General features: G+C 38.5%; 40 protein-coding genes and 1 other annotated feature (2 of these 41 cut by a window edge). Of the genes, 6 read left to right on the forward strand and 34 right to left on the reverse strand.

Annotation, left to right across the window (positions count from 1 at the left end; genetic code table 11):
• From BAU15_RS07100 to BAU15_RS07110, 3 genes are all read right to left on the reverse strand, one after another.
• Window positions 1-6,024 carry the 5' portion of a Spy0128 family protein gene (locus BAU15_RS07100; protein ID WP_161842044.1) on the reverse strand. 3,963 nt of this gene lie to the left of the window's left edge, so the window shows 6,024 of its 9,987 coding nt (coding positions 1-6,024); its start codon is at window positions 6,022-6,024; its stop codon lies beyond the left edge, outside the window.
• Window positions 6,025-6,505: 481 nt separating this feature from the next.
• The gene (locus tag BAU15_RS07105; protein ID WP_161842045.1) at window positions 6,506-6,826 is read right to left on the reverse strand and encodes a hypothetical protein; all 321 of its coding nucleotides are present in this window, start codon (window positions 6,824-6,826) and stop codon (window positions 6,506-6,508) included.
• Between the two features lie 2 nt (window positions 6,827-6,828).
• A complete protein-coding gene (locus BAU15_RS07110) occupies window positions 6,829-8,265 on the reverse strand; it encodes a helix-turn-helix domain-containing protein (RefSeq protein ID WP_161842046.1) in 1,437 nt (478 codons plus the stop codon).
• A 463-nt stretch (window positions 8,266-8,728) separates the two neighbouring features.
• Between BAU15_RS07110 and BAU15_RS07115 the strand changes: the two genes are divergently transcribed.
• Both BAU15_RS07115 and BAU15_RS07120 read left to right on the forward strand, forming a co-directional pair.
• Window positions 8,729-9,106, forward strand: a complete 378-nt coding sequence (locus BAU15_RS07115) for a DUF7006 family protein (protein WP_161842047.1) — start codon at window positions 8,729-8,731, stop codon at window positions 9,104-9,106.
• Between the two features lie 49 nt (window positions 9,107-9,155).
• Window positions 9,156-9,722, forward strand: coding sequence for a TetR/AcrR family transcriptional regulator (locus tag BAU15_RS07120; protein ID WP_161842048.1), 567 nt, complete (start codon window positions 9,156-9,158; stop codon window positions 9,720-9,722).
• Window positions 9,723-9,819: 97 nt separating this feature from the next.
• Here BAU15_RS07120 and BAU15_RS07125 read toward each other — a convergent pair whose 3' ends face one another.
• Window positions 9,820-11,172: a sensor histidine kinase gene (locus BAU15_RS07125; RefSeq protein WP_161842049.1), complete on the reverse strand. Its 1,353-nt coding sequence runs from the start codon at window positions 11,170-11,172 to the stop codon at window positions 9,820-9,822.
• Between the two features lie 3 nt (window positions 11,173-11,175).
• Window positions 11,176-11,925: a LytR/AlgR family response regulator transcription factor gene (locus BAU15_RS07130; protein ID WP_161842050.1), complete on the reverse strand. Its 750-nt coding sequence runs from the start codon at window positions 11,923-11,925 to the stop codon at window positions 11,176-11,178.
• Between the two features lie 198 nt (window positions 11,926-12,123).
• Between BAU15_RS07130 and BAU15_RS07135 the strand changes: the two genes are divergently transcribed.
• Both BAU15_RS07135 and BAU15_RS07140 read left to right on the forward strand, forming a co-directional pair.
• Window positions 12,124-12,537, forward strand: coding sequence for a hypothetical protein (locus BAU15_RS07135; protein ID WP_161842051.1), 414 nt, complete (start codon window positions 12,124-12,126; stop codon window positions 12,535-12,537).
• A gap of 7 nt (window positions 12,538-12,544) precedes the next feature.
• Complete coding sequence (locus BAU15_RS07140) at window positions 12,545-13,330, forward strand: C39 family peptidase (protein WP_237580151.1); 786 nt, start codon at window positions 12,545-12,547, stop codon at window positions 13,328-13,330.
• A gap of 214 nt (window positions 13,331-13,544) precedes the next feature.
• On the opposite strand, the gene BAU15_RS07145 is transcribed toward BAU15_RS07140, so the two are convergent.
• From BAU15_RS07145 to BAU15_RS07205, 13 genes are all read right to left on the reverse strand, one after another.
• Window positions 13,545-14,474 (reverse strand): DMT family transporter, encoded by a 930-nt coding sequence (locus BAU15_RS07145; RefSeq protein ID WP_161842053.1) that lies wholly within the window; start codon window positions 14,472-14,474, stop codon window positions 13,545-13,547.
• Between the two features lie 116 nt (window positions 14,475-14,590).
• A complete protein-coding gene (locus tag BAU15_RS07150) occupies window positions 14,591-15,700 on the reverse strand; it encodes a 5-methyltetrahydropteroyltriglutamate--homocysteine S-methyltransferase (RefSeq protein ID WP_161842054.1) in 1,110 nt (369 codons plus the stop codon).
• A gap of 59 nt (window positions 15,701-15,759) precedes the next feature.
• Window positions 15,760-16,030, reverse strand: a binding site (T-box leader).
• A gap of 307 nt (window positions 16,031-16,337) precedes the next feature.
• Complete coding sequence (locus BAU15_RS07155; RefSeq protein WP_161842055.1) at window positions 16,338-17,000, reverse strand: nitroreductase family protein; 663 nt, start codon at window positions 16,998-17,000, stop codon at window positions 16,338-16,340.
• 136 nt (window positions 17,001-17,136) lie between these two features.
• A complete protein-coding gene (locus BAU15_RS07160; RefSeq protein ID WP_161842056.1) occupies window positions 17,137-17,718 on the reverse strand; it encodes a TetR/AcrR family transcriptional regulator in 582 nt (193 codons plus the stop codon).
• A 177-nt stretch (window positions 17,719-17,895) separates the two neighbouring features.
• A complete protein-coding gene (locus BAU15_RS07165) occupies window positions 17,896-18,324 on the reverse strand; it encodes a GNAT family N-acetyltransferase (RefSeq protein WP_161842057.1) in 429 nt (142 codons plus the stop codon).
• Window positions 18,325-18,796: 472 nt separating this feature from the next.
• On the reverse strand, window positions 18,797-20,428 hold the full coding sequence (locus tag BAU15_RS07170; protein ID WP_161842058.1) for an ABC transporter ATP-binding protein: 1,632 nt from the start codon (window positions 20,426-20,428) through the stop codon (window positions 18,797-18,799).
• A 367-nt stretch (window positions 20,429-20,795) separates the two neighbouring features.
• Window positions 20,796-22,241 (reverse strand): DUF1958 domain-containing protein, encoded by a 1,446-nt coding sequence (locus BAU15_RS07175; RefSeq protein ID WP_161842059.1) that lies wholly within the window; start codon window positions 22,239-22,241, stop codon window positions 20,796-20,798.
• A gap of 475 nt (window positions 22,242-22,716) precedes the next feature.
• On the reverse strand, window positions 22,717-22,896 hold the full coding sequence (locus tag BAU15_RS07180; RefSeq protein ID WP_161842060.1) for a hypothetical protein: 180 nt from the start codon (window positions 22,894-22,896) through the stop codon (window positions 22,717-22,719).
• Window positions 22,897-23,141: 245 nt separating this feature from the next.
• Window positions 23,142-24,344, reverse strand: coding sequence for a phosphoenolpyruvate hydrolase family protein (locus BAU15_RS07185; RefSeq protein ID WP_161842061.1), 1,203 nt, complete (start codon window positions 24,342-24,344; stop codon window positions 23,142-23,144).
• A 950-nt stretch (window positions 24,345-25,294) separates the two neighbouring features.
• The gene (locus BAU15_RS07190) at window positions 25,295-26,632 is read right to left on the reverse strand and encodes a family 43 glycosylhydrolase (RefSeq protein ID WP_161842062.1); all 1,338 of its coding nucleotides are present in this window, start codon (window positions 26,630-26,632) and stop codon (window positions 25,295-25,297) included.
• A complete protein-coding gene (locus BAU15_RS07195; protein ID WP_161842063.1) occupies window positions 26,622-28,955 on the reverse strand; it encodes an alpha-L-rhamnosidase in 2,334 nt (777 codons plus the stop codon). The genes BAU15_RS07190 and BAU15_RS07195 overlap by 11 nt, the downstream gene beginning before the upstream one ends.
• Window positions 28,956-29,111: 156 nt before the next feature.
• The gene (locus BAU15_RS07200; RefSeq protein ID WP_161842064.1) at window positions 29,112-30,575 is read right to left on the reverse strand and encodes a 6-phospho-beta-glucosidase; all 1,464 of its coding nucleotides are present in this window, start codon (window positions 30,573-30,575) and stop codon (window positions 29,112-29,114) included.
• Between the two features lie 3 nt (window positions 30,576-30,578).
• Window positions 30,579-31,874 carry a PTS sugar transporter subunit IIC gene (locus BAU15_RS07205; RefSeq protein ID WP_161842065.1) on the reverse strand — a complete coding sequence of 432 codons (1,296 nt, stop codon included), beginning with the start codon at window positions 31,872-31,874 and terminating at the stop codon, window positions 30,579-30,581.
• 147 nt (window positions 31,875-32,021) lie between these two features.
• Between BAU15_RS07205 and BAU15_RS07210 the strand changes: the two genes are divergently transcribed.
• Window positions 32,022-33,023 (forward strand): AraC family transcriptional regulator, encoded by a 1,002-nt coding sequence (locus BAU15_RS07210; RefSeq protein ID WP_161842066.1) that lies wholly within the window; start codon window positions 32,022-32,024, stop codon window positions 33,021-33,023.
• 173 nt (window positions 33,024-33,196) lie between these two features.
• Here BAU15_RS07210 and BAU15_RS07215 read toward each other — a convergent pair whose 3' ends face one another.
• Window positions 33,197-34,042 (reverse strand): aldo/keto reductase, encoded by an 846-nt coding sequence (locus BAU15_RS07215; protein ID WP_161842126.1) that lies wholly within the window; start codon window positions 34,040-34,042, stop codon window positions 33,197-33,199.
• A gap of 103 nt (window positions 34,043-34,145) precedes the next feature.
• Here BAU15_RS07215 and BAU15_RS07220 point away from each other — a divergent pair, with 103 nt between their 5' ends.
• Window positions 34,146-34,538, forward strand: a complete 393-nt coding sequence (locus BAU15_RS07220) for a MerR family transcriptional regulator (RefSeq protein WP_161842067.1) — start codon at window positions 34,146-34,148, stop codon at window positions 34,536-34,538.
• Between the two features lie 96 nt (window positions 34,539-34,634).
• Here BAU15_RS07220 and BAU15_RS07225 read toward each other — a convergent pair whose 3' ends face one another.
• From BAU15_RS07225 to BAU15_RS07295, 15 genes are all read right to left on the reverse strand, one after another.
• Window positions 34,635-34,970 (reverse strand): DUF7006 family protein, encoded by a 336-nt coding sequence (locus BAU15_RS07225; protein WP_161842068.1) that lies wholly within the window; start codon window positions 34,968-34,970, stop codon window positions 34,635-34,637.
• A 52-nt stretch (window positions 34,971-35,022) separates the two neighbouring features.
• Window positions 35,023-35,538: a TetR/AcrR family transcriptional regulator gene (locus BAU15_RS07230; protein ID WP_161842069.1), complete on the reverse strand. Its 516-nt coding sequence runs from the start codon at window positions 35,536-35,538 to the stop codon at window positions 35,023-35,025.
• A gap of 20 nt (window positions 35,539-35,558) precedes the next feature.
• Window positions 35,559-36,284, reverse strand: a complete 726-nt coding sequence (locus BAU15_RS07235; protein WP_161842070.1) for a hypothetical protein — start codon at window positions 36,282-36,284, stop codon at window positions 35,559-35,561.
• A gap of 15 nt (window positions 36,285-36,299) precedes the next feature.
• Window positions 36,300-37,175, reverse strand: a complete 876-nt coding sequence (lepB, locus tag BAU15_RS07240; RefSeq protein WP_161842071.1) for a signal peptidase I — start codon at window positions 37,173-37,175, stop codon at window positions 36,300-36,302.
• 76 nt (window positions 37,176-37,251) lie between these two features.
• Window positions 37,252-39,009: a class C sortase gene (locus BAU15_RS07245; RefSeq protein WP_161842072.1), complete on the reverse strand. Its 1,758-nt coding sequence runs from the start codon at window positions 39,007-39,009 to the stop codon at window positions 37,252-37,254.
• Between the two features lie 69 nt (window positions 39,010-39,078).
• Entirely contained in the window at window positions 39,079-39,747 is a 669-nt protein-coding gene (locus BAU15_RS07250; protein ID WP_161842073.1) for a pilin N-terminal domain-containing protein, read from the reverse strand.
• Between the two features lies 1 nt (window position 39,748).
• The gene (locus BAU15_RS07255) at window positions 39,749-49,762 is read right to left on the reverse strand and encodes a SpaA isopeptide-forming pilin-related protein (protein WP_161842074.1); all 10,014 of its coding nucleotides are present in this window, start codon (window positions 49,760-49,762) and stop codon (window positions 39,749-39,751) included.
• A gap of 31 nt (window positions 49,763-49,793) precedes the next feature.
• Window positions 49,794-51,503, reverse strand: a complete 1,710-nt coding sequence (locus BAU15_RS07260) for a SpaH/EbpB family LPXTG-anchored major pilin (RefSeq protein ID WP_161842075.1) — start codon at window positions 51,501-51,503, stop codon at window positions 49,794-49,796.
• 477 nt (window positions 51,504-51,980) lie between these two features.
• Window positions 51,981-53,075 carry a tyrosine-type recombinase/integrase gene (locus BAU15_RS07265; protein WP_161842076.1) on the reverse strand — a complete coding sequence of 365 codons (1,095 nt, stop codon included), beginning with the start codon at window positions 53,073-53,075 and terminating at the stop codon, window positions 51,981-51,983.
• A 941-nt stretch (window positions 53,076-54,016) separates the two neighbouring features.
• A complete protein-coding gene (locus tag BAU15_RS07270) occupies window positions 54,017-54,355 on the reverse strand; it encodes a hypothetical protein (RefSeq protein ID WP_161842077.1) in 339 nt (112 codons plus the stop codon).
• 222 nt (window positions 54,356-54,577) lie between these two features.
• On the reverse strand, window positions 54,578-54,925 hold the full coding sequence (gene rplS, locus BAU15_RS07275; RefSeq protein ID WP_161842078.1) for a 50S ribosomal protein L19: 348 nt from the start codon (window positions 54,923-54,925) through the stop codon (window positions 54,578-54,580).
• Window positions 54,926-55,205: 280 nt separating this feature from the next.
• On the reverse strand, window positions 55,206-55,943 hold the full coding sequence (gene trmD, locus BAU15_RS07280; protein WP_161842079.1) for a tRNA (guanosine(37)-N1)-methyltransferase TrmD: 738 nt from the start codon (window positions 55,941-55,943) through the stop codon (window positions 55,206-55,208).
• Complete coding sequence (gene rimM, locus BAU15_RS07285; protein ID WP_161842080.1) at window positions 55,933-56,457, reverse strand: ribosome maturation factor RimM; 525 nt, start codon at window positions 56,455-56,457, stop codon at window positions 55,933-55,935. Before rimM ends, trmD begins: the two co-directional genes overlap by 11 nt.
• A 163-nt stretch (window positions 56,458-56,620) precedes the next feature.
• Window positions 56,621-57,082 (reverse strand): GNAT family N-acetyltransferase, encoded by a 462-nt coding sequence (locus BAU15_RS07290; RefSeq protein ID WP_161842081.1) that lies wholly within the window; start codon window positions 57,080-57,082, stop codon window positions 56,621-56,623.
• Window positions 57,083-57,304: 222 nt separating this feature from the next.
• A protein-coding gene (locus BAU15_RS07295) for a hypothetical protein (RefSeq protein ID WP_237580152.1) crosses the window boundary here: on the reverse strand, window positions 57,305-57,671 show its 3' end. The gene runs 488 nt beyond the window's last position; only the last 367 of its 855 coding nucleotides appear in the window; its start codon lies beyond the right edge, outside the window — the gene reads right to left on this strand; its stop codon occupies window positions 57,305-57,307.

Genomic DNA, 57,671 nt, shown 5'->3' on the forward strand with positions numbered 1-57,671 from the left:
TTCGCGGATTGTGTAACTGTATTCGCCAGCTTTGTCATACTCAATTGTGTCGAAATAGATTTTTCCGACAACATCATTGGAAGCTGCTTGAATAACTTTTCCGTTTTTATCAACTAACTCAAATTGGAATTCACCGTTACTTAGTTGACGTCCATCTAGAATTTTATTCGCTTCTAAAACAAGACTGCCTTTTTTCGGTGTATAAGTATTTTTGAATTCAGGATTACCACTGTAGATTGATGTAGCTGTCAGTTGACCATCGACATCTTCAACACTCACAGTAACTTGATACGAACTATTATCGTATGAAATAGTCTCATCGTTCCCCACTTTTTCCCGAATCGTGTAACTATACTCGCCAGCTTTGTTATACTCAATTGTGTCGAAATAGATTTTTCCGACAACATCGTTGGAAGCTGTTTGAATAACTTTTCCATCTTTGTCGATTAATTCAAACTGGAATTCGCCGTTACTTAGTTGACGTCCATTTAAAATTTTATTCGCTTCTAAAACAAGACTGCCTTTTTTCGGTGTATAGATATTTTTAAATTCAGGATTACCACTGTAAGTCGGAGTCGCAGTCAGTTGCCCATCGACGTCTTTTACGTTTACCGTAACTTGATAGGACTGACTGTCGTAAGAAATCGTCGAATCATTCCCAGTTTTCTCGCGAATCGTATATTGATATTCGCCAGCTTTATCGTATTCGATTGCATTGAAGAAAATCTTTCCATCAGAATTATTAGTAGTCGTTTGAAGAACTTTACCGTCTTTATCAACTAACTCAAATTGGAATTCACCGTTACTCAGTTGACGTCCATCTAGAATTTTATTCGCTTCTAAAACAAGACTGCCTTTTTTCGGTGTGTAGGTATTTTTAAACTCAGGATTACCACTGTAGGTCGGGGCCGCAGTCAGTTTTCCATCGCCGTCTTTTACGTTAACAGTTACTGAATACGTTCGATCATCGTAAGAAATAGTTTCATCATTCCCCGATTTTTCCCGAATCATATAATTGTATTCACCAGCTTTGTCATACTCAATTGCATCAAAGAAAATATTTCCATCAAGAGTATTACTAGAAGTTTGAAGAACCTTCCCATCTTTATCTAGCAGTTCAAATTGGAATTCGCCACTACTTAACGAGCGACCTTCCAAAATCTTACTGGCTTCTAAAGCAACACTACCTTTCTCAGGCGTGTAAATATTTTTAAACTCCGGATTTCCACTATAACTAGGTGTCGCAGTTAGTTGTCCATCGATATCTTCAACGTTCACCGTCACTTGATATGAACTATTATCGTAAGAAATTGTCGTATCATTTCCCACTTTTTCGCGGATTGTGTAGCTGAATTCACCAGCTTTATCGTATTCAATTGTATTGAAGAAAATCTTCCCATCAACATTATTGGTAGCTGTTTGAAGAACTTTCCCATCTTTATCTACCAAATCAAATTGGAACTCGCCACTACTTAATGAGCGACCTTCCAAAATTTTACTTGCTTCTAAAGCAACACTACCTTTTTTCGGTGTGTAAATGTTTTTAAACTCTGGATTTCCACTATAACTAGGAGTCGCGGTCAATTGTCCGTCGATATCTTCAACGTTCACCGTAACTTGATATGAACTATTATCGTAAGAAATCGTTGCATCGTTTCCTGCTTTTTCACGGATGGTATAACTGTACTCACCAACCTTGTCATACTCAATTGTGTTGAAGAAAATTTTCCCATCAATATTATTAGTAGCTGTTTGAAGTACTTTTCCATCTTTATCAACCAACTCAAATTGAAATTCTCCGCTACTTAATGAACGACCTTCCAAAATCTTACTCGCTTCTAAAGCAACGCTACCTTTTTCCGGTGTATAAGTGTTTTTAAACTCCGGATTCCCACTATAACTAGGTGTCGCAATTAGTTGACCATCGATATCCTCAACATTCACCGTCACTTGATATGAACTAGAATCATAAGAAATCGTTGCATCGTTTCCAGCTTTTTCGCGGATTGTGTAGCTAAATTCACCAGCTTTGTCATACTCAATCGTGTCGAAATACATTTTTCCAGTGATATCATTGTGAGTCGTTTGAAGAACTTTACCGTCTTCATCAACAAGTTCAAATTGAAATTCTCCACTACTTAACGAACGACCTTCCAAAATTTTATTTGCTTCTAAAGCAATACTGCCGCTCTTTGGTGTGTAAACATTTTTGAACTCCGGATTCCCACTATAAGCAGGAGTCGCAGTCATTTGCCCGTCGATATCTTCAACGTTCACCGTCACTTGATATGAACTACTATCATAAGAAATTGTCGTATCGTTCCCCACTTTTTCGCGGATTGTGTAGCTATATTCGCCAGCTTTGTCATACTCAATCGCGTCGAAGAAAATCATTCCATCCACGTTATTACTTGAGGTTTGAATGACTTTTCCATCTTTATCAACCAACTCAAATTGAAATTCTCCACTACTTAACGAGCGACCTTTCAGAATCTTACTAGCTTCTAAAATAAGGCTGCCTTTCTTAGGCGTGTAAACATTTTTAAACTCCGGATTTTCACTGTAAGTCGGAGTCGCAGTCAATTGTCCGTCGATATCTTCCACATTCACCGTCACTTGATACGAACTAGAATCATAAGAAATCGTTGCATCATTCCCCGCTTTTTCGCGGATTGTGTAGCTATATTCGCCAGCTTTGTCATACTCAATCGCGTCGAAGAAAATCATTCCATCCACGTTATTACTTGAGGTTTGAATGACTTTTCCATCTTTATCAACCAACTCAAATTGAAATTCTCCACTACTTAACGAGCGCCCTTCCAAGACTTTTCTAGCTTCTAAAACAACACTACCTTTTTTCGGTGTATAAGTGTTTTTAAATTCCGGATTCCCACTATAACTAGGTGTCGCAATCAATTGTCCATCGACATCTTCCACATTTACCGTTACTTGATACGAACTACTATCGTAAGAAATTGTCGCATCGTTCCCAGCTTTTTCGCGGATGGTATAACTGTATTCACCAACCTTGTCATACTCAATTGCGTCGAAGAAAATCATTCCATCCACGTTATTACTTGAGGTTTGAATGACTTTTCCCTCTTCATCAACAAGTTCAAATTGGAATTCCTCGCTACTTAATGAGCGACCTTCCAAAATTTTACTTGCTTCTAAAGCAACATTACCTTTTTTTGGTGTATAAATATTTTTAAACTCTGGATTTCCACTATAACTAGGTGTCGCAATCAATTGCCCGTCGATATCTTCAACGTTCACCGTCACTTGATATGAACTAGAGTCATAAGAAATCGTTGCATCGTTCCCAACTTTTTCGCGAATCGTATAACTGTACTCGCCAGCTTTGTCATACTCAATCGCATCAAAGAAAATATTTCCATCGGCGTTATTAGCAATTGTTTGAAGAACTTTTCCGTCCTGATCCACCAACTCAAACTCGAATTCCCCGTTATATAATTGTCGGCCTTCTAAGACTTTACTCGCTTCTATGACCGCCGAACCTATGGCTGGGGTGTAGTTATTTCTGAATTCAGGTCGACTTTGGTACAGCGGTGAGACAATCAGTTCCCCATTGAATTCTGAGACATAAACCGTCACGCTATATTCCGTGGAATCATAGGTAATCGTTCCATCCGTGCCAATTACCTCGCGAATCGTGTACTGATATTCGCCAGCGGCTGTGTACTCGATGGGCTCAAAGTAAATTCTTCCTTCATGATTATTCGTAGCCGTTCGAAGGATATTCCCGTCCTCATCAATCAATTCAAAATGGAATTCATCTTCTTTCATCTGTCGACCAGTTACTGATTTATAGGCTTGGATAATGAGACTGCTAGGCTCGACAGCATATGTATTTCTGAATGTCATATCCCCATGGTAAGCAGGTCTAGCCGTGAGTTGCCCGTTCACCTCTTCGACATAAACTGTCACTTCGTAGACGATTGGGTCATAGGTGATGCCGCCCAATGAGCCTTTTTCCTCACGGATTGTGTAGTGATATTCACCAGCTTTGTCGTATTGAATTGGGGAGAAATACACAGCGCCATTTTCTTCATTGCTACTCACTTGTACGACTCGGCCCTCTTCATCGACTAGCTCAAATTGAAATTCACCAGATTCTAGCGGTCGACCCTCTAATATTTTACGCGCTTCTAAACTAAGCGAAGTCGGTTTGAGGACAGGATTTGTCACCGTGATCTCGATCTTAGATTTATCTTTGTTAGTTACTTCAAATTCGTTCGAAGGTGCGTACACGGGTGTCCCATATCCGGCTAAGCCTTGGGTTTCGATTACGCGATATTTTCCTTCTTCTAATTCGCTAAATAGTGCTTCACCAAGACTATCTGTGCTGACCTCAATCGTACCAACTGTGCCATTTGCCCGGTAATCTTCGTAGGTGTTAGTGGATTTATTCCATCGCTGAATTTTGAAAACAACCCCTTCGAGATTATTACCAGCGTCATCTTGCTTATGTACCTTCAACGTTTTTGCGTCAATCGTCTCAGCATTGCCGCCCACTTTTCTAAAATCAAGCTCCCAAATGTTTGAATTAACTTCGCCTTTAGAATAGAGCAGCTTTGCTTGGTTTTTTAATGTTTTAGATGCACCAGTAACCGCGGTTTGAATCGTGACTTGGTACCCATTAATTTCGTCTTCAGCACCTGAACGAAATCGTGTTAATGTTTGCTTATAGCCATCATAAGTAATTTCTCCGGCATTTAATTGGTCGGTTAATAAGTTCTCGATTTCTTGATAATTGTTATTTTTGTATCTATCTGGTAGCTGTATTTGCTGACTAGGCAGACTGCCAAAATAAACCACGACCGTGTTATTAATCATACCGTAGCCAGGCTCTCCTCTGTCCTTTAAGGTTTGCTTGAAATTTTCGACAGATAGATCAGTTGTTTTTGGAGAAACTCGTTTGATTTGATACTCCAATGGAGCCGTCTGCGTCACATCCGTATAGAGGAAGGAATTGTTAGACATCTCGCCTGTCGAAGTTGCCGTGTATAAAATCGTTTGTATCTTAATTGAAGAAATGGTTTGCTCCCCTTGCAATTCATCAATCAAAAACGCATCATTCAGCGTGTCATACGTCTGGCCATTAAATCGTTTGCGCGCATTATCAAAATTGACAAGGATATCCCAATTGACTTTGTTTTGGCCAGAGATTTGTACGCCATTTTTCGCGAGAATGTGCGTCAGTGTACTCGGATATTCCGCGGCCGATCCACCCAGGTCCCCAATGGTGAAAGGTGGCAGTTGTACACCATTTTCTGCGGTTATGATAATATCTGTCCCGCTTTTTTCAATCTGACCATCGGCATGCACCACACTATTTTTAATTGCGCCCATTGAAACAGCAGTCTCATTCAATGTGATTTTTATTTTATTATCCAACAGCTGCGTCGTTCCGATTTCACGATTCTCTTGATTAGTTAAAGGAAACGCATCCGTGTTGTTGTATGAAAAATGATCCGCTGGCAGAGAAAATGTAAAATAATCCCCCGCCTTTATTTGCGCTAGCTTTTCTGGCAAAATTGCCCATTTATATTCAAAACGAATGGTATTTCCTGGAATTGGCGTAGGTGCATCCGTTACTAGTTGTCCGTCTTGAATTAAGTGAGTGAAACCGCGCCCATTATTGACGAGCACATTTACATCCGCTAGATCAACGAGGTGTGTTACATCTTGAACTTCCGTTGCTTGCGGCAAAACCGTTTGTTTATTCAACAGTGTATCAGAAATATTCGCTCCTACCTGCGTGTTGGCGGTTGAGCTTTCGCTAGTTATTTCAGTAGTTCCGGCTGAGCTGGAACCTGTAGATAAGTTTCTTTCAGTCGACTGATCGGTGCCGTTAGTCGATTGCTCCGTAGTGACTGATGACTTTACTTGACTCGTTCCTGTTTCAAAAGTTAACTCATTTGAGATGACTAGGACCGGATTGATAAAAATGGATGCAAGTAAAGTGAATAGACTAAATAATACAAGCTGCCTTTTTTTCATGGCGCTACCTCCAATCATGGATAAAAATGTCGAGCGAGGCCTCTATTGAGGGTCCTCTTATTGGCAGTCTCAAAACGAACGAAAAACCTAAGCAATCAGTCCATCTTAAGTCATGCTATCGACCCTATTCTATAAATTTTATTAGTTATTTTTTGAGTAAAAATTAGCTGCCTGTTCGGTTATTTCCATACAAGCGCTCCGCTAATCATTCGTGTATAAATAGTTTTCGTGGTGTTCGTTCTATCATTTTCAAGTGTTCGATAAAATTTGTAGCAACTGTTAGTACATGTTTATTCGCAAATGTTTATTTTAGGAATACGCCTATTTCAAAAATAAACGATGTTTCTTTTTAAGGTAGAAATAACGGAAATACAACCAGCAGAGTCGTTCGTTCTCTGAGGCTGTATTTCCATCAAGTATTCGTGAAAATCACTATTTTCTGTACAGTATAATGGCTAATGTCGCTAACTTTTTCGCTCACTTAGAATCGAGTTCCAAATAAAATCGTTCCCGACATACTGGCCAATACCCGTCCTAATTGTGCCTCATCATTTGAATCGTTTAAGACAGTTTCTTGTTCCATGTCCGCCATTTTCTTTTCTAATAGTAATTTCTTTTTGAAGTTATCTTTGTGTTCGTTCTCAACAATTAGTGTGTTTTCCCTACTGCTAGCAGTGTATTCATCGAGTTGGAAATGTTCTTTTCGTTCCACTGATACAGATTCTTCAAATAACATAATGTTATTTGTTTGGTATGAAAAAAGTAATGGTACCATCAAGAAGGAAATCATTCGTTCATTCATTTTTAAATCCTTTCACCTTTCGCGCCCTTAAGTTCAACCAATAGTTCCCCTAAGTCCCGCCAATCATCAGGTGTTGGTGGCTTTTTCCATATCAATTGTTTATAGCCTCTTTGATGAATCAAACAATCTGAAATATAAATATCCGTCTGACGCGTAATCTCTTTCTCGTATTTTATGTTCATACTTTGTAAGGAAGAGAGCATCAATCGAATGTATTGGTTATAATTATCCCCATGCGAAAAATCGATACATATGTATAACGGATGTTCTATTTTGGATATAGGAATTTTCGTGACTAGCAAAAATAGATAGTCGTAATAGAGCTTACTCATCTCCGCCTCACTGATAAATAAGTTCTTGTGATTCAATTGATTTAAGAAGTTTTTCACCAGCGAATCGAGCTTTGGATTGACCTCTTGAAAATAATGAAATTCTGTCTTAATCGTAAATGTGCTCTCTCTAAAATGGTAAATCAACCATTTTCGATTAATATCTTTGACCTCATTAAATAAATCGCGCTTATCCTGCTCATCTAGCAGACATTCGTTTGATAGATAGTCGAAGAATTGATGAGCTGTCTGCTCCACCGCAACCTCTGTATCATTGCGCAAAAAGCTTTCGACTAGCTTTTTATCAATGTTTTCTAAGTAGATAAATGAGAACAAATACGCAATTTCATTCGTTACCTGATCTCTGGGTACGCCCCAGCTATGTATGAGCTCTTCGGTGAGATATTCCTTGAATGAAGACTCTTCTAATGTGACAAAACTTTCTGTTATGTAATGCTTTGTTCGTAGTCGAGTCAACCAAACATTTAAAAAGGAAGTCAACTTTATTTTCTTCGTTTCAGAAAGCGTGCATTTTGTCAGCGTCATTAATTGATTAATCAGCTGTTCCGCTTTAATCTGAATAAAATCCGGAAAGGGACTATAAATACCATTAAATGCTTCATAATAAAGACTGTATAGGCGGATGCGTAGCTGAAACTCATCCCCTAAGATTTGACTTTTTTTAAGAATAAGATTGTCTGCTTTGAGAATATCTTTCAACTCTCGATGTTGGTTGTAAGCGGAGGATCGACTCATATGTAGATCTTCTATCTGTCGTTCCAAGGGGGTCTCCTTCACCAGGAAATTATGGAACAATTGAAAGAGTGTGCTTGATTTTAAATAACTCACTCGCAGCTCTTTAGTTGTTTTATGTGAAATGTTTTTTGAAAGAATTTCTCCACTTGAAAGAATTTCTATCTTGATATTAGAAGATAATAAATTCAATTCTTCATGGAGCATTTGAATGAATTTCGCGGTTTTGTATTTGGAAAGTGAAAGAACATCACTTAGTTTGTTTATCGTACAATATTGATTTTTATTTAATTCAATATATTGCAAGACGGTTGTCTTATAATATTGATCTTCTAATAATAGGTGATTTGGGTTCATCCAGAGTTCTCCCTTCATTATATAGTAGTCTACTAAATTATTTTATGGTTTTTGTCTCAATATTTTTTCTCTAGAAAAAAAATATTGGATTTTTTTCGAAGTTTTTGTATGAGAGAATAATTTTTTGTAGACAAATCTCCTTTAAAATAACACTGGATATACCCAATGATAACGCATGTTTCCGTGAAAAACAATGTATTTGCCCAGCGCTTTAAAGCAAATAAAAAATAACAGTTGTTTTAGGTAGTCCAGACTTTTATATAAAATAAAGAATTTTGTGGACGGGCGCTCCCCTTTTCTGATTTATAATAAATTTGTGGTAGTAATCAAAAGAGCTAAGCCATCAGCTACTTTTGAAATACTGCTTATTTGTATATAGGGACATGACCAGTCGCTTGTCAGATCCCGAATGAGGAGGAGATTTTTTAGGAACGATAAGATAGAACAAGGAGGAAGCGGACACATGACAAATAAGATATCACTCATAAGTAAGGAAGTCGAAGCCTACTTCTCTGACTACGATCAATCCTTACAAAAGCATGCACTTAAACCAAATACAGAAAAATTATCTGCCTACTATAAAGCGATTAAACGAGAATTTTCAAGGATCATTATAGAAACAAGTGAGGAAACATATTTAGGAAATATCGAAAAAACATTGACCTTGGATGCAAAACTACAAATTCTATTTTTCTTTTGGTTGGAAACAGACTTACATAATTGTTCAGAGGATGAGATCATTTCGATTGTCGAGAAGGATTGTCATACTTACTATAAAGAATCAATGGACTGCAAATTAAGCACAACACTTCCTACCCCATTTCTGCAAAGAATCAGTTAGGAATTATAATAAAACGGGAAAGATACAAAAATGAAGGGAGCTTTTACGTATGAGAGGGAAAGTATTTACTGCTGCATTTATTTTAGATGGAGCTTATAAGTTAGCAACAGAAGAAGGAATTAGTGCCGTTACCGCACGAGGATTATCACGAGAAATGGGCATTTCTACACAGCCTATTTATATGGAATTTAAAAATATTAATAACTTGCGAACAGCTGTGTATGAGATGATTCTTGAACATATCGAAACGGAATATTTTTCAAAAAATGCCACACCATTTGATTTCATGAACAATTTCTATCGCTACATTAAAGAAGAACATACACAATACATTTCGTTAACCACCGACAAAACTTCTATGGAAGAAACCAAATCTTTCTTCTACCAAAAATTCTGTGAAGCGTTGGCCGGAAAACTGCAAGTCACTCCAGCTATCAGCCAGCTAATGTATGCCCAAGTTGTGGGCAGCGTAACTTCATTAGTGACAGTCGTCGGACAATTTAACGAACGCGAATTAATCAAAGAATTGTATGAACGCACCAGCGCTGTGTACTCGTCAGAATACTTCACGAAAGTACTAAGAACTATCGAAATGCCTGTAGAAGTACCTGTATAAAAAATATAGGAAAGATAATCAAATAACCGAATATCTTTCGGTAAATTAAGTAGAACCCACACCCTTCTCGTAAGTGAAAATGGTGTGGGTTCTTAATTTATTTGGTAATTGAGAAAAGAATAATAGTGGTTCGAAATAGATTATCGACAATTTCTTGTTGATAGAGACCGCCCACTTGGTCGACTGCTCGCTGGATATTTTTGATGCCTAGTCCCCTATTTTGCCTGTCCATTCGATCCTTTATTTCAGCTGGATCAAACTGATTTTCGATTTCAATTTTCAAATTGTTGTTAAATATTCGCATGGTGAAAAAAATAGTTCGATGGGTATCTTCCTGATTACGGTCAACGGCACTGATTGCATTATCGAGCAAGTTACCAATGATGATAGTCAAAATAGACTCTTCCAATGCGAACGTTTCTGGAGAAAATACCTTAATTTCTAGTTGAATCCCCTGCTCTTTTGCTAGAGCGTATTTTTCGTTTAAGAGGAAGTTTAAAACAAAATTATGTGTGAAGAAAAGTTCTGTCTGCTGAATATCTACTAGCGAATGATTGATATATTCACGAGCGGATTTCAGATTTTCATCAGTTGGTCGCTCAAGTAAACCAGCTAGGACAATGTATTGATTCTTCAAATCATGGCGTAGCGTTCGCACTTTTTCATTGTTTTCTTGAGTGGATTTTATTAGCTGTAACTCTCCTTCAAATGCTTGATTTTCAGCAGTTAATTTTGTTACTTTCTCAAGCTGATTTTCAATGGTGAAATATAGAAAGCTGAAACAAGTGCTGAATAAGAAAATTAAGCCAATTAAGAAAAATTGCACGCGGACGGAAAAGACGCCAGTTTGCTGTTTTAACTGTACAAAGAGAATCGAACTAGTCGATAAAAAAGCAACAATGCCAAGTATTATGAGGACCTGACTCTCCCAGACTAGCAGTTTGCGTTGGCGCTGTCGATTAAATGGAATCTGGCAGAGCTGGACAAAGATTATTTTGAAGAAAAGTGATAGAACCGCTTCGACATATAGACTGAGGTAAACAGAATGTGGCGCGGATAAAAATAATCGTAAGCAAGCAGTCACGAATGAATCGATCAATAAAAATCCGTTAGCTAACAATAATGTCCAAAAAATCATTTGTGGCAACGGTAATTTGTTCCTTTTGGTAATTAAGAATAGGCTCATGAAAAGGCAAAGGCTATTCAATACTTTAGGGATCAAAAACGCACCACTATCGCCAAATAAATCCGTGAGAAATTCGATTACTGATACAGATAGTTCAGATAGATTAATCAAGTATTGTCCCAATAGAATTAGTACCAATGCTATAAAAATAACCAGTGGCGTCGATTTTACCTGTTTATTTTTTACTAAGTGCTGGGTAAGTAGCACTGGGGGGATTATTTGCACAATAAATAACAATCGCGTGAGGTCATAGAAATTAAGCATAGGCTACATAATCTCCTTTAACTGCTGGACGATTTCTGCCCTAGCGCTCTTTGAATAATTTCTACTGACAGGAATTATCGGAGATTCATCTTGTTGTCTCAACCATACTGCTTCATTTTCCAATTTTGAAATGAAAAAACAATTGATTATATAGGAATTATGCACGCGGACGAAGCGTTTATCCAAGCGTTTCATTAGCTCATCCGTTTTAAGAATCGTTGTGTATTGCCCCTCTGTCGTATTAATCAGCACGCTGCGTTTGTCTTTTTCAAAGTAAATAATTTTTCTGAACTCAATGAAATAATCTATTTTTTTGTATGAAAAATGGAGTCCCTTTTCTTGCACCTGTAGATAGTTCATTATCCTGTTTAGTACTGGAAAAATAGCTTCCTTAGTGACTGGCTTCATCACATAATCAAATGTCTGTAAGGCGAATACTTCAGGCATGTATTCTTTGTAGCTGGTCAAAAAAATAATAGGGACAAGTGAGTTATTTTTTCTGATCTCTCTAGCTAGATCAAGACCAGATAGACCAGGCATCTCGATATCTAAAAAGAAGAAATCATAGGAGGTTTCCTTGATTGCAAGCAAGAGTTTTTGCGGATCATAGTAGATTTCGACATCAAAATGAACGGGTCCATAACTTTCTAGAATTTCTTCAACTTGTTGTGTCCAGATAGGCTCATCATCGCAGAGGGCAACTTTCATTTTCATCCTTCTCTCTGTTTTCGTCACTTCAAGAACTTTAGTCATCAGAAGTCTACTCCTCTCTTTAAGACATTTCAAGCCTCAGCTTATAATTAATCGATAAATAAAATAACTTTCCCAAAATGCTGACAACTTATTACTTGTAAACCGTTAGTTATGACTTTTGAATAAGATTCTAACTATTTTCCAGTAAGCTTACTGTGTTCCAAAAAATAATGACGAAAAAGAAATGAGGAAACTGATATGAGAAAATGGAAAATAGGCTTGGCTGGAGGGCTGTTAGTTATCGTAACGAGTCTTGTGATGATTCCTTTTACGACAGAAACGGCAAATATGGCCGAACAAACAACTGTGAAGACACAGATACAAGATAAACAGAGCACAGATTCGGTGGCTGGAGATTCAAAAAAAACACCAACAAGTTTAGAACTTGCGGTTACGCGTTTCAGAAAAATGGAAAAAAGTGAGCGGGAGACACTCTTTGGACCAGATGATACGAAACTTGTCACTGCTGTTAAAGAAGACGACGGGTATGGCTTCGTGTTTGGCGCAGGATTTAGCATTGAAGACGAGAATGGGCAAAAGCAAACCACGTCAATCGAACCAACCACTGTCGGAGAGCTGAAACAAGCACTAGCTCTTGAAGCTTCCAAATAATAATTAGATGAAAAATGGAATCAATCAGCCGATAAATTATCTCATAAATAACTTCTTCTATTCTCTGATGAAACAGCATCTGGTAGTCAAAAGGTACGGTGTGCTCATCTTACTGATTGCTTTGACGGTTGTCGGTATTTTGTTCTCTCAGCCAACTAGTGTACCGGTACTAGTGCCAAGTCCTCAGCCCAAATTAGCCAGCCAAAAGATACTTGATGTGCCCTTAGAAAGTCAATTTACTGAGGTAGCCTTGGAAAATGGTTGTGAAGTGACTGCGCTATCGATGCTCCTTCGATATTTTGATTATTCAGTGGACAAAAATAGTTTGGCTGATCAGCTGAGCTACGTTCCGGTCATGGTGGATTCAGTTTATCATGGCAATCCACACGATGGCTTTGTCGGTAATATTACGGGTGGTTTAGCTGCGATGGGTGTCGCTGTCGAACCTATTGCGACACTCGCAAAAAAGATTGTAGGTACAGAGAAAGAAGTCATTTCAGGCAGTGATATCAATTTTTCCGAGATAGAAAAAGAACTTAAAACAGGCAATCCCGTCTGGGTCATTACGACACTCGATTTCCAAATTCCAACAGCAAATGACTGGCTTACCTGGCAAACACGCAGCGGTACAATTGACGTTTGCAGGCTCTGCCATGCGGTTATCGTCACAGGAATCACCGATAAATATGTCTATGTCAATGATCCATATGGCTATAAAAATCGTAAAGTTGCGATTAAGAAATTTCGGAAAGCTTATGAAGTTATGGGTAAGCAGATGCTGTATTTGAGATGAATCGAGTGAGGTATCAGAGGGAAGCTATTGAAAAAGAGTCTGTTCAGTTGAAGACGAGAGAAATATCTACTATTAAATAAAGAAGATTGGTCGACTATTTCAAGTAAGTAGTCAATCAATCTTCTTTTTGATAGTTCAAGCTGAGTTAAAACGTCAGCGTCTAGTTTTAAAGTTCGTAAGTTTGAATACTACCTATTCTCTACTCTTTACCTATTCAGTCACCGATAGATGGTTCAAGTCTTCTGCGTCCTCTTTCACCATGGTTGGCAAATAGAATGACGGATACTAAAACTATCGCGATCCCCACCATCTGAATGAGCGTCATGGTTTGGCCAAGAAGTATTGGCGCTAAAATATTTGCGACTAATGGCTCTGCGGCTGCGATGACGTTTGAAAGTGAGGCATCGATGTAATTAACGCTGGCCAGGTAGCAACAAAATGAAATGGCTGTGCCGACAATAATGATGAAGGCCATATAAAATACAACTTGCATAGTGATTTCAAATCCTGGCTGCCAGATGGGCCGTACAAATTGAAACGCCAATCCGCCAAGGAACATGCCCCAACCGACGACTAATGGTGAGCCATATTTTTTTAATAGTGCTCGTGGTTGTAACGTATAGAAAGCCACGCCAATGGCTGACCCGATACCGATTAATAATCCTGAATAGCTAATCAATAATTGCTGGAAATTCCCGCGTGTGACTAATAAAAATACGCCGATAAAGGTTAGCAGTATGTAGATGATTTCTTTTATATGTAGCAGTTTTTCCTTTTTAATGATTAGGTAAAAATAAATGAATATTGGAGACGTAAATTGTAGAATTGTTGCTAGTCCGGCCCCATTTTTACCAATCGATAGGAAGAATAGATATTGGCAGCCAATCATTCCCACTAGACTGAATAAGAGTAAGGTTATGCCATCCTTTTTCGAGCGAAAAATAGATGTGAGCGGCTGTTTTAACACTAGTTTTGTATACAGCAATAAGAGAAATCCAGCGACTAATAAGCGCGTGCCCACAACCCACGTTACTGGGGCATTGAATTTGGAGAAGACGACATCTGCAAACGCGCCATTGATTCCCCAAAGCGTCGCACCGACTAGCGCAAGTATGACCCCTTTACCCGTTCCTTCTTTTTTCACTAGCTCCTCCTTTCAAACCCTGTGATAGTCAAAAAATTTACGCAGACGAATGCCGCGTAAATTTTTGATAATTCTGTATTTATAGTATCACAGTTTTTTTCTCTCACAACTAATTTTTAGCCCCAAACTTCTTTGGCGACGTCTATAACTAATTTTAATTTTGCCCATTGTGCTTCTTCGGTTAAGATATTGCCTTCTTCAGTTGAAGCAAAACCGCATTGAGGACTCAGGCTTAGACGATCCAAAGGAACATATTTGCTGGCTTCTTTAATTCGCTCAATCAAGCCTTCTTTGTCTTCTAATTGGCCATTTTTACTGGTCACTAAGCCTAACACGACTTGTTTCCCTTCTGGCACGTAGCGTAAAGGCTCGAATCCGCCAGAACGTTCATCATCGAATTCTAAGAAGAAAGCTGAGACATCTTCTTTGCCAAATAAAGTTTCTGCTACTGGTTCATAACCGCCAGATGTAGCCCACGTAGAATGGTAATTACCTCGACAAATATGTGTAGTGATATGTAAATCCTCTGGTAAATCAGCAATTCCATTGTTATTTAAATCAAGGTATAGCTGTTGTAAATCATCGATACTGAGCGTTTCATTGTTTCTAGCTTTCCAGTAATTTTTATCCGCAAGCATGCCCCACGTACAGTCATCTAATTTGACATCGCGACAGCCTAGTTCATATAAAGCTAAAATTGTTTCACGATACGCTGCAGCAATATCCTTGTATAACTCGTTACGATCAGGATAAATTCGATCGACAGCCTCTTCGTTCACGCCACGAGTTAGTTCTGCTAATAATTGAGCAGGCGCTGGAATACTCTGACGAATCGGTGTACCATCTGCGATTTCAGCTAAAAATGAATATTCTTCAAAAATTGGATGGTTAGGATTAAAAGCCACCTTGCCAGATAAACGAGCTGAATCCGCTCTAGTCTCTTCCCCATGGAAAAGATAGCCTTGATCCATTACCACGTGGTCCACCCCGTTGAGGCCCCAGAAAAAGTCCAAATGCCAATAACTACGACGGAATTCGCCATCACTGATGAACGCCAATCCAACTTCTTTTTGTTTAGCGACTAATTCGCGAATCAGACGATTCTCAACTTCTTTTAAAGCCTCCGCTGTAATTTCTTTTTTCTCAAATTGCTCTCTTGCTTGTTTTAATTCGTCTGGGCGTAAAAAGCTCCCGACAATTTCATGTTGATGAATCGTTTCACACATAGTATTTTTCCTCCTCATAATTTAAAAAATAAAAAACACCCTTAAAAGAGTCTTGCTCTTCTAAGGATGTAAGTATTGTTTACATGGTACCACCTTTGTTCGCAAAAACCTTGACGATTTTTGCCTCTGTTCCAATGCAGCATAGACTGATTCATCTCTGCGATATTGGCATCTTTCTAACGGGGATTGCCGTGTACTTCTAAAATTTTACTTCTCAAAGTACCCACTCAAAAGCCATTTTCAAATCTATGTCTATCCGCCCCTTTTCAGCTACCAAGGCTCTCTATTAGAATATCCATTAAACTTTACTTTCTTTTTCTCAGTGTTTTATTATTTAATTTTAATCAGAATAACAAAAGATTATCTAGTAGTCAAGGGAAATTTTGGTGAAGTTTGGATTGGTTGTTCGATCATTCGATGTTTATTTTAAGATTTTCTGCCCTAGATAATACGACGTAATGACCGCCACATAACCAAGTACCGCTAGCACAAGTAATAGGTAAATTCTTGAGCCAAGCACAATCTTTAACAGGATGGTTGTTAGACAAGCTCAAAGATTTCCCAGTAATAGACCGAGTTTGATTGGTAAAGCATTTTTCCGTTGATTGCCACTTTCTGTATAAAATCTAGCACAGAATTATAATACCTTGTTCACACCTCTATGCCCCAACTCAAATTGATATTTAACAATCCCCAAACTTACATGGTTTGCGGTGCCTTTTTCTGTTTTAAAAATGGCTTCATCTTGTTTTAATTCGATAAAAAAGTTTTGCTTATTATTGGCAGTTGGCGCGAGCATCGCTGCGGTCATCCCCTGTTCGAACCAGGCTGGCATTGCCTGATCGGTGCTACATAATTCGCTCATTGGCTTGGACTGATGAGGTTTGCCATCTGTTTTTCCGTATCCTAATGCTACGACACAAGCTAGCGTTTCATTTTGTTTAATGTTTGCTTGGCAGTTTGTTCGTTTAAATGTTTGTCCAGCCCAACAACTATTCAGGCCTAATTGTTGCGCTTTGAGGACGATTCTTTGGCCATAATAGCCGATTTTTTCTAGCGACAAATCATCTTTCGGCCCGACTAATGCTAAATAATTCGAAACATTTCTGAAGCCTGCGAAGAAAGGTAAGAATCCTCTAAAAGTATTTTTGTCCTGGATAATCAACTGAATCGATAATCCTGATTCTTGGTTGCAACGTGCGATTTCTTCAGTTAATTCAGTCAGCACAGACTGTTCGATTGATTCACTCCGAAACTTTCTCACTGCGTGCCTATTTTCCATTGCTTCGATTAAATTCATAATAAAAATCCTCCTTATGTAGTCATAAATTATTTTTAGATAAATACTTTTCTGAATATAACTATGTAAATCCGAATCTTAACACCGTAAAGATTTGCTTAAAAAACTATCTATGCTTCTCCGGATTATTCGTCCATCAAATACATAGATAAGATAAACAAGCGCGTATTCGCTGTGTTGCATCCACTTGATTAATGTCGTCGGTCATACTCATAATGCCGGCTAAGCCATGAACCGTCGCCCACATCGTCAAGATTTTATCTTGCACGACCTCGTTGGAATATTTATCTGAGAGAACGGTCAACGAAACTTCTTTCAGAATTTCAAATGGCTTGATTGTTGTCTCGACATCTAAACTTAAAGAAAAATGGATCTCTGCTTCGCCTTTCGAAAAGAGCAATTTATAAAATAAAGGATTCTCTATAAAAAATAAGACATATTCCTCACCTAACATCGGTAAGACTTCAGGGACTTTGCCATTTTCATCAAGAATTCGCAGAAACCGTTCAGTCAATTTTGCCAAGACATGGTGCTGCATAGCCAGGATAAATTCCTCTTTATTTTTGAAATGGGCATACGGTGCGGCATTACTTACGTTGCAATTCGCGGCAACTTTTCGTAGAGAAAGTTGATCCACTTGGTGAGTATTCAGCATCAGGATTCCCTGCTCGATTAACTGTCTTCTCAAATCGCCATGATGATATTGCCCTTTTGGCATACGCTCACCTCCCTATGATGATAGTGTATTATCTAATCTTATCGTTGTCAAGATTGGGTTGAATAGAAATTTATTTGAGTAGATGGACTATGCACTAGTAATAAATTGGGACGAAACTCAAAAAGTTCCGTCCAATCAGCGATTGCTCAATGTAGCTAAACAAATAGCCGTTGCTCGTTATGAGAGTGATTGAGCAATTAATTTTCGCAAGAAATATTTCGTCGTCCCTTCAAACGGGCAGTCCTCAATCTGACCGTAGACGCTAAATCCTAACTTTTGATAAAAGGTCAATCCTTGATACTCTTGCGTGTTGACCGTTAGGTGCTTACAGTGTTTTGCAGTAGCAATTTTTTCAGCTTCTTCGACTAATAGAGTGCCATAATTCTGACCTCGATAGGTAGGTTTTATCGCCAATAAACTGATGTGTAGTCGATTGCCTGTCAGCACAGCAGTTAGTCCACCAAGATAATCTTCTTCCTGATACGCCGCGATAGAAAAGAACTCTTTGTTTTCTGAGCCTTCGCCAAACAGTTCTATTTGCTGATCCGTTAGTAACTGGCTGATTCGTTCGGAATTCTCTGTGTAATCAACTTTTTTGATTTCCATGATTGTCTCTCCTTGTTCACTTGTATTCACTAATCTTACCATGCTTGTGAGTGGATGAAAATAAAGAACAATATAAGTATCCTTAAAAGAATTCTATTCTAATATTCAAAGAAAAAGAAGACAGAAACGCGTACTTCACGTCTCTATCCCCCATCTGAATTTCCTTCATACTTCTACTCTCAATTTGTTCGATTGTGATTATCTTGCGCGTTCTCTTCTCTTACGTTCTCGCTCTTTTTGAACTAAATAGGCTTTTCGATTACTGCCCAACCCGTCGCTACCATTGGACAAAGGGATATTCCGAGTGAGTGAGACAAGGCGGAGATGACGGCTGAGACTACGCAAACAATAATATTCGGTTTCTTTTTCCTGGCGTTTCCTCCAATCAAATTAACTATTTTATTGGAACATTTATGACGAAATCTGTAAGAAACAATCTGACGAATAACCGTTGAGTAGTAGGCTGTGTGTCCTAGTTTGCTAGCGATTGCTGAACAATTTGCTTGTTTTTTAGTTGAATTACTTGGTCAAATGAAGCCAAGAAGTCTGGCTGAGTAGAATGGGTCACGACGATGACCAGCTTATCCGTTAGAGAAGCGATCACTTCCGAGATTAATTGTTCATTCTTTTGATCTAAGCCACTTGTCGGTTCATCCAAAATAATCATCTCAGCTTCCCTGTATAAAGCACGGGCGATGTCCAGCCGGCGTTCTTCTCCACCTGATAAGCGATTGGCTGTCAAATTGGTGCGAAGGCCCTCCTCTTGACTGGCTAACCAATTTTTTAAGCCCGCTTTATGCAAAGCTTCCCGAACTTTATCTTCATTGATTTCTTGAAATAAGCTGACATTCTCAGCAATTGTGCCAGAAAAAATAGCAGTTCGCTGAGGAACATAGCTGAAATGTCGGTAATAAGAAGCTTTATCAAAGTCCGTGAGTGCTTCGCCATTTAGACGAATCGTCCCCTCTTCAGGTGTCAAAATTCCCATCAATAATTGCAATAAAGTACTTTTACCAGCGCCGCTTTCTCCAATGATCGCGTACTTATTCCCCATCTGAAAAGTATAGGACAACTCGTTGAAGATAACTTGTTTTTTTCTCCGATAATTGACGTGCATCAAAGTTAGCTCAGTAATTTCTTCATTAAACGGCTTCCCTGGACTACTTTTTGATGAACTAGTTTCGGACAAGGTTGCCAAAAACTCACTGACGACTTTTTTACTTGAGGTAAATTCTGTTGTAAGCTCAGAAACGGTTTGGATTGGACCTGCCACCGTACCCATCAAGGTTGTCATGGCAATTAATTCGGGTACCGTTAGTAAATTCTTGAAAACGAAAATACCGCCGATGACCCATGTTCCAGAATAAACAATGTTGCTTAGCCCATAAGAAATAGCATAGGTCTGTGCCTGCCCTTTTTCAAAATCAACCGAAGCTCCCGCAGTTGTACGACTGCTCTTGTGTAAAAGCTTAGCAAAAATCGCTGAAGAATTTGCTAATCTCAATGTCGATAGATTACGAGAAAAGTCCTCAAATTTTGCCAGATAAGTCTTCTTCCCTGTTTGCGCGATGTGCTTTTTATTAGAAAGCACGCGTTGATTAATCACGGGCGCTAAAAATGGTAGAAAGCACAGGGCCAACATAATCAGAGTCAAGGTTCCTTGAAGATAAAAGGCACCCGCCAATGAAAATCCGAAGACAAAAACGCTGATGATTGAGGACAGTAATGGCTTGAGATAACTCGTCTCGACAACTTCTAACTGATTGACTAGATGATCGGTTCGCACAGTCGGATCCTCCTCCATGATCGCTTGCAAATCTTTCTCCATATAATGCGTGATTAATTCTGAACGCAGCGAATGCAAGATGTTATTGACCAATTTTGCCCGTATATACCTGGGCACAAAATCAAAGTAACTATCCGCAATTAGAAAAATAATGGCAAAGATAGCTACGCCTAAAAAACGCTGAAAATTGTCTCCTAAAGCCGCGTCAGTCAACAGACTGTAGACAAAACCTGTGCCCGCCAAAATTAACGCGTAGACAATAGAAACAAGTAGATAGATAACAAATTGCCGCTTATGTAACTTAAAATATTTAGTCATATGAACTCCTATGTATCGCTGCATCAACGGGCAAATCGTCCACCCACAGAGCGATACGGTTTTATTGGTTATTTCTATAATTTGGCTTGCTAACTGTAGTGTCCATCGTCTCCACCTCTTTTTCTTCTTAGGGTTAGTATATCTTTTAATCGTTTGCACATCAATCTTTAACTTGGAATTAATCATCAAGTCTATTAGAAAAAATCAGTCTCAAAAATGTAAAGTAAATTTTAAGTCTATGGTGTTGGCGAGATAAATAACAGTTTTCGTCCGAATAGCAAAAATACAGGCAGAACTTGCTTATCCGTATAGGATAAATCAACTTCTGCCTGCTTCTTATTTTATTAATGAACTTAATATCAAGATTCTAGATAAATTCTTTAATCACCAAGTAGATTGAGGCTAGGATTGAGAGCGCCCCAATGATTCTCAAGACGATTACGCCTTTTCTAGGAGACTTCCGACTGCGCCGTCCGATTGCTTTACGTTTACTTGGAAAGAATAGGAAGACTAAGCCTAGAATAAGAAGAGCTGCCGGTATGCCATACGTAATTACTTTATCCAGTATGGAAGATAATTTTGTAGGTAGTGCGCGGGTCTTCTCTTTATTCTCAGCACTCTGATCCCCATTGTCAGCTTTCTTTTCGTCAGTCTTACTGCCCTCTATGTAATTCGCAGCCAATTTTGGCATATTATCCGTTAACAATTCTTTCTGGTTGGTTAGTACAATTTGTTTGTCTTGAATGGTCAACTGTGGTTCTTCATTTTTCTTGACCACGCCGTAAAAATCGTTCTCTAACTTGATTGATTTGCCTTCAATCTCGTGTTCTCCTTTTGGCAAAATCAATCGCTGCTCATACTCATCAAAGGTTTTCTTAAGTAGCGCATTGCCAAATGGATGACGGTAATATTCACCATCTTGATCCGACCAGTCACCGACGCCCATAATAACTTCAATCAAACGCGTATTTTCTCGTTTAGCTGTAGCCACATAGTTAAAAGCACTGCTAGGTCCAGAACCCGTCTTCAACCCATCGACACCTTCAAATCCATATTTAGCACCCGGTAATGAATAGTTATAAGTTTCGAAAGTTTCCTCATACGGAGTGCCTGCCATCGTTGTCACTTTAGGCTGACTAGTAAATTCCAATACCTCAGGATGATCATTGATTAGATGGAAGACCATCGTGGCCAAATCGCGAGCCGTTGAAGTGTTACTTCCATATGGATCATAACCTTCTGGCGTATATAATCCTTCAAAAGTAATCGCTGAAGCGCCGCTACAATTATAGAATTGGGTATTCTTCATGCCAATTTGGTGCGCTTTTTCATTCATTTGCTTAATGAATTCACCCGCTTGATTATCTGAAACGACATTGGCTAACATAACAGTCGCAACATTTGATGAAGGAACCACGACCATTTTTAAAAGTTCTCTGACTGGATACTCAACACCCGCCACAATTTTACTATTACTGATTGCGTACAATTCGCTGATCGCCTGGTCATTTTCTGTCGCTTGAATATTCGTATCTAACGTAAACTTGCCTTCTTTTATTGCATCAAATACTAAAAATACAGTCATCATCTTGGAGATGCTAGCAGGCTCTCTTACGACATCAACATTATCTCCCCATAATATCTGACCATTGGTTCCATCAACCACAATCGAGGTCTTGGGTTTATTTATTTCTAAAACATCGGTATAACCAGCTTCCTTTGTTATTTCCATTATATCCTCAGCAGCAAAAGCAGTTACTTGGAATGGAATAAGAATAATAACAAACAGTAAAAAGACTAATTTTTTAGCCATAGTGCCTCCTAATTAATATGTAATACTTATTATTTTATTATGTGCATGGGCAAATATCAAGGTCAAGTTCGTTCTTTAACGAAATACCCCCGATATTTGTTTTCCTTATACTATCAGGCTCTATCACTATTTTCACGGCTTCAAAAATTTTCGAACAGCTCTGATCAGCAGATAAAATTAGAGCCACATCAGCAGGCTGTATCTCGTCATCAAATGTCAGAATAATTTGTTATTGGTTCTTTTTCTTAATAACAAATAGCCCCTATCTAGGTTTTACTGCTTTCTTTCTCCTAGATAAGGACTGTCTATTAGTTATTCTATTTTCTGATGTTCGTTGTCAATATTAATTGCTTCATTGAGTAGAGTGCTCAATTCTGAGGCTAAAACGGGATTATTTTTTGTATGTATTTAGTCATTTCATCAGTGTTTCCCTAAATAATTCACAGTGTAAATTATCCCAAATTTTTGATTGCTTTTATAAGCTTCTAAAAGGTACCAGTAATACAATAAGAATAATCATAAATAACAAAGTATCTTTCCAAGTCGTGCCATTATTGGGATCACTACTAGGCATTCCTAGAAGTGTCCTGCGTAAGTTTTCTATCATGTTGGGGTTGTTTTTCTTGCCGCCAGCAGAACTTTTCTTCTCATCCATATGAACACTCCTCTTTGTGTAGTTATAATGCAATAGTATCATGTGGTAGATTAGTAATCAATTAGAAAAATTAAAATTAGATTAACGAAGATGGTATTTATTATTCATTAGCCCATCTGACGAAAGAGAAAGTAAGCCATTAGAATTCTTAAACTGCTCGTTTCCATTGTGTTGTCCTTAGTTGCGATTATACTTTCTCATGATAGCTTCAGCTTTTTCTCTATCAGTCATGCAGTTCTTCCTCTCTAGAAAAGAGTGGTGATGTTAGATTCCTTGAATTCCTTCGGGGATTTTTTCATATATTTTTTGAAAGTTTTACTGAATTGCTCATAATTTGGATAGCCGACTAGGGTTGCTATTTCGTCAAATTGCAAATTAGTAGAGCACATCAATTCAATTGATTTGTTCAAGCGAAATTTAACCAGATATTCTGTGAAATTATGACCGGTTCTTTTTTTGAAGAGACCGCTCAGATAACTGGGGCGTAGATTGACAAATTCAGCTAATTCGTTCATAGAAATAAGATTTGAATAATTCTCATTAGTATATTCTTTTACAAAATCGACAGGGTCAGAATATTTATCGATTCCTTCCACAATTCGAATGGTCAAATTAGTATGCTGGGTATGAATCGGATCTTTAAATAGTTCGATTTGCGAGGATAAAATTTGTTGAGAATTAATTTGATCAAAAAGTTCACCACCAATATATCCTTTGACTAAAGGGAATTTATTATAAATGTAGCGGACTTCTATCCAATCGTTAATTGGTCCACCGTAAATCATCAGGACACTACTGGAATTTTTTGACTCCATCAAGGTACATATTTGTTGAATGGTCGTTAGCATGCTTTTGAAAGAATGTACTCTTTTAGCGTTCAAGCTGTCACCTTCAGTTAGGCCTAAATGAATACAGAGAATATCCGGTTCAATCGTATCCATCATCTCAGCCTCGTATGTGTTCGTGACAAATCCAATCGTGAATAAACCAACATCTTTTGCGGCCTGAATAAATTCCAACTCCTGAGTAAAAGTAATCCCGCCTGATTCTAAAACTTCCCTGAAGTGCCCATCAATTAGGCTTATGGATGGGTAATTGGCAACTCCAGCATAATGATTATCGCAAAGATAGGTCAGTAATTCGTTTGAATCCATAAATGGGTCTGTCGCATTCACACCAAAAATAACTGGAAAATCCCCAAGAACGGGGAGTAGCTCCCTACTAGAAAACTCTCGGACAAACTCGTTACTATTCGCAACAGGCAAATAAGCGGCTAATGGATTTCTGCCCAACTGCCTAAATTTACCTGAATTCAGCGCCAAAATTAGATCAGCACCGCCATTTTTGGCATTCATCGCATTCCTTCCTGTCGCTGTGTCTACTCCTAATAGATAGTAGCCCTCACGAATTTGTCGTTTGAGTACACTCAAAACTAATTCTTTTTCCATATCTACCTCACGCTTTCCTTGTCAATGAAGGATCCTCTGTCACCCATAGCATACGCCAGTTTAGTGGAAAAACATATGCATAAGGTATATTCTGTCAAAATACAGGTGAAAAGGTGTTATGACAAAAAAAGGTTCTGAGAAGAATGGCAATTAGCAAGTCATCTACTAGCTTAGAAGAATATAACAAAGTAATTGATCAAGCAGTTTTGGCTCACATTGGGGAATGGCAAAGAAAGTGAACGGAGTTATGGTTATTAAATGAGTTACATCGTATGGAAGAAACATTTGGTGAAGGCGAAGATATCACTGGATTGGTAAAAGAATATAAACTTGCTGAGTTTTAGCAAAAGAATATTAAGCCTATTTCCAAGTGAAGCTGGTGCAAATTAGCCACTTTTATAAGACTTGTGGCTAGTTGCGCATCTTTTAAGAGAAATATTGAGGTAAAAAGCCCACTTTTAGAGGTAAAACCCTTTATTCAATGGATTCATGCTATTTTTAGCATTTCTAAAATACGTGAAAACACCGCAACTAGCCACAACTTTGAAAAAAGCAATAAAGATGATAATTTCCAGATAAATGTAAACTTACTTCAGATATTTTATATAAAAATTGTCCTTAGAATACCGAGCTTGCAAGGTTTATAGCTCTTATAAACTTTGCTCTCATTAATTAAAAGGTGATAAATTAGCCATTTTTGTAAGACTTGTGGCTAGTTGCGCATCTTTTAAGAGAAATATCGAGGTAAAACACCCACTTTTAGAGGTGAAACTCTTTATCCAATGGATTCATGATATTTTCGACGCTATCAAAAAGCGCGGAAACACCGCAACTAGCCACAAGTTTGGAAAATTGCTTAGTAAGCGAACTGGGTCCTAAAAAAACAGAGCACCACTCCTTATTGAATGGTGCTCTGTAGAGTAAGCTATTTTACGTCTATAGAATCAGTTTCAGGAAAATTTCAATTCAAAAATTTCTAGTTTATCTGACTCTTCTATCTTCAATTTCAACTCATATGTTCCAGCCGTACAGGATAGATTGGATTCAATTACTGATCCGCTAGCTACTCTGATGTGTCCAACTTTTTGATTTTCGAATAAAAGATTTATAACACCACTACCAGAGGCGCTCATCTCAATTCCCTGAAACCCTTCCTCTGATTGGATGTATCTGAAGAAGATTTCATCTTCAGCAGATATATTCGTCAATTTTTCACCATATTTGCTGTCTACGTCAATATAGGCTGTTCCGTGAAGTTCACAAGCTTGATAACCCATTAAGGGTTCCCCTATTTTAAATGGTGCTCCCACACCTTGTGAGGTCATTTTCACTTCATCAATTGTGCCATCTTCGTTGATGGCAATAGGCTCAATACATAGTCTTCTAAATTGTTGCACACCTCGACTGCATCTATGATAAAAGATATACCATTGCCCATTGAATTTTTCTATAGAACCATGATTATTCCAGCTTGCTGGGTCACAATATTCATTATTAATGATAACACCTTGATAAGTGAATGGACCTAGTGGGGAAAGACTTGTCGCATAACCTAATGAAGTGGGTTTTCCGCGTTCAATATTAGAATAGACCAAATAATATAGATTGCCAATTTTCCTCATAGAGGACCCTTCATGGAAGTAATGCTCCTCCTCAGTCACCAGATTTTCTTTTATCTCACCATCGAAGCTAATCATATCATCATTCAGTTTTACGCCATGGGAATATAATTGTCCCCAGTAGTAATAAGCGGAACCATCGTCATCAATAAAAACTGCTGGGTCTATTCCACCACAAGGCAATTGTACAGGATTTATGAACGGTCCGACTGGACTTTTTGATGTTGCCACCCCTTCACTATCATCAGGCATACAAAAATATAGATAGTATATTCCATCTTTATAGATAGCATCTGGTGCGAATAATAAAGGTGCTCTATCACCATCCTCCGCTTTCTCAAATTTTTCTTTGTCTGAAGCGTGCTCATGACTGCTTAACATTTTTTTGATAAATGGCGTAGGTTTGCTCCAGTCTATTCCAGGATATCGTGGATATTTAGGATTATCGAACCAATAGATATCTTTGCCATGTAATGCGGTATCGTGAATCTCCCATGTTTCCAAATCGTTTGTTGAGACAACATGGTACTCTTCGCTACAATAAATCTCTTCTTGATTATCATAGCTACCGTAAATGTAAAGCTTGCCGTCAGGCATAACATGAGCTTCTCCGTCGGGAATATGAATATCTAAAGGTAATATAGGATTTCTTTGGTTTTTATATTTCATGAAGAGAAATCTCGCTTTCTAGTTTATTTAAATCAATTGTGTGTATTCCTGCCTCAAGTACATCGTCATTGTACAGATAGGCTCTTGTTTCTTTCGGAACAACGATTGTCAGAGTATTATTTACTTTCTTTATTGAAATACGGCCATAGAGACATTGATAAGTCATTTCAAATTCTTTAATTTCCCCACAACATCTCGGTGCTACAGAAAATTCTTTGAATCCTGGTTCCTTTACTTGTAGCCCTGCAATATTTCGTACAATCCAGTCTCCAACGCAACCAAAGGCATAATGATTAAATGAGCTTTTAGTGACTTCTCCATCCGGCTGAATGGCAGCCCAAGATTCCCAAATTGTCGTTGCACCATGATCAATTTCGTAAAGCCATGAAGGACACGCTCTTTGGAATAATACCTTGAATGCTGTATCTGTATATCCATTCTCACTGAGAACATCTAAAAGATAAGGGATTGAAAGAAAGCCCGTATCCAAACGGAAATTATTCTTTTGAATGAGTGTATGCAAATCAGAAACAATTTTATTTTTATCTTCAACTAAATCAAACGCCAAGGTCAGAACAAGGCAACCTTGTAAATCAACTTTCATTGATCCATCTTCATTGATAAATTCTGTGTTGTACGCAGCTTTGACTAATTCATGATAGTCATAAAAAGGTTGTGGATTTTCATCAAGAATTTCACTGATTTTTGCCAATAAGTAACTAGTATTTGCCAAAAATGCAGTTGCCACGATATCTTTTGTCGCTTCAGCAGTCGCCATTGGTCCTGGCGCATCCTTTCCTAACATGAAGCTAGGAAACATCCAATCACCATAATGAAATTTCGTATCCCAAATATATTTTTTATGGCCAGTTTTATCACCTTGTGCACTCTTTTTTGAAAATTCGTGCCACTTTAGCATAGCATCATAATATCGTCTTAATATAGTTGCATCGCCGTATTTATTATATAGTTCAAAGGGAATCATGACGATGGCATCTCCCCACCCAGCAGAGGAAAGGCTCCCAGTAAAATCTATTCCCTGATAGAAATCTTTTGGTGCGGGCGTATAATCTAGTATCTCGCCATTGTCTAGTTGTTCAACCACAACATTATCTAACCAACGCATAAGAAAAGATTTCATATCATAAAAAAAAGTTGCCGTAGGTGCGAAGACTTGGATATCACCTGTCCATCCAACTCTTTCTCGTTGTGGACAATCTGTCGGAATCGAAATCATATTCCCTTTTTGACTCCATTTTATATTTTCCATTAGTCGGTTAATATCTTGGTTAGAGCAGCTGAACTGTCCTGTTTCATCTACATCTGAGAAGATGACTATTGCATGAGCTTGTTTCAAGCTTATGTCTCCTTCATATCCTGACACTTTTAAATACCTAAATCCATGGAAAGTAAAATCAGGTCTGAGGCACTCTTTTTGTCCACGACCAATATATATATCTGTCTGCTCTTTGTTTCGACCAACAATATTATTTATAAAGTTTCCTTGTTCATCTATTACTTCACTGTGTTCAATTTGAATTCTTTGTCCTATATCAAGATTGAGCTCTAGTGTCGCGTAGCCAGCTAAGATTTGTCCAAAGTCTATGATCCAACTTGCCTCTTCTCGCCAAATCTTTTTTGCTGGAATCATTTGTCGTTCGACTACTTGTGGTCCAACCTGTTTGACTAGGTTTTCATTTGAATAGTTTCTCTCAAGGACAGGTATCAATTGCTTACTTGGCAAGTTGGTAATAGAAATAGTCTTTTGCAAGTCTTGCATCTCGCCAATAAAAATATCACTATAGACATGTTTACCGGACGTTGCTATAAAAGAGTCATCGGTTGAAATGTATTCTTTCGTGCCATCAATATATTCTAGTTCAATTTCTGCAATTAATGCTAATTCATCGCCGAACTGGGCGCTACCACCCTGTACACTCACTCGACCAGCGTACCATCCATCAGATAGAATAACTGTCCACAGATTGTTCTCTTTTAGCAAATTAGTAACATCATATTCTTGAACCATTAGATAGTTTTCGTAGCTTGTATAATCTGGTGTGAAGATGGCTTCAGTGACTGTTTTACCATTTATATAGGCTTTGTATAATCCTCGGGCGGTAATCCTAAGTTTAGCTTTTACGATATTCTCATCTGTGTCGAAGGCTTTGAAAAAATATCTAGGTGACAGTAATCTTTCTTCTGGATCAGATGTATGACCATTCGCATTTCCTAAAAACATATCTTTTAATGAAAATGTCGGTTCCTTAGTCACTTGGCACCCTTCAGCCGTAATCCAGTTAGCGTAATTAAAAAATTTCATATAATTCTTCTCTTTCATAGTAACGTAATTGGAAAAATAATTTTATATTCCAGTATTTTTGGATAAGATAAATGATAGATATTCATTTATAACCCTCATGAAGTAATAACAATCCTGTCATTGCTCCATGAGGGTCATTCAAATAGTAACTAGAAATTAAAGGTTACGACCATTTGATTTAATCAAATCTTTATACCAATAAAAACTGTCTTTTTTGTATCTATTTAAGGTGCCATTGCCAAAATCATCTTGATCTACATAAATAAAGCCATATCTTTTGGACATTTCAGAGGTAGATGCGCTAATCAAATCTATGCATCCCCAGCTGGTATATCCCATTAATTCAACGCCATCTTTAATGGCAGCAGCCATTTGTATAATGTGCTCTTTCATATAGTCAATTCTATACTCGTCATGTACGGTGAAGTCCTCTTCTAATTTATCAATCGCTCCTAATCCATTTTCGACAATAAACAGAGGCTTCTGGTAACGATCATATAATTTATTTAAGGAAATTCTCAGCCCTATAGGGTCAATTTGCCAGCCCCATTCTGTATTTTTTAGATAAGGATTTCTGATACCTACGAATATATTTCCATTTACTTTCTTTTCTTCATCAATTTTTTTGCTAGAGAGCATTGTCATATAGTAACTATACGATATAAAGTCTACTGTATTCTCTTTCAAAATATGCTCATCTTCATCTGTTATAGTCAATTCGATATTGTTTTCGTTAAAGTAATTCTTGATATATCCGGGGTAATATCCTCTACTTTGGACGTCAGTAAAAAACAAATTATATTGATCATCCTTCAATGCTGTCAAAACATCTTCTGGATCACATGTTTCAGGATAGTTTTCTAGGCGTGCAAGCATACAACCTATTTTATATTCGCTATCAATTGAATGACCTAGCTTTACAGCCGAAGCACTAGCGACAAATTGGTGATGAAGAGCTTGATAGACAACGTTTTTATCAGTTGAACGCTCCTTTAAAATACCTGCTCCGATGTATGGATTGATTGTCGTTAAATTAATTTCATTAAAGGTTAACCAGTATTTTACTAGTCCTTTGTAGCGATTAAAAACGACATCGACATAATTTGAAAAGAAATCAATGAGTTTTCTATTCTCCCATCCACCATAATTAGTCGCTAAATGTAAAGGCATTTCATAGTGACATAATGTGACTAACGGTTCGATATTATATTTTTTAAGTTCTAGGAAGACATTTTCATAGAATTTAAGCCCTTCCTCGTTAGGGACTGATTCGTCACCATTTGGAAAGATTCTCGGCCAAGAGATAGATAATCGCAGAACTTTAAAGCCCATTTCAGAAAATAGCTTTATATCTTCTTTGTAGCGATGATAAAAATCAATTCCTCTTCTTTTTGGAAAGTTTCCTTCACTTAAAGGATTACTTAGTATATTATCTACCTGATTTTTGGAAATAAGGTCTAGTATTTTTCCTTTAGATCTATTTTCTCTAGGGACATACTCAATCATATCCATTGTCGAAAGCCCTTTTCCACCTTCGTCAAAAGCTCCTTCCACTTGGTTAGCAGCTATTGCTCCTCCCCATAAGAATCCTTCTGGAAAAGTGTTATTTTGTCTATTCATGATTTATGCTCCAATCGTTTCGATCATTTCGTTTGAACTAGCTTTTGTTTCATTTGCTACAGCTTCGCTATCTGCTTTCTTAAAGAATGGTAAATACATAAAATAAGATAGAGCAGTTGCAAAAACTTGATAAAGTGCAATTCTCCACCCACCAATAATAAAACCTTGAATGATGATTGGTGTTCCTAGTGGCGCGCTGATACCACTTAATCGTGGCAGTATCCCTACTAGAGTAAGTAAATAACCTAACAGAAAAGTAATTGTTGGTGTAGCTATTAACGGAATAACAAAATGAGGGTTTAGAACAACTGGAACCCCAAACATAATTGGTTCATTTATTCCGCATAAACTTGGTAGAATTCCTAATTTTCCAATCGTTTTAAATTGTTTCGATTTTGATTTAACGAGCATCGCAATCACCAAACCTAATGTAGCACCAGATCCACCAATTAATGCAAAACCAATACTATCAAAAGTCAGGACATTCGGTAGAGCTAATCCAGCACGATACGCTTCAAGGTTTTGCAATCCTAGAGGTGTTAGAACAGGGAACATTACTGCAAAAAAGATACTCATACCGTGTATTCCAAACGCCCAAAGAATATGGCAAAACAGAATCATAAAAATGAAAGTGATAGGGCTTCCGCCTAGTTTCGTCAATGGCGTTTGAATTAGACCAAAGATAAATCCGTGAATACTAGCGAATTGTGTATGTTCAAAAATTGCTGTTATAGCCACCATTAACGGTGTAATAATAAATCCTGGGACGATGGCCGCAAATGATTTTTCTAACGTTGGGGGAACACCGTCTGGCATTTTAATATAAATACCTTTTTGTAAAATGATTGTATAAAGTTTTGATGCGAGTAGGCCCGCAATCATCGCTACAAAGAGTCCACTTCCGCCCAGCCACTGAAAAGAAATGTAGGCTCCGCCCTCTTCCAAAGAGCCTAAAGGACTTAAAATTAAGAAGCTTAACATACCTAATATTCCTGCTGAAAAGCCATCTTGCTTCTGTTCAACTGCAAATTTATAGGCAATTGAGAAAGATGCGTAGACCGCAATTATGTCCGTAGTTAACTTAGTTACAATTTGTAATAAGTGAGTTAAGCCAACATTATTCAAAAACTCTTGATACGGAGGATAAGGTAACCCCGAAATCAATGAAGCCATTGCTCCTACAATCATTAGTGGCATTAAAGACATAAGCCCACTTGATATCGCTTGGATATATTGATTCTCTTGGATTTTTGCTGCAAATTTTTGAATAAAAGTTTCAAATTTATTGCTAGATTTCATAAAATCATCTCCTGTTTTTAGTTTCGTAAGTACTTACATAAAAATTGTAACCGTATTCTGCATTTTACACATTAGCATTTCTAGACATATTTCTGTTGCAAAACTGGACATTTCGTTTTAATCTTAGATTAGAAAGGAAGATGTATGATGGAATTACTGGAAATTGAGAAATATTTGAAACAAAAATATTTCGAACTGGGTCCAAGTTATAATTTAGAAGATTTTAAAAATGATTTTTCTGAAGATGGGGACATGTTCGAATATACTAATTTGTACTCTTTGCTCTTAAGAAACTCTATCGACTCTTCAAACTTTTTTGAAGGAGATCATCCTATTGAGGTTTTTCGTCACCTACGTTATCTTCCTGCAAAAGAACATTCAAATGATCATTTTGAAGTCATTTATGTATTCTCAGGACAAGTAAAAGCGACTATAAATAACGAAGAAATGAGTATGAAAGATGGGGATATATGTATTCTTTCTCCAAATACTTCACATTCAATCAGCTCTTTTTCAGATGAGGTGATTGTGTATAATATATTGATTAAAAGTGAGATTTTTGAATCTCAGTTTATTGACTTTGCTTCTAATACGAATAATATACTATCAAACTTCTTCTCGCTATCATTGCTAAAAAATGTGAATGCCTATATCTTTTTTGATACAAATAATGATAGTCATTTAAAAGAATACATAAAATATATAGTTAAGGAACACACAAGTGAAAGAAAATATCGGAAGGAGATGATAAATAATTTAGTTTCAGCCTTATTTATATTGTTATTGAGATATCATGAAGAGCATTCCTTTAGTTCCAGCCTAGTTACAGATATAAAAAATCAAAAAAATCTTGATATAATTAAGCATATTCAAAATAATTATTCAGATGTGACTTTGACAAGCTTGTCAGAAATGTTTTCCTATAGTGAACGGCAAATATCACGTATAGTTAGAACTTTTACCAACTATTCTTTCGGTAAGTTTGTCACAAATATCAAGTTAGAGAAAGCAATGAATTTACTTCAATCTACAAATATGTCAATAGATGCAATAGCCGAATCTGTTGGTTATGAAGATTCAAGTGCTTTTTTCAGGCAATTCAAAAAGAATTTTGGCTCTACACCAGCCACCTATAGAAAATTGAAATGAATTTTGCGGTACTATTTTTTGCAGTACAAATTATTATTATATTGATTGTGCTCTATCTTCATCTAGATAATATATGAAATCAGGATTATGCAAGAATTAGACAAAAAAGAACAATTCATTTTTCTCTTAAAGACGAAAGGCGAATTGTTCTGTTTGAAATATTTTCTGTCCTGCTACTTCCCTAAACTTGCCAAAAGTTTTACTCGTTCTGGGGCATAATGTGAAAAGAATAGACTTTCTTTTTGATCCAAGGCTAAAATAGTTGTCATGTCTTCTGCGGTTAGTGAGAAATCAAAAACATCGAAATTTTGAATCATGCGGTCTTTATTGATTGTTTTTGGAATCACCACGACCCCTCGTTGAATCAAGTAACGTAAGGCCACTTGAGCGATAGATTTTTGGTATTTTTCTCCAATAGCAGCTAGCGTTTCGTTAGTGAAGAAATCATTTTTTCCTTCTGCAAAAGGACCCCAAGATTCGATTTGAGTACCATATTCTTTCATAATCTTTTGCGGCTCAATTTGCTGGTTAAAGACATGAGTTTCCACTTGGTTTACGTGAGGAACGACTTCTGCAAATTCTGACAAATCGATGAAACGATCTGGATAAAAATTACTGACACCGATTGCTTTTAATTTGCCTGCTTTGTAGTATTCTTCCATCGCCCGATAGGTTCCATAATAATCGTTGAACGGCTGATGAATTAACAATAAATCAATGTACTCAGTCTGCAATTTTTTTAGGGATTCTTCAATAGAAGCTTTGGCTTTTTCGTAGCCAGCGTTAGAAATCCAAACTTTTGTGGTAATAAAAAAGTCTTCCCGTGGCATGCCACTCTTCTTGATTGCCGCTCCTACCGCCTCTTCGTTACCGTAAATTTGTGCGGTATCGATTGAGCGGTAGCCAACCTCAATCGCCTCGCTCACAACTTTTTCGCATTCAGCTAAATCTGTGACTTGGTAGACACCAAATCCTAAAATAGGCATCTTCACGCCATTTGCTAAGGTTACTGTTTCCATCATGTATGTCCTCCTTATTTTCCGTGGTATAATGACACTATACGACATTCGAGTAACTCGAAGTCAATGGATAGGCTTACATTTTTATAAAGGAGTGAAATGAATGTACACAGTTAACGAAGTCTCTCAGAAGCTCAACTTGTCTAAGCACACGATTCGTTATTATACCGATCAAGGATTGATTCCTAATTTGCAGCGAGACGAGCACAACAACCGCTTATTTGATGAAACAGCCATCAATTGGTTAATCGGTGTTCGTTATTTAAAACAGTGTGGCATGTCCTTAAAAGATATTCGGACGTATAATGAGCTTTGTCTGATTGGGGAAGCGACGATTGAAAAACGCTATGATATTATTGCTAAGCAACTAGAAAGTGCAGCCGCCCAATTAGAAGAAGCGAAAGAACGTTATCACTTTTTGGAAGACAAGCTGGCAGTCTACGAAAAAATCAAACAGAAGCAAGTAACCGATACGGCCAATCCGGCAAATTGGTGAGGGCGATTTTCCAAAATAGAGCAGGTAATAAAACGCATCGCGACTTTATCCAGTATTGAAGTGAGTCCATCAATACTAGTTAAAGTCGCGATGCCGCTATTGTGCCAACATATACAACGAGACCGGTGCCTCTTCATTTTGATTATAGCCGAATTGTTCCTTGGCAAATGTCTTGCAATCATTCTCCGCAATCCTCACGACCTGCTCCTCCAATAACTCATCCTTCAGCTCAAGCAGGATTTGTAGTTGAGCGTCGTATCCTTGCAGTTTACCAATACTCAAAAAGGCATTATCTTCAGATATCTCTTGTACCACGGTCTGTATCAACTGACAGATTTCTTCCATTCGCCCCGCTATCGTTGGGTATTTTTCTCGAAACTCTTCCTCTTCACAGATAGATCTAAAATGAGTAATGTACTCTGAATGATTCATTCTCGTCTACCTCCTTCTTAGACTTTCTTCCTTCTCTACGGTAGTTTGCAGGTTACTTAGACGAAAAATAAATCTGATTAATTTGGTTTTTGACTGCTTGAATCATCTCAGCGGAATCAAGTCGCTCCTCGAATATTAAATTTGCGGTCAACCCGCCTGAAATATGGCTATAGATCAGTTGTTTCTGTATATCTGATAACTTTAGTGATTTGACACTTTGACTAAAATTTCGCTGCAAAAATTTCTGCATCAACTCATGAGTAAAGGAATCGTTCATTAAGGAGTGATAAGTTTTGGTCTCTTCAAAAAGAAAGGTCCCTAAATTTTCTATGTACGCATCAAGCGAGGGACATTCGTTAAAGTAACGCTGTTGCACACTGGCAAATACTTGCTCACTAACGACTTCTCGCAAGTCTTCGATGTTCTCAAACTCTTGATAGATTGGTTGTGTGGACATTCCAATACGAGCGGATAATCCGCGGACCGTCACTTTGCTGACACCCTCTTCTACCGCTAGCTGGCATGCTTCTTTCAAAATAACCGTCGATGTAAATTTTTTCTTAGCCATCTAATTTTCCTTCCTCCCTATTATTTTCCTGCTGCATTCTCTTCTTGAATAATAAAACTTTGCTTGTCTTTTGCGCGTACATAAGTCGTTAGTGAAGTTTCCTGCTGTTCTTCGGTAGAAGTAACCTGTACCTCATACACTTCTGAGATCGCAGCTAATTCTGCTAAGAAACTCGTCAAGTTGTCTTTCAATTCTGGGATTAACTCGGTTTCAATTTGAAGGGAAAGCTTCACTTGTTTTTCCTTCTCCTCAATAAATAAAATCGCCATAGTTTGGCCAAAATATGGCGTCAGCTTTTGGGCGAGTAATTGTTCCAATTGCCCTTGTGCTTTACGACTATCCGATTTGGTAAATAGTCGCGGCCAACCACTATTCTTCAAATCAATGCCTTCTTTTGGGTATTCTTTAAGGGGCTGCGCGTTAAAATAATAGGCCTGTTGGGTCTTCACCTTAGTTATTTCTTTTTTTATACGCGTATTTTCTTCTGAAAGCTGTTGCCAGTAAGTTTCTAGCTGGATAATTTGTCCCGTTAAGAGACCTATTACTAGTAGTAAAGCTAGACTACTTCCCAGTAAGACGCGAACATGTTTTTCCGTTTCTCGTCGTTGAAGCGCACGTAATTTCTTCAGCGCGCGCCCTTTTTTATGCTGATATTGGTTTAGTTGTTGTTGAATCTGCCAACGACGCACAATCACTAGAAATAATGCGAGTAAGCCTACGCCTATCGCCCAATTAATCCACCTCATCTTTTTCCTCTTTTCTCACTTATTTTGAATCCATTGAACCCGTCCCTCGACTGATTCTGTGTTCACCCAGCCGAAACTACGACTATCTTTAGAAACCTGAAGATTGTCCCCCAAAACAAAGTAACAATTTTTGGGGATACGCGTTAGTTCTCGCCAATCCTGGGCAATCGAATCCGTCAAATCGACACTATAGGTATTAACAAAACGCCCCTCTCCTTCAAGGTCAATCACCAGGCGCGTCCCTGAGATGAAGACAGGATCTTCAGGGAGACCAATAATCCGCTTCACAAATCGATCAGACTCACCAGCAATCGCGAAACCAATCAAGTCAAATCGCTTAACGTCCTCGCTCTTTTTCAGTAGAACGACGGAACCATCAGTCACTGTCGGTGTCATCGATGTTCCAGAGATGGGGTGAAAAATATACGAATGAATGAGTGTCCATGAAAGAAGCCCTACGACACTACTCATCGCCAAAATAATTCCCCAGCGGATTACGCGTCTTTTTATTTGTTGTTTTTTACGTGCTGCTTGTTTCTTTAACTTGGCTTGTTGTTCTTTTTTCCTCTGTAAAGTTTTTGGGGTATTTCTAACTGACTGAGTTGTTGTCGAATTCTTCTGTTTCCTTTTTACAGAAGCTTTTTCTGCTTTTTCAGCTGCTTGCTCAGTCCCCTGTCGCGACTTTGATTTTTTTGATTCTGTTGTTTTTCTTTCTACCTTTTGTGCTTTTAAGCGTTGCCTGTTTGTTTTTTGTAGGTTTACCTTTCGCGCGGTTACCTTCTGTCGAGTTACCTTTTTTGTCTTCGACGTTCGTTTTTCTGATTTTTTTGTTTTTGATTTAGGCGCATCTGTCATTATTGTTTCAGACTGTTTTGCCTTTCGCTTTTCCATCTCCCATTTTTGTGTCCTACCTTTTTGTCTCCTTAACTCTCTCTGTTCTCTAGGTTCTTGCTGTCTTTGTTTCATATCAGCGGACCATATTCAAAAAGAGAATGGGCATCAAAAACAATAGAAATAGTGGAACAATTGTCTGCATCGGCTCAGAAATAATCTTCGCTGCAAGTAGCATGCTGGTCTTTTCAAAAGAAGTGACGGGATCTGTAGCAAGTAATTGCTTGGCTTTCGTTTGCTTTTTTCGAGCCAAACCTAGTTCACTCACCAGCTGATCTTCTGCCGTTTTTAGTGGCTGCACACTACTCAATTCTCCTTGAACGACGCGACGATAGATGGTACCAATATCCCCTTCACAACGCAGTAAAGTCAGCAATGCTTGATGGCCTGAGGCTTCTTTTTCGACATAAGCCACTTCGGTATCTTCGATTATTTTATTAACGGTCACACGATAGACGTAGACATCTTTAAAATCAGTCGTATACAAGGTGTCTCCCACCGCAAGATCTTGGATGCGATGCAAGAGAACGTCTTTATCGTAGATATTATGGGCTAGCAAAACGTAATTCCCCTTACCCAACTGTTGATCCTTACGATAGGTAGCCACGCCAGACAATAAGTTTTCATTAGCCAATCCCGCAAGAATCGGCAAGTCGATGGCAACTTTAGGAATGACTAACTTGCCAATCCCCCAATTGTTGGTCGTCTGTTGAAAAGTCGTTTTAGCCTCGGCGTAATTTGCTACATTGACACTGGCAATCTGTTTCTCCGCGTAATTCGCTTTTTGAACTTTATCGAGATTGTACTGACTAATCTCTTCCTCTAAGCCAATATTAATCGGCGACATCCCCGCCTCTTCTTGCATATGCAGATAGCCATAAATCGCTACCCCTAGCACGGTAATCATCGTTAGAAAAAGGAGCACAAAGAATGTTTTTACTACTCGGAATAACCATTTCAATTTTTTTCGCGCTTTAGCAGAAACTACGGGATCGGTTGAACGCACTCGTTTTCGTTGGCGGCGATAGATTATGAAGAGAAATAGACACAAGAACAAATTAATTCCTAAAGTCAGTAGGACAACTGTTTGATAGTTCCAAAGATTTCGTTTGACCACTTTTCTCGTCAAGGCCTCTTCATAAGGAATCCGATGGCCAGTCACCAACAATCGATAGGTATTGATACCTGGCGGCGTACAAGTCAGTAACGTAACCGTATCCTTCCCCGACAACACTTTGACCTTGTCGACTTCACTAGGAAGGACTTCTTCAAAGGATTCAATCTCATAAGCTAATCGTTTGCCCAGAATATTGACGAAAAAGATATCTCCCTCACTCAAATTCTTAATATCCGTAAACAATACTTGATTCTGAACGCCACTATGACCGGTAATCACGGAACGCGTGTTGGTGCCACCAATCGGAATCGACGAAGGCTCAAAATGCCCCAACCCTTTATCCAACGTCTGATAGGATGTTCCATGATAAAAAGGCAAGCCATCGATATCCAATGCCGGAATATCCAAAGTCCCCATGACGGTTCCTTCATTTGCAATTGCTGTGTAAACGATAGGTTCTGTCTGTTTGCCCTGTTGTTTTTTGTAAATATATTCATTGTATTGTTGAGCTAAACGAAACTGAGCTTCCTTCTCTTCTTCTGATAGCTTTTTCATTGATTCATCATATTGGGTTACCGCTTCACTACGTTCTCTGTTGGCAAGGTAGTTTCCTACTATTGGATACAGCAAGATTAGTGTCCCCACGAAGATCATGAAGCAAGCAAAAAGCATCAAAATTGAAGGCTTCTTTTTTTTCTTTATGGGTTGATGTGCCATCCTCTGTCTCCTCCTTTCTAAGATGAAGAAAGAGAAACCTCCTCACGTGAAGAAGTTCCTCTTTCTCAATTATCGTGGGGTTTTTCTTTTCATTGAGAATAACCCAACAACACCCATCACAAAAATGACTGTGCTCATCCAAACAAATGGGTGCGTATTGCCAATGTTCCCACTTGTTTGAGGCAATCTTGTGACGGGATTTTTGGTAGGATCTTTCGGTCCATCTTTTCCGCCAGTGTTAGACGCGACACTAGATTTTGGATAAAGGTAAACTTCAGAAAGAGCCGCTTTTCCGCCAGGTTGAGGAAGAGGCAATTCTAGAATGACCGGCTCCATGACTTCTTTTAACAAGCCATCTTTCGGTTTCTCGACCACTCGATACATCCCTTGAGCCAAACCAGAGACTTGCGCTAGCCCATTCGAATCTGTCGTGATTTCGGCAGAAAATGCTTCGGTTCCTTCCACTATTTGAAAACCTGTTCCACCAGTCAGTGGCGTCACACGAACCACTTCATAGGTAATCCCAGATAAAGGTGCTAAAGCTTGCCCTTTGTCATCCGTCAACGACTCCGCTTTTGAACCGTCTTGTGGGAAATTAGCCACATTGGTTGCCGAATCTAGTTTGTACTTTTGAATCGTAATGCCGTGACCCGCAGTTTCTGTTGCATGAGCAGGTATTGCAGAGAAACCGACCCCAGTAAAAAGAAGAGCCAGTAAACAATAAATTCGTTTTTTCATCTTAATGCTCTCCTTTCTTTCGAGGTGTCCGATAATGCCAAGCAATCCCTAATAATCCTAAGACCATTAGACTTCCCGAGCCCATCAAGAACAGCTGGATTGGTCCATTTCCACCAGTAAATGGCAGAACCGTCACTTTATCATCTTCTTGATAGACCATTACTACTTCATTACCTTCCGAAACTTTCACCGCAATCGGCTCTTTGACCAGCTCATACCCAACAGGCGCCTTGGTTTCTACTAGGGTGTAGTCCTTATTAAATAGAAATTCAAAATCAATATGGCCTGTGCTATCTGTTACTGCCGTGCCTACTTTTTTCGATTCATCCATTTTGTTCCCTTCGTAGATTGTAAATTCTGCTCCTTGTAAAGCTAAGCCAGTAGATTTTTCTACATTACTTAAAACACCATCTCTGTTCCCATCTACTGCAGTTCCTGCAGCATACTTAAAGATACGAATCTTCCAAGGATGGATTAATCCAAGATTAAGATGTTCAATATGGTATAAACCGTTACTCTTTTCTGTCAGAGTTGGTAGATTTTTAAGTAGAGGTTGCTCATAAGATTTGATAGTTTTATACGTATTTTGATTGACCTTTGAGTTTCTATAAATATCTGCTTCAGTTCCTGCATTAGGTGTAGTTACTTTAAATTCTTTAGCAATCACTCGACCATCTATTTCGAATTTAGCGATATATGAACCCTCGGGAAGATCACTAAAGACATATTTCCCATTTGCATCTGTCTTAATCAAAGAGTTTCCAGAAGCATCTACGAAAGCAGTTCCTGTCAGACTTTGTTTTACTAGTTCATTTTGATAGCTTGGTAGGGTAAGACTGGTTCGATATAGTTTAACAGGGATGTCTTTCACCTTTAACTCGTCTTTTCCAGAATTTAATTTACCAATAAATCCATCATAATTATCATCAAACCATGCTACACCGCTCAGCATTCTTGCATAAACTTTAGTAGTCACAATATTTGATTTTAGTGGATTATTGGTGCCATCATTTACACGTGCATCATTTTGTATCAACTCGCCAGCTTTTTGGTTCGTTGGTTTTAACTTCACTGTTAGTACTATAGATGCACCTGGTTCTAAACTCGGTTGAGAAACCAAAAAGGCTTTCGCATTTTTAATATTTGCTACGGGTGTTGTCCCTGGGATATAGGCAGTCCAAGCAGGTTTCGTATTCGGATCTGTAGTCTCATTTACTGCCGTCGTAGCTGCTGTATTGGTATATGTGATTTTTGCATTGGTTCCTACAACTGTCGCATCGGTGACTGTATACGTACCCGATAGAGTTGTTCCTCGAGTATCGCCTTTATACGGTAAGTAATCCAATAGTTCGACATTAGGTACACGTGCAGATCCTTCATTTGAGACCGTTACTTTGTAAGTAAGTGTATTGTCAACTCCATCATTAATTGATGGATCAATAGAGCCGACTTCGATCGCTGCTTTATCAACCGTTTTTTTAATCGATAACTGTGATTTTACTTGAACGACTCCTAGATGGACATCTACTACATGGAAAGTCTTATCATTCGCAGAAGTTTTTGCTGGTAGACTGGTTAAAATTGGAGCTTCATATGCAGGCGATTCAAAAGGTGCTGTTACGCTTGATTTTGAATTAACCTTATCATTTGTAGCGCCGCCTTTTCTAAATTCAGTGACACCAAACTCCATAGCTTTTACTTTATCCCCAATCACAAATTCAGCGACGTAATTCCCTTCAGGAAGATTCGCAAAAATGTAGTTTCCATTGGCGTCAGTCATTTTTTTCACAGTTGTACCGTCCATGAACTTCTCACCAGTTAGACTTTCTGTTACTAACACTTTTTTATAAGTCGCTACTGTCAGACTTGTCCGATATAATTTGACTGGAATGTTTGCCAACCGTGGTTCATTAGTACCCATCAAGCCATCTTTATTGTCATCAAACCAAGCTGTCCCTTTAAAATCTCGCCCATAAACGGTCGTTACTACGGTATTTGAACGCAATGGTGCATTTCCACCGCCGTTGGTACCATCATTTACACTAGCGTTGTTTTTAATCAACTCACTAGCTTTTTGATTCGTTGGTTTCAACTTCACAGTTAATACCATAGAAGCCCCAGGCTCTAAGCTTGGTTGAGAAACTAAGAAAGCTTTGGCTCCTTTAATATCCGCTACAGGAGTTGTTCCTGAGGGATGAGGATTCCAAGCAGGTTTCTTGTTTGGATCCATATTTTCATTGGTCGTCGCAGTAGCTGGTAAGACACTATACGTGATTTTTGCATTGGTCCCAGTGACTGTCGCATCAGTTACTGTATACGCACCCGATAAAGTCGTTCCTCGAGTATCTCCTTTATACGGTAAATAATCTAACAGTTCGACATTTGGCACTCGTGCTGTACCTGTGTTTTTCACAGTTACTTTGTAGGTAAGTGTATTGTCAATACCGCCAGTAATTGACGGATCAATCGAGCCAACTTCAATCGCCGCTTTATCGACAGTTTTGGTAATTGATAGCTGTGATTTTATACGTAGAACCCCTAAATGGACATCTACGACATGGAAAGTTTTATCACTAGTGGTCAGTTTAGCCGGTAGGCTACTTAGAATTGGCGCCTCATAAGCAGGTGTTTTATAGGTTGTGACATTCGCTTTTGAGTTCACCTTATCGTTCGCTGCGCCACCTTTTCTGAATTCAGTGACACTGAATTCTTGGGCTGTAACTCTATCACCGATCACAAATTCAGCGACGTAATTTCCTTCAGGAAGATTTGTAAAAATATAGTTCCCGTTTGCATCGGTTTTATTAGTCGAATTCCCTGATGAGTCAATGAATTTGGTACCAGTCAGGTTTTCCGTTACTAATTGATTGGCATAGGTCGTTTTGGCAATACTTGTTCGATAAAGTTTGACTGGAATGTTAGCCATTCTTACTTCGGCTGTGCCCATCAAACCATCTTTATTATCATCAAACCAAGCTGTACCTTTAAAGTCTCGCCCATAAACAGTCGTTACTACGGTATTTGAACGCAATGGTGCATTTCCGCCACCGTTGGTGCCATCATTTACACTGGCGTTGTTCTTGATTAGCTCACTCGCTTTTTGATTCGTAGGCACAAGCTTCACAGTTAATACCATAGAAGCACCTGGATCTAAGCTCGGCTGAGAAACTAAGAAAGCTTTGGCTCCTTTAATATTCGCTACAGGCGTTGTTCCTGGAGTATAGGCTGTCCATACAGGCTTCGTGTTCGGGTTCAAGTTTTCATTCATCGTTGTCGTAGCCGCTGTATTTGTATACGTGATTTTCGCATTGGTTCCAGTGACTGTCGCATCGGTTACTGTATATGAACCCGATAGAGTCGTTCCTCGAGTATCTCCTTTATATGGTAAATAATCTAACAGTTCGACATTTGGCACTCGCGCTGTGCCCGTGTTTTTCACGGTCACTTTATAGGTAAGCGTGTTATTGATACCGCCAGTAATTGATGGATCGATCGAACCGACTTCAATCGCTGCTTTATCAACAGTTTTTGTAATTGATAGCTGTGATTTTATGCGTAGAACCCCTAAGTGGACATCTACGACATGGAAAGTTTTATCACTAGTGGTCAGTTTAGCCGGTAGGCTACTTAGAATTGGCGCCTCATAAGCAGGTGTTTTATAGGTTGTAACATTTGCTTTCGAGTTCACCTTATCGTTCGCAGCGCCACCCTTTCTGAACTCAGTGACACTAAATTCTTTGGCAGTAACTCTATCACCAATCACAAATTCGGCGACATAATTTCCTTCGGGTAGATTCGCAAAGGTGTAATTTCCATTCGCATCGGTTTTTTTATTCACAGTCGTTCCATCCATAAACTTCTCACCGGTTAGACTTTGCGTCACTAATTGATTCGCATAGGTTGTTTTGGCAATACTCGTTCGATAAAGTTTGACAGGTATATTAGCCATTCTTACTTCAGATGTGCCCATCAAACCATCTTTATTGTCATCAAACCAAGCTGTTCCTTTGAAGTCTCGCCCATAGACAGTCGTTACTACGGTATTTGAACGTAATGGTGCGTTTCCACCACCGTTAGTGCCATCATTTACACTAGCATTATTCTTGATCAGCTCACTCGCTTTTTGATTCGTAGGCGCAAGCTTCACTGTTAATACCATAGAAGCACCTGGATCTAAGCTCGGTTGAGAAACTAAGAAAGCTTTCGCGCCCTTAATATTCGCCACAGGCGTTGTCCCAGGAGTATAAGGATTCCAAGCAGGCTTCGTATTCGGGTTCATATTTTCATTCGCTGTCGTATTCGCTGGTGTGATACTATATGTGATTTTCGCATTGGTTCCCGAGACTGTTGCATCGGTTACTGTATATGAACCCGATAGAGTCGTTCCTCGAGTATCTCCTTTATACGGTAAATAATCTAACAGTTCGACATTTGGCACTCGCGCTGCACCCGTATTTTTTACGGTCACTTTATAGGTGAGTGTATTATTGATTCCGCCAGTAATTGACGGATCAATCGAACCAACTTCAATCGCTGCTTTATCAACAGTTTTGGTAATTGATAACTGTGATTTTATACGTAGAACTCCTAAATGGACATCCACGACATGGAAAGTTTTATCACTAGTGGACAGTTTAGCCGGTAGGCTACTTAGAATTGGTGCCTCATAAGCAGGTGTTTTATAGGTTGTGACATTTGCTTTTGAGTTCACTTTATCATTCGCTGCGCCGCCTTTTCTAAACTCAGTGACGCTGAATTCTTTGGCTGTAACTCTATCACCGATTACAAATTCAGCGACGTAATTTCCTTCAGGGAGATTCGCAAAGGTGTAATTTCCATTCGCATCGGTTTTTTTATTCACAGTCGTTCCATCCATAAACTTCTCACCGGTTAGACTTTGCGTCACTAATTGATTGGCGTAGGTTGTTTTGGCAATACTCGTTCGATAAAGTTTGACTGGAATATTCGCCATTCTTACTTCGGCTGTGCCCATCAAGCCATCTTTATTGTCATCAAACCAAGCCGTTCCTTTGAAGTCTCGCCCATAGACAGTCGTTACTACGGTATTTGAACGTAATGGTGCGTTTCCACCATTATTGATGCCGTCATTTACACTGGCGTTGTTCTTAATCAGTTCACCAGCTTTTTGATTTGTAGGTGTAAGCTTCACTGTTAATACTATCGAAGCACCTGGCGCTAAACTTGGCTGAGAAACTAAGAAAGCTTTGGCTCCTTTAATATTCGCCACAGGCGTTGTCCCTGGGGTATAGGCTGTCCATGCAGGCTTCGTATTCGGGTTCAAGTTTTCATTCGCCGCTGTCGTAGCCGCTGTATTTGTATACGTAATTTTCGCATTCGTTCCTGAGACTGTCGCATCAGTTACTGTATACGAACCAGATAAAGTCGTTCCTCGAGTGTCCCCTTTATATGGTAAGTAGTCTAATAGTACGACATTTGGTACTTGCGCTGTGCCCGTATTTTTCACAGTTACTTTATAGGTAAGCGTATTATTGACTCCACCGCTAATTGATGGATCAATCGAACCAACTTCAATCGCCGCTTTATCAACAGTTTTCGTAATCGATAGCTGTGATTTCAGCCGAACAACACCTAAATGGACATCAACGACATGGAAAGTCTTATCGCTTGTGGTCAATTTCGCTGGCAAACTACTTAGAATAGGCGCCTCATAAGCGGGTGTTTTATAGGTTGTGACATTTGCTTTTGAGTTCACTTTATCATTCGCCGCTCCACCTTTTCTGAACTCAGTAACGCTGAATTCTTTAGCGGTCACTCTGTTACCAATTACAAATTCAGCGACATATTTCCCTTCAGGTAAGTTGGAAAATGTGTAATTTCCATTCGCATCAGTTTTTTTAGTCACATTACCTGATAAATCTATGAATCTTTCTCCGGTTAGGCTTTCCTCAACTAATTGATTAGCGTAAGTTGGTTTAGCAATACTTGTACGATAGAGCTTGACTGGCACATTAGCCATTCTAACTTCATTGGTACCCATCAAGCCATCTTTATTATCATCAAACCAAGCGGTCCCTTTGAAATCTCGACCATAAACTTTCGTGGTAACAGTCTCAGAGGTGACTGGTAAATTTAAAAAGGAATTCATGCTAGCATTGTTAACTAGAACATCCCCTGCCTTTTGTCCAGATGCTCTTAGCTTAATCGTTAGTGTAAGTTCTTGACCTACACCTAATGAATTCGTAATTACTCGTACAGATTTTGCATTTTTAGCAGCTGGGTCTGCTGGATTGATTGAAGAACCAGCATACGCAATCCAATTTGGGCCGATTACTCCATTTGGATTAGCGATAGCACTCTCATTTTCAATTGAATTTGAATAGTATATCTTAGTACCAAAATGTTGATTTGTCTGAATAGATTGAACAGCGAAGCTCCCACTAAATTTTGTTCCTCGAGCGTCATTGTTGTAAGGAAGAACGTCAAGTACATTCAAATTTGTAATCGGAGTAGCACTTTCGTTTTTTAATTTTATAGTATAAGTAATTGTGTTATCGATTAAGGTAGGATCGACATCTCCGACTTCTATATTCGTTTTGTTTACAGTTTTACTAATGGTAACCTGTTGAATAAGTTGTACCGTAAAATGGTCAGATGACGAACGGACGGATTCAGGCGCAGTATCTTTAACGGTTGGTGAACCAGTAAGCCATATTTCTCCAACCGTTTTTACACCTAAATTATTCGTGTAACCAGTATCTTCAAATGAAAGATTAGTATAGTTAATGGATGAGGAAAAATTGACCTCAATTCCTGTAGTTAATGAAATCTTACTAAAACTCCATTTCAAAGTGCTAGTTCCATCAGAATTTGTGGTTATCGTAGGATTGGGGAGTGCTTTTCCTAATCCATCTTTCGCAGATCCTGGCTTATAAGAAATTCCTTTAGGCAATTTTGTAATTAATGAACTATCATAATTAACCCCTTTAGTACCAGCAGGTACACCCGTTATCTTGATATTTACATCATCAGTTGTTTGGTAGGTAGAACGTTCGACTTCGGTTTTCGTTGTAATGCTGAATTTTTGAATATAAGCTGATGTACCATAATAGTTCCAATACTTATCTGGAGTGGACGTTACGTTACCATTCGAGTCGTAAACTGTCGGCAAATATTTTGTATTGAGTTTCCCGTTATTTACAGCTGGCTCGAATAGAACGGCTCCGCTTGCATTAATAAATTGGCTACTTTCCATCAATGTAATTGGTTTGCCATTGCCGTTTCTATCCCCTGGATTTCCGGTTACTATAACTGGAAGTCTAGGGTAATGAGATACATCATGATTAACTGAGCCTAATGTTTTCAACGTCAGTATTGATTCAACCGCTGAAATCGGTCCGACTTTCTGTGCGGCTTCAGGAGTTGAATACCAAGAATATAAATCCCAGTTTTTGGGTAATGTAGAAATATTCATAGTATAAGGGGGCGTCTGAGTAATATTCTTTGCAACCCCGTATTTAAATATGCGGGATTCTATCGCTGATTCTGGTACGCTGGTTACAGAAGTAGATTTTCTGTTAGTATCATACTTAAAAGTAGTAGGATCCCACATCAGTAAACTTTTGAATTGTTTAATACTGTGGTTAGATGTTAAGTCGAAAGCTCCTAAGTAGATTTCGTCTCCTTGATTTAAGCGCCCATTCCCACCATTAATATTTGGAACTGGTAAATTTAATTCAAGGTTAGTCACATTCTGTGGTGTTCCATCTACTGACTTTACAAATAATGGACCTCCAGCATATGCGCCAGTCGATGTTATTATTGTAGGATAAGATAAGCTCGTATCATTTGATGTAGTTAGACCATCATAACTGACAGAATCTATATACAATATTATATCGTATCGGTTCCAACCGTTGGCTTGCCCTATTTTAGTAGATGGACCGCCATCCCAAGCAAATATAACTTCTTGACTGGAAAAACTTTTATTAGTCGCTCCAGGAGCTCGTTCTCCTGTCATATTATAGGTATAAGGATTAACAACTCCAGCATATCCAGAATTACTAAATGTGGTTCCTCCTGCTTTGGTTGTTTTCCCACCTGTGAATGTTCCTGAATTATAAACACCTATTAAAGACAAATCGCCAGTTGGCTGCGATAAATGAAGTTTTTTCGTATTTGCATTGGGCACCTGTAGAGGCTGTGTGTACTTTGTAACATCCAACCCAGCATTTTTTGACCAAGTTACTGATGAGCGATTTTTAACTGCTGGTGCAAATCCAAAACAATCAAATGCCTCATACTGACTTGCTGACATAGCGCTAGTGGTTCCGTTTTTTTGATAGGTTCCTTTTTGCTTTACAGTATACGAAATTGCACCTTTAGGAAAGGTCGACCCTCGATAATCACCAGTTGCTCTTCCAGTTAAAGGCTTTAAGGTAGTTACAATCCCTACATCATATCCATTAATCATGGTATACTTTGCGTCAATCCCTAAGGTAGTACTTGGTCTAGTTTCACCTCGAACCATCGTCACACCGACGGAAGGTTTAGCTGAAACATAAGTCACTGGTGTTTGAAGTTTTGGCAATTCCTTTACTGTATATGTTTTATTAAATGTTTCTTTTTTACCAGTTGTAACATTCATAGCATCGACAATTTCTAATTTTATTGTCGGTTGTATCTGTTTGCCATTTTCAGCGCCATAAACACTTAAAATGATAGGAACAAAAATCTGTCCCGAGCCACTAATAATAGATTCCATTGAGCCTTCTGAATATTGAGAGCCATTCGTGTTTGAGACATATTTCCCATTTGATATCTCCCCATTATTTTTAGGCACTCCTGAGACTAACTCAACCGCATTAGGCATGGTTCCTGTTACTCGATAACGTATATCTTTATAATTTTCATTCAAAGTTGTATTTTGAATTGAAAATGAGACCAAATAGCTGATTTGGTCAAAAGAACGGACTCTAGTATTTGTTGCGGAACTATCATATCCTGCTAGATCATTATTATCAAACCCTGCTGTTCCGGTTCTTGTAGAGAGAAGAACATCTTTAACGATTAGTGAGGATAGTGCCTGTGTGTTCTTCGAGCTACTTTGTTCTTTACCAGCAATGAATTTAGGTGCTAATAAAGAATCATCTACTTGATACTCTGCGTTTAGTAACTCATCAACACTTTTATTCGTTGTTTCAGTCTTTACAGAATGTACCCCATCTGATTGAGCTACATCAGTCTTTGTTTGCTTATCTTCTATTGAGCTCTCTTGCGTACTTGCTGATGGTTGTTCTTCTTTTTTAGCAACTTCGGATTGTGGTTCAGATGATGTAGAAGATGGTTGTGACTGCTCTTCTACAGTCTCGGCTGTAGTTGATTCTGTAGTTTCGAAATGAAATAAATTTTGTTGTACTTTTTCTTTCCCAACTTCTGTAATTATAACTTTCCCCATTTTTTTCGAGGTTCGTTTTACATGTAATTGAGTAGTTTCTTCTTTCTTGAGTTGAAAGTATGTTCCTGCATGAGGTTCTTCTTTTATCTGGTAAAATTTCGCCGGTTGCTGTGCTACCTCATTATTATTTGAAGAGGTAGAAGAAGTTAAAGAGAGTTCCTCAGCTGGTTCTTCAATTGAAGCTTCTACTTGAATCGTTTCTTCGCTTTGATCATCTTCAATACTCGTTGCCGATTCTTTAGTAGATTGTTCGATTACCTCCATCAATTCTTGATAAGTGATAATCTCAGTTTGTGTCTCTTCTCCAGTTTTTTCTTGATACACTTCATAATTTTCATCATCTGGAAGTCGCAGCCAGTAATTCTCTTTACCTGTTAATTCCAACTGGACGGTTTCTTCTTGAATGAGTGTATCGGCCAAAGAAACTGTTTTTCCGTTAATCTTTACATGCGCAAAGGGTTGTTCAGAATCATCTGCTTTCAACACATTCCCTCTAGGAATGGCTAAAACCACTCCTAGAAGGAAGATTACTGGAAGAAGAACGGTGACTATCTGCTTGATTCGTTGCGTTTTATGCATCGTCGTTCCATCCCTTCATCCCCTTTTTTCTTTATGCTTGACGACGTTTTTTGTCGATTGAGATTGCTACTGTACCAATCGTGATTGCTCCTAGAGCGATCGCAACTAATAGAGTTGTTCCTTGGCCCCCAGTAAATGGTAGGTCAGTTTTTGGTTTATCGACAACATTTAATTCCACTGCATCGTCTTTTTCAGTAGTTAGGTTGACAGTTACTTCTTGAGGTGCTTTTAATAGTTCATAACCTTCTGGTGCTTTTGTTTCCACTACCCAGTAGCTACGACTAACTTCATCATTTTGAACAAAGCCATCTTTATTTGCGTCATCCCAATCAAGAGCTAATCCATCAAATACTGCGCGTCCTTTTTCACCAGACTTAGCGACTAAGAAGCTTACGCCTTCCGGTAAAGTAGCACCTTTATCGTAGGCTTTACCATCGTTAGCGATGAATTTTTCTGCTTCTGCCTCTTCTTTAGTGAAAGCAATCATGAATTCAGCATCAGCTAGAACTGCTTTTGTATCTTCTGCAGTTTTCTCGATATCAAATCCACCTGTGTAATATTTTGGTTTGCTTTCTTCCGGAGGTGTAACAGTTTTTGGTTTTTGGCCAGGCACTTGATAGTTAATGGTGAAGTTATTATCCAAAATACCATTCCAGTTTTCTGCAACAGTCGTTATTAAGATTGTACGGATATCAGTAAATCCGTTTGCCACCGTACCAACTTTGGTTAATCCAGCTTCAGTTAAAGTAGTTTTCAACGTGTTAGTTGCTTCATCAAATGCAACCGTGTAGTCAGCTGCTGCTAAATCAGTCCACTCGCCAGTTTCTGTTTTCACTTGAACTTTTGCACTGTCTTTTTTGTATGTTAATTGGCTATCTAATTTATCTGTCATAGAGAAGTTTGGTTGTAATAAACCACTATCGTCACGGACAGCAATCGCTTGTCCAGCTACCATTTCATATGTACCAGTGATTTTCCCATCAGCATCATATACATCGATTGTGCCATTTTGAGCAGCCACTTGCCATAAACCAGCAGGGACTTTTGCTTCTAGTTCCCATTGGAATTCTTGTCCTGCATGCACAGAGTCACCTTTTTTGTCATTAATCGTTTTATCAGGGTTAACTAAACTTTCCAAAATGTTTTTTGGTTGTACTTGTACGTCGTAAATTAATGAACTTAGATCCGTACGACTTGTTTGTGGTACATGTACGAAGAATGGATCCGCAGGTGTTTCCACTTTTTTACCAGCCGTCGCTGTTAAGTCAGTCCGATCGTCAGCAAGCTCAGTGACTAAATAAATTCCATCATTTGCGCGTCCGATACCTAAATCCAGAACAGCTTTCCCACTCGCATCAGTAGTGATTGTTTGTTCAGTAAATGTTCCGTCAATTGTGTAGTGCTTCGTAAGCTCTTGTTTACGAGGATCAGTTAGTGAAGCCCCTCCAACAGGTACAACACGTTGCACTTTAAATTTGATTCCAGGGATTACATCTTTGTCGACTGCTTGATGGCTACCTTCGCCACGTCCGCCTAGTTCAGATGCATCACGGACTTGGTATTTCCAGATTGAGATTGAACGATTTGATGTTGTATCAGCTGTTGGGTTAGCACTTGTTAATTGGCTTACCTCTTCAGCTTGCGCAACCACGGCTTGCCCTAATGGTAAAACTCCTACTGCTGTAAATAATGTTGCTGCGACAGTTACCTGTGCAAGAATTGTTTTCTTGTTGAATTTCATCTAAATTAACTCCTCTTTTTTATTTTCTCTTTTTTCGAGATATATGTTTTCAATCATTTGCTAGTCAACAATCGACCCTAATTAGTATGTACCTAACCCCAACCTAATAAATAACCTTTTTACTTTTCTGGTAGGCATCGACAAATCATTAGTGTTTTTCCCTGCTGTGAGCATCCCTTTACAAACTCTAGGGTTCACCTCCTGCATCCTTGTTTGAATGTATAGCTATTTTCTCCGAGACCCCCCATGTCTCTTCCCTCATGGACTTCCATATAGGAACGCGTTATAATGGCTTTTTGATGAGGTATCCATAAAAAAATGAACGATTTTTCTCTTAGAAGGAACTCTTCTAAGAAGAGGGTCTAAACCATTGGGAGCCCTACAATAAAAGAACAGTGACGGCTTTCTAGACGGCTCATAAAATAAAGAGAACTCTCACACTTCATCCGTTTAACCGCTTTCATTTTGTTGTTTTTTTTATAGTAATGCGTTGACCCATTTTTTTCGCTGGGTCATCAAGGAGTCAATATAAACATCTAAAGTTAATTTTGCTGAATGATGTCCTAGCAGTGCACTGACGCTGGCAATATCGGCTCCTTTTTCTAATAAGCGAGTAGCAAACGTATGTCGTAACTGATGAAAGTGAATCGATCTGAGCTTTAATTTCGACAAAATTTTTTTGAACTGATACGTAATTGTCCGCGGCTCATAGAAATGCTGGTTATGCCCGACTACATACGGACTTGTGGCAGTTTTTTGCTTCTCCTTCAGCAGGCCCCAAATCTTATCATTCAAGGGGATAATCCGATGAGCAGAGGGACTTTTTGCTGGTCCTTCATTAATAGTCGTTTCGTTCGTAAGCGATGAAGAAGAAAGTCTTTGAAGTGTTCTTGAGACCGAAATTTCGCCTTTATTCAAGTCAATATCTGTCCATTTTAAGGCACTGATTTCCCCAATTCTCATACCCGTATGAAGAGCCAGTACAATCGGAAAGCCTTTAGCATGTTGACTGGCAAATTTTTCTAAGCTAGCCTGCTCCTCTTCTGTTAAAGCAAATATCTTTTTTTGAATTTTCATAGGATAAATGACTTCATAGAAAGGATCGATTAATAAAATGTTGCGTTTGATAGCCTCTCTCAGCGAACGTTTCAAAATCTGAATCGTTGTTCGGATGGTTGTTGCGCTCAACCCGAGAGTACTTAAATAATCGACAAAACCTTGTACCGTAGCGGTTGTCAAACGGCTCAATGAGATAGTTTCAAAATAAGGACAAACATAATGAACCATTTTATAGTGGTAGGTCGTATAGGTGGATATCTTCACATTTCTACGAATAGAACCTTGCAACCATTCTTGAACCCACTGCGTAACCGTTCCTTGATACTCTGTGGACGAAGGAATAATTGATTGATATTGCTGCTTTTTTTCTCTTAGCTTTCGTCGAACTTCTCGAAACGTCCGATCATATATGTAACCAAATCGAGCCTTTCCATTCGGGTGATGACCAATAATATAGCGCCCTTCCCAGCGCCCATCCTTGCGTTTATAGATGTTTTCTCCTCTACGTGCCATAGTATTTAATTCTTCCTTTCACCAAAAATTTGACGGCTTAATTGACGGCTTGAAAATCTAAGAAATTCCCCGTCCTGCTTCGTCTAAAAAGATAAAAAATTGCAATAATCCGAAAAATAATAAGTGTTATTGACAATAATAACAAAATAACATAGTATATTTGTTGAGTGTATTTCTTTTTTTGTTTATTTATAAAAAAATAAACGTTATTTTTATGTGAATTTTCACAGATTTCTTAGAAGAGTTCCTTCTAAGAAATCTTTTCTATTTTATTCAAGGTTAACAATCACTATGTTTTCCATAATGCTCATATAGCTACTATTACTTGACTAGAAAGTCGTCACAATTTTTGACAAGTATTTTTTGTATTACTAAAATGTTTTTAAAGAGACTTTTTAAAGTTTTTTAAAAGCTTTGGAATAGGTCGATACCTGTCGTGTAACTCATCAATCGAAAAAACCATCTATGCTGCACTCTATGGCACGATATACATGAGGGTTTCACTTTCTTCATTATCAATTCGACCTTCCAATACTCTATAATTCAGAAATAAAGACCGACTGTCTGTCACTGTTTACTAAAATTTGTAAGAGTTACACAAAACAAAAGTTTTTAAAAATGTTTTAAAAAAACGTCAGATATAGTCTCTTCATTTCGAATCACAATATCTCTTCAATCTCTCATCCCTAGTAATCAAGTAACCAACAAAAAAATAAACCCATCATAAACGTTTAACCGAAAATGATGAGCTTATTTTAAATGATTGATTGTTGCAATTAATGTAACTATTTATATAACAGTTCGCGATTCCAATAGTTACGCTTTTATTTGTTTTTCTATTTGCTTTTACCCGTGTGTCTATCAATTTCAAAAGTGATTTCGGTCGCCGAAAAATAGTTTTTTTCGATTTGTTCTTGTTCTGCTTTCTAACAGTAGTTTTCTTACTGCAACCAACTTTGATGCCTTTCGATAAGTGCTTCTAAACGCTTCTTTCTTCGTCTCATCGGACCAATTTTTCTCATAGTCGTATTCTGAGCCCCTCTAGAACCACCCAAACCTGTAAAGATAAGACTAATCATGTACAAAATAAGGCTTGCGATAGAAGGAAGAATTCCCCAATGCCCGTCACTATACTGAAGGAAACTATAGATAAAAACAATTAGAATAATTATATTCACGATTCTAGCTACGATCATCCATTTAATCTGAAATGATAAAAAAGTTAGTTCACTTTGATATTCCTCGATTTTATCCAAAATATCTTTGCTATTCTCGTCCATACGACCTCCCCATATTTAACACTCATTATCCCTTTTTTGAATTTGAAGTAGTTTTAAAGATAATTCCTAATTCTCTATTCAGATTATATCAATATACTCGGCAGTATTTAAGACTATTTTTGGAAGGATAGATAATAGCTTTAAGCTACCTTCAATTATACCGGGTAAAAAGAAAAAACCCTTGAATAATCAAGGGTTTTAGTTTCTTTCGATAACGATAGATTAACGACGGATTTCTTTGATACGAGCTGCTTTTCCGTGTAATGCGCGCAGGTAATAAAGTTTCGCACGACGAACTTTACCAAAGCGAACTACTTCGATTTCAGCAACACGAGGTGTGTGTAATGGGAAAGTACGTTCAACGCCGATACCATTAGAAATTTTACGAACTGTGTAAGTTTCGCTGATTCCAGCACCACGGCGTTTGATTACAACACCTTCAAATAACTGGATACGTTCACGAGTACCTTCGACAACTTTCGCATGCACACGTACAGTATCACCAGGACGGAATGCTGGGATGTCGCTGCGTAGTTGATCTTGTGTTAATTCTTGAATTAATGGATTCATTTTTTTCTTCTCCTTATTCCAAACATTCATATGGGCATTCCCACAGCGGAATATCGTAATAGTTAAGTGCTTTTGCACTCACCAAATTAGTTTATCACAGCTCACTATCAGTGTAAAGTAAATTTTCTTGTCTTTCTAATTTTTACAAGTCCCCTATTTTCTTTCTTTTATAAATAATAATCGACAAATTAGTTGAGCAGACCTAGATTTTGTGACTTCGTTTTATCGCAAAAATCGTCTGGCTCCCCTCCTCATACAAAGGTTTAGCCAAACGATTTACTTATGCTTCTTCTTTTTTGATTTCTTCTAACAGTTTTTTCATCTCATCTGTCATTTCAAGCTTATCTAACATATCTGGGCGGCGCAAATAAGTTCGTCGTAAGGACTCTTTTAATTGCCACTCGGCGATTAATTTGTGGTTCCCATTTGTCAAAACTTCAGGAACTGCCATGTCATTAAACTCAGCTGGTCGTGTATACTGCGGATGTTCAAGTAAACCTGTCGAATGTGAATCGGTTTGAGCGGAGGTGTTGTTGCCTAAGACATCCGGCAATAAGCGAACGGTAGCGTCGATCATGACCATCGCCCCTAACTCGCCCCCTGTCAACACGTAGTCTCCCAGCGAAACTTCATCGGTCACTAACGAACGAATGCGTTCATCATAGCCTTCGTAATGGCCACAAATGAAGACTAAATGTTCCTCCTCAGAGAACTCCTCAGCCATTTTCTGATTAAACTGTTTTCCAGCTGGATCTAACAAAATGACTCTCTTTTTAGTCTCAGGAGTTTCTTCTTCGATTGCTCTCAGATTATCGTAGATTGGCTGAACCTTTAGGAGCATTCCAGCTCCACCGCCGTATGGATAATCATCGACAGCTTGATGTTTATTGTCGGAGAATTCCCGGAAATTCGAGACATTGATTTCCAATAAGTCTTTTTCCACGGCTTTTCCGATGATTGATTCGCCCATCGGTCCCTCAAACATACGAGGGAACAAAGTCAGCACATCAATTCTCATCGTCTAACAATCCTTCCGGTATTTCAACCTGCACGACGCCACTTTCCAAATCAATCTGTTTCACCACAGAGTCGATATATGGAATTAAAGCATCTTTTTTCTTCGGCCGTTGCACAACCCAGACATCATTGGCACCTGGTGAAAGAATTTCTTTAATTTTGCCTAGTTCCTCACCTGTTTCATCCACGACAGTCAGTCCAATGATTTGGTGATAGTAGAATTCGCCATCGTTTAAATCAACAAGATCGTCCTTTGAAACTTTTAAAATACCATCGCGATATTTTTCAACATCGTTGATATTTGGATGTCCTTCAAAGCTTAAAATGTTGAAATTTTTATGTTTACGGTGACTTTTAACAATCAATTTAATCGGTGCTTTCTTGTCTTGAAATAAGAGCAACGTTGCCCCTACTTTGTAACGTTCATCTGGGAAATCCGTTTGTGAAATGACCCGCACTTCACCTTTGATGCCTTGTGTATTTACAATTTTTCCTACATTAAGATATTCAGTCAAAAAGGTTTCCTCATTTCTTTGGTTATCCGTTTCATTTTAGCACGAGTGACAAAGGAATTCCACGCGTTTTGCGTATATTTATCATGAGACGCTCAGCTATTCATTTTCTAGCCCAGCGTTTCGAATTAAATTCCCTTTTCAGCTCGAAGGTTCGATCATCTACTTATATAGCACGTATCATCTGCAAACAAGGGTTCTCAGGCCCCCATAAATCAGGAAATATTTGTACTTCGCAAAAGCCGGCTGCTCGATAAAAAGCTCGTGTTTTCTGGTAATAGATATCTGGATGCGTGTCGGCTAAGGTTTTTACTTGTAAAAATAAGTAGCCACGTTCCTTACACCAACGGAGCGTTTCCTCGATCAGATGATGACCGTAGCCCTGTCTCTGTGCTGATTTTAAGATACCCATGCAATCAATTTCAGCTGTTTTTTCGGCAGTTTGTTTGATCGACAAAAAGCCGACGACTTCATTTCCAACGCTAACGAAAAGTGTTGCATAGTTCTTGGTATTAGCGATGTATTCTTTGGTCGATTCAGGCAAGCCAAACCATTCAGGTAAATCAGTCAAAACTTTCTCTGCCCCAGCGGCTCGTCTGTTGGCATCCGCTTCCCAATAAATGTTCATAAAAGCCTCCTATAGATTGTCATTTCTTCTATTATAACAGGTGGAGTTTGTTGAAACGAGGCTTAGATGAATTCCGGTTGATAGATATTTATTTTCTGACAGGTTGAACGCGCAAGTCTACTAAAAAGATAAGGCTAAAAATATATAAAAGTGCTAGAAAGTATCTCGCAAAACTTTTCGCGAAAAACTTCCTAGCACCCGTAAATTCCCTACGTATTCAATTTATTGATTCATTGAAACAGCCATTTGCAAGGCGCTCATCGCGTCTTGATGGGTTACTGTGTAGACGACAGTGCCATCTTGCCACACGACTTGGTTGGCTTTGGCATCCGCTTTATTCATATCTAAAGTGATTTGGCCATTGTCTTTTGGTGCAGGCAGTGCTGCTTTTTCAAGATATTCAACGACCTGTTTTGCTAACGTCTGTGGTTCTTGGCCTTCAATGTTACTTGCGCGAACGACTAAATTCCAGTTACCTTCTTCCCATGAGAGATAACTTGAGCCAGCCGCCCCCTGTTGGTAGCCGGTAATGCCGTAGCCTAGATCAACTTTTTGTCCACCATTATCACTAATTGGATTAACCGCAGTA

The sequence above is a fragment of the Candidatus Enterococcus huntleyi genome (assembly GCF_009933175.1).
In the GTDB taxonomy this organism is placed as follows: domain Bacteria; phylum Bacillota; class Bacilli; order Lactobacillales; family Enterococcaceae; genus Enterococcus_K; species Enterococcus_K huntleyi.

Excerpts from the sequence above, each read along its gene's own strand:
- BAU15_RS07290 (WP_161842081.1), bottom strand. The coding sequence starts at position 57,082 with ATGAACATTTATTGGGAAGCGGATGCCAACAGACGAGCCGCTGGGGCA.
- BAU15_RS07205 (WP_161842065.1), bottom strand. The coding sequence starts at position 31,874 with ATGAAATCTAGCAATAAATTTGAAACTTTTATTCAAAAATTTGCAGCA.
- BAU15_RS07140 (WP_237580151.1), top strand. The coding sequence starts at position 12,545 with ATGAAAAATGGAATCAATCAGCCGATAAATTATCTCATAAATAACTTC.
- rplS (WP_161842078.1), bottom strand. The coding sequence starts at position 54,925 with ATGAATCCATTAATTCAAGAATTAACACAAGATCAACTACGCAGCGAC.
- BAU15_RS07110 (WP_161842046.1), bottom strand. The coding sequence starts at position 8,265 with ATGAACCCAAATCACCTATTATTAGAAGATCAATATTATAAGACAACC.
- BAU15_RS07225 (WP_161842068.1), bottom strand. The coding sequence starts at position 34,970 with ATGAATCATTCAGAGTACATTACTCATTTTAGATCTATCTGTGAAGAG.
- BAU15_RS07200 (WP_161842064.1), bottom strand. The coding sequence starts at position 30,575 with ATGAATAGACAAAATAACACTTTTCCAGAAGGATTCTTATGGGGAGGA.
- BAU15_RS07155 (WP_161842055.1), bottom strand. The coding sequence starts at position 17,000 with ATGAATTTAATCGAAGCAATGGAAAATAGGCACGCAGTGAGAAAGTTT.
- BAU15_RS07195 (WP_161842063.1), bottom strand. The coding sequence starts at position 28,955 with ATGAAATTTTTTAATTACGCTAACTGGATTACGGCTGAAGGGTGCCAA.
- BAU15_RS07185 (WP_161842061.1), bottom strand. The coding sequence starts at position 24,344 with ATGGAAAAAGAATTAGTTTTGAGTGTACTCAAACGACAAATTCGTGAG.
- trmD (WP_161842079.1), bottom strand. The coding sequence starts at position 55,943 with ATGAGAATTGATGTGCTGACTTTGTTCCCTCGTATGTTTGAGGGACCG.
- BAU15_RS07210 (WP_161842066.1), top strand. The coding sequence starts at position 32,022 with ATGGAATTACTGGAAATTGAGAAATATTTGAAACAAAAATATTTCGAA.
- BAU15_RS07235 (WP_161842070.1), bottom strand. The coding sequence starts at position 36,284 with ATGAGGTGGATTAATTGGGCGATAGGCGTAGGCTTACTCGCATTATTT.
- BAU15_RS07135 (WP_161842051.1), top strand. The coding sequence starts at position 12,124 with ATGAGAAAATGGAAAATAGGCTTGGCTGGAGGGCTGTTAGTTATCGTA.
- BAU15_RS07120 (WP_161842048.1), top strand. The coding sequence starts at position 9,156 with ATGAGAGGGAAAGTATTTACTGCTGCATTTATTTTAGATGGAGCTTAT.
- BAU15_RS07265 (WP_161842076.1), bottom strand. The coding sequence starts at position 53,075 with ATGGCACGTAGAGGAGAAAACATCTATAAACGCAAGGATGGGCGCTGG.
- lepB (WP_161842071.1), bottom strand. The coding sequence starts at position 37,175 with ATGGAAAAGCGAAAGGCAAAACAGTCTGAAACAATAATGACAGATGCG.
- BAU15_RS07190 (WP_161842062.1), bottom strand. The coding sequence starts at position 26,632 with ATGAAATATAAAAACCAAAGAAATCCTATATTACCTTTAGATATTCAT.
- BAU15_RS07165 (WP_161842057.1), bottom strand. The coding sequence starts at position 18,324 with ATGGAAATCAAAAAAGTTGATTACACAGAGAATTCCGAACGAATCAGC.
- BAU15_RS07270 (WP_161842077.1), bottom strand. The coding sequence starts at position 54,355 with ATGGACGAGAATAGCAAAGATATTTTGGATAAAATCGAGGAATATCAA.
- BAU15_RS07230 (WP_161842069.1), bottom strand. The coding sequence starts at position 35,538 with ATGGCTAAGAAAAAATTTACATCGACGGTTATTTTGAAAGAAGCATGC.
- BAU15_RS07160 (WP_161842056.1), bottom strand. The coding sequence starts at position 17,718 with ATGCCAAAAGGGCAATATCATCATGGCGATTTGAGAAGACAGTTAATC.
- BAU15_RS07260 (WP_161842075.1), bottom strand. The coding sequence starts at position 51,503 with ATGAAATTCAACAAGAAAACAATTCTTGCACAGGTAACTGTCGCAGCA.
- BAU15_RS07250 (WP_161842073.1), bottom strand. The coding sequence starts at position 39,747 with ATGAAAAAACGAATTTATTGTTTACTGGCTCTTCTTTTTACTGGGGTC.
- BAU15_RS07255 (WP_161842074.1), bottom strand. The coding sequence starts at position 49,762 with ATGCATAAAACGCAACGAATCAAGCAGATAGTCACCGTTCTTCTTCCA.
- BAU15_RS07125 (WP_161842049.1), bottom strand. The coding sequence starts at position 11,172 with ATGCTTAATTTCTATGACCTCACGCGATTGTTATTTATTGTGCAAATA.
- BAU15_RS07150 (WP_161842054.1), bottom strand. The coding sequence starts at position 15,700 with ATGTGTGAAACGATTCATCAACATGAAATTGTCGGGAGCTTTTTACGC.
- BAU15_RS07130 (WP_161842050.1), bottom strand. The coding sequence starts at position 11,925 with ATGACTAAAGTTCTTGAAGTGACGAAAACAGAGAGAAGGATGAAAATG.
- BAU15_RS07220 (WP_161842067.1), top strand. The coding sequence starts at position 34,146 with ATGTACACAGTTAACGAAGTCTCTCAGAAGCTCAACTTGTCTAAGCAC.
- BAU15_RS07245 (WP_161842072.1), bottom strand. The coding sequence starts at position 39,009 with ATGGCACATCAACCCATAAAGAAAAAAAAGAAGCCTTCAATTTTGATG.
- BAU15_RS07215 (WP_161842126.1), bottom strand. The coding sequence starts at position 34,042 with ATGGAAACAGTAACCTTAGCAAATGGCGTGAAGATGCCTATTTTAGGA.
- BAU15_RS07115 (WP_161842047.1), top strand. The coding sequence starts at position 8,729 with ATGACAAATAAGATATCACTCATAAGTAAGGAAGTCGAAGCCTACTTC.
- BAU15_RS07105 (WP_161842045.1), bottom strand. The coding sequence starts at position 6,826 with ATGAATGAACGAATGATTTCCTTCTTGATGGTACCATTACTTTTTTCA.
- BAU15_RS07175 (WP_161842059.1), bottom strand. The coding sequence starts at position 22,241 with ATGGCTAAAAAATTAGTCTTTTTACTGTTTGTTATTATTCTTATTCCA.
- BAU15_RS07180 (WP_161842060.1), bottom strand. The coding sequence starts at position 22,896 with ATGGATGAGAAGAAAAGTTCTGCTGGCGGCAAGAAAAACAACCCCAAC.
- BAU15_RS07170 (WP_161842058.1), bottom strand. The coding sequence starts at position 20,428 with ATGACTAAATATTTTAAGTTACATAAGCGGCAATTTGTTATCTATCTA.